The sequence below is a fragment of the Acinetobacter silvestris genome, assembly GCF_002135235.1.
Lineage (GTDB): Bacteria > Pseudomonadota > Gammaproteobacteria > Pseudomonadales > Moraxellaceae > Acinetobacter > Acinetobacter silvestris.
In genome coordinates, this window is record NZ_NEGB01000003.1 from 1 (window position 1) to 55570 (window position 55570).

68 protein-coding genes, 1 tRNA gene and 2 pseudogenes (1 of these 71 cut by a window edge) are annotated in these 55570 nt (G+C 38.7%); 33 read left to right on the forward strand and 38 right to left on the reverse strand.

Features of this window, described 5'->3' with window-relative positions; translation table 11 throughout:
* On the forward strand, window positions 1–799 hold a 799-nt coding region (locus B9T28_RS14860), incomplete at its 5' end, for a YDG domain-containing protein (RefSeq protein ID WP_213032971.1).
* Between the two features lie 2 nt (window positions 800–801).
* Window positions 802–2475, forward strand: a complete 1674-nt coding sequence (locus B9T28_RS06070; protein WP_086203059.1) for a ShlB/FhaC/HecB family hemolysin secretion/activation protein — start codon at window positions 802–804, stop codon at window positions 2473–2475.
* 276 nt (window positions 2476–2751) lie between these two features.
* Here the strand turns inward: B9T28_RS06070 and B9T28_RS15185 are convergent.
* Window positions 2752–2865: pseudogene (locus B9T28_RS15185) on the reverse strand (integrase); the annotation flags it as partial.
* Window positions 2866–2944: 79 nt separating this feature from the next.
* Window positions 2945–3508 (reverse strand): annotated as a pseudogene (locus B9T28_RS15000) (IS5 family transposase); the annotation flags it as partial.
* Between the two features lie 165 nt (window positions 3509–3673).
* Here B9T28_RS15000 and B9T28_RS06075 point away from each other — a divergent pair.
* The 7 genes from B9T28_RS06075 to epmA all read left to right on the forward strand — a co-directional run bounded on the left by B9T28_RS06075 (window position 3674) and on the right by epmA (window position 11173).
* A complete protein-coding gene (locus B9T28_RS06075) occupies window positions 3674–4354 on the forward strand; it encodes a paraquat-inducible protein A (RefSeq protein WP_086203060.1) in 681 nt (226 codons plus the stop codon).
* Entirely contained in the window at window positions 4351–5145 is a 795-nt protein-coding gene (locus tag B9T28_RS06080) for a paraquat-inducible protein A (RefSeq protein ID WP_086203061.1), read from the forward strand. The genes B9T28_RS06075 and B9T28_RS06080 overlap by 4 nt, the downstream gene beginning before the upstream one ends.
* Window positions 5146–5152: 7 nt before the next feature.
* The gene (locus B9T28_RS06085) at window positions 5153–6820 is read left to right on the forward strand and encodes a PqiB family protein (RefSeq protein WP_434057123.1); all 1668 of its coding nucleotides are present in this window, start codon (window positions 5153–5155) and stop codon (window positions 6818–6820) included.
* Window positions 6810–7535, forward strand: a complete 726-nt coding sequence (locus tag B9T28_RS06090) for a PqiC family protein (protein WP_086203063.1) — start codon at window positions 6810–6812, stop codon at window positions 7533–7535. Before B9T28_RS06085 ends, B9T28_RS06090 begins: the two co-directional genes overlap by 11 nt.
* Window positions 7536–7811: 276 nt before the next feature.
* Complete coding sequence (locus B9T28_RS06095; protein ID WP_086203064.1) at window positions 7812–8963, forward strand: catalase family protein; 1152 nt, start codon at window positions 7812–7814, stop codon at window positions 8961–8963.
* Window positions 8964–9122: 159 nt separating this feature from the next.
* Window positions 9123–10190, forward strand: a complete 1068-nt coding sequence (locus B9T28_RS06100; RefSeq protein ID WP_086203065.1) for a 4-phosphoerythronate dehydrogenase — start codon at window positions 9123–9125, stop codon at window positions 10188–10190.
* Window positions 10187–11173 carry an EF-P lysine aminoacylase EpmA gene (epmA, locus tag B9T28_RS06105; protein WP_086203066.1) on the forward strand — a complete coding sequence of 329 codons (987 nt, stop codon included), beginning with the start codon at window positions 10187–10189 and terminating at the stop codon, window positions 11171–11173. The genes B9T28_RS06100 and epmA overlap by 4 nt, the downstream gene beginning before the upstream one ends.
* A 107-nt stretch (window positions 11174–11280) precedes the next feature.
* Here epmA and B9T28_RS15100 read toward each other — a convergent pair whose 3' ends face one another.
* The 3 genes from B9T28_RS15100 to map form a co-directional block, all read right to left on the reverse strand.
* Window positions 11281–11415, reverse strand: a complete 135-nt coding sequence (locus B9T28_RS15100; protein WP_286086811.1) for a hypothetical protein — start codon at window positions 11413–11415, stop codon at window positions 11281–11283.
* Complete coding sequence (locus B9T28_RS06110; RefSeq protein ID WP_086203067.1) at window positions 11408–12634, reverse strand: MFS transporter; 1227 nt, start codon at window positions 12632–12634, stop codon at window positions 11408–11410. The genes B9T28_RS15100 and B9T28_RS06110 overlap by 8 nt, the downstream gene beginning before the upstream one ends.
* 406 nt (window positions 12635–13040) lie before the next feature.
* Window positions 13041–13868: a type I methionyl aminopeptidase gene (gene map, locus B9T28_RS06115; protein ID WP_086203068.1), complete on the reverse strand. Its 828-nt coding sequence runs from the start codon at window positions 13866–13868 to the stop codon at window positions 13041–13043.
* A gap of 210 nt (window positions 13869–14078) precedes the next feature.
* Here map and rpsB point away from each other — a divergent pair, with 210 nt between their 5' ends.
* The 3 genes from rpsB to B9T28_RS06135 all read left to right on the forward strand — a co-directional run bounded on the left by rpsB (window position 14079) and on the right by B9T28_RS06135 (window position 16470).
* Window positions 14079–14831 (forward strand): 30S ribosomal protein S2, encoded by a 753-nt coding sequence (rpsB, locus tag B9T28_RS06125; RefSeq protein ID WP_086203070.1) that lies wholly within the window; start codon window positions 14079–14081, stop codon window positions 14829–14831.
* A 140-nt stretch (window positions 14832–14971) separates the two neighbouring features.
* The gene (tsf, locus tag B9T28_RS06130; RefSeq protein ID WP_086203071.1) at window positions 14972–15847 is read left to right on the forward strand and encodes a translation elongation factor Ts; all 876 of its coding nucleotides are present in this window, start codon (window positions 14972–14974) and stop codon (window positions 15845–15847) included.
* 155 nt (window positions 15848–16002) lie between these two features.
* Window positions 16003–16470 (forward strand): DUF3465 domain-containing protein, encoded by a 468-nt coding sequence (locus tag B9T28_RS06135; protein WP_086203072.1) that lies wholly within the window; start codon window positions 16003–16005, stop codon window positions 16468–16470.
* 35 nt (window positions 16471–16505) lie between these two features.
* Here the strand turns inward: B9T28_RS06135 and B9T28_RS06140 are convergent, their stop codons facing one another.
* From B9T28_RS06140 to B9T28_RS06180, 9 genes are all read right to left on the reverse strand, one after another.
* On the reverse strand, window positions 16506–16958 hold the full coding sequence (locus B9T28_RS06140) for an Mpo1 family 2-hydroxy fatty acid dioxygenase (protein WP_086203073.1): 453 nt from the start codon (window positions 16956–16958) through the stop codon (window positions 16506–16508).
* 405 nt (window positions 16959–17363) lie between these two features.
* Complete coding sequence (locus B9T28_RS06145; RefSeq protein ID WP_252053543.1) at window positions 17364–19070, reverse strand: amidohydrolase; 1707 nt, start codon at window positions 19068–19070, stop codon at window positions 17364–17366.
* Window positions 19071–19455: 385 nt separating this feature from the next.
* Window positions 19456–20067: a septal ring lytic transglycosylase RlpA family protein gene (locus tag B9T28_RS06150; protein WP_086203075.1), complete on the reverse strand. Its 612-nt coding sequence runs from the start codon at window positions 20065–20067 to the stop codon at window positions 19456–19458.
* Window positions 20068–20352: 285 nt separating this feature from the next.
* Window positions 20353–21354 carry a lytic murein transglycosylase B gene (gene mltB / locus B9T28_RS06155; RefSeq protein ID WP_086203076.1) on the reverse strand — a complete coding sequence of 334 codons (1002 nt, stop codon included), beginning with the start codon at window positions 21352–21354 and terminating at the stop codon, window positions 20353–20355.
* 35 nt (window positions 21355–21389) lie between these two features.
* Window positions 21390–22532, reverse strand: coding sequence for a rod shape-determining protein RodA (gene rodA, locus B9T28_RS06160; RefSeq protein WP_086203077.1), 1143 nt, complete (start codon window positions 22530–22532; stop codon window positions 21390–21392).
* Between the two features lie 245 nt (window positions 22533–22777).
* The gene (locus B9T28_RS06165) at window positions 22778–23428 is read right to left on the reverse strand and encodes a hypothetical protein (protein WP_086203078.1); all 651 of its coding nucleotides are present in this window, start codon (window positions 23426–23428) and stop codon (window positions 22778–22780) included.
* A 23-nt stretch (window positions 23429–23451) separates the two neighbouring features.
* On the reverse strand, window positions 23452–24264 hold the full coding sequence (gene queF, locus B9T28_RS06170; RefSeq protein ID WP_086203079.1) for an NADPH-dependent 7-cyano-7-deazaguanine reductase QueF: 813 nt from the start codon (window positions 24262–24264) through the stop codon (window positions 23452–23454).
* Window positions 24264–25037, reverse strand: a complete 774-nt coding sequence (locus B9T28_RS06175; protein ID WP_086203080.1) for an ABC transporter permease — start codon at window positions 25035–25037, stop codon at window positions 24264–24266. The genes queF and B9T28_RS06175 overlap by 1 nt, the downstream gene beginning before the upstream one ends.
* On the reverse strand, window positions 25034–25969 hold the full coding sequence (locus B9T28_RS06180; protein ID WP_086203081.1) for an ABC transporter ATP-binding protein: 936 nt from the start codon (window positions 25967–25969) through the stop codon (window positions 25034–25036). Before B9T28_RS06180 ends, B9T28_RS06175 begins: the two co-directional genes overlap by 4 nt.
* A 188-nt stretch (window positions 25970–26157) precedes the next feature.
* Here B9T28_RS06180 and B9T28_RS06185 point away from each other — a divergent pair.
* Window positions 26158–26233: transfer RNA gene (locus B9T28_RS06185), tRNA-Arg, on the forward strand.
* A gap of 589 nt (window positions 26234–26822) precedes the next feature.
* Here B9T28_RS06185 and B9T28_RS06190 read toward each other — a convergent pair.
* Both B9T28_RS06190 and B9T28_RS06195 read right to left on the reverse strand, forming a co-directional pair.
* Window positions 26823–27434, reverse strand: coding sequence for a hypothetical protein (locus B9T28_RS06190; protein ID WP_086203082.1), 612 nt, complete (start codon window positions 27432–27434; stop codon window positions 26823–26825).
* A gap of 99 nt (window positions 27435–27533) precedes the next feature.
* A complete protein-coding gene (locus B9T28_RS06195) occupies window positions 27534–28223 on the reverse strand; it encodes a putative quorum-sensing-regulated virulence factor (protein ID WP_086203083.1) in 690 nt (229 codons plus the stop codon).
* 364 nt (window positions 28224–28587) lie between these two features.
* Between B9T28_RS06195 and B9T28_RS06200 the strand changes: the two genes are divergently transcribed.
* The 3 genes from B9T28_RS06200 to rnk all read left to right on the forward strand — a co-directional run bounded on the left by B9T28_RS06200 (window position 28588) and on the right by rnk (window position 31790).
* The gene (locus tag B9T28_RS06200; protein ID WP_086203084.1) at window positions 28588–29811 is read left to right on the forward strand and encodes an alpha/beta hydrolase family protein; all 1224 of its coding nucleotides are present in this window, start codon (window positions 28588–28590) and stop codon (window positions 29809–29811) included.
* Window positions 29812–29963: 152 nt separating this feature from the next.
* Window positions 29964–31217 (forward strand): serine hydroxymethyltransferase, encoded by a 1254-nt coding sequence (gene glyA / locus B9T28_RS06205; RefSeq protein ID WP_086203085.1) that lies wholly within the window; start codon window positions 29964–29966, stop codon window positions 31215–31217.
* A gap of 168 nt (window positions 31218–31385) precedes the next feature.
* The gene (gene rnk / locus B9T28_RS06210; RefSeq protein ID WP_086203086.1) at window positions 31386–31790 is read left to right on the forward strand and encodes a nucleoside diphosphate kinase regulator; all 405 of its coding nucleotides are present in this window, start codon (window positions 31386–31388) and stop codon (window positions 31788–31790) included.
* 257 nt (window positions 31791–32047) lie between these two features.
* On the opposite strand, the gene B9T28_RS06215 is transcribed toward rnk, so the two are convergent.
* The 5 genes from B9T28_RS06215 to B9T28_RS06235 form a co-directional block, all read right to left on the reverse strand.
* Window positions 32048–32455 (reverse strand): DUF3106 domain-containing protein, encoded by a 408-nt coding sequence (locus B9T28_RS06215; RefSeq protein WP_086203087.1) that lies wholly within the window; start codon window positions 32453–32455, stop codon window positions 32048–32050.
* Window positions 32445–32768, reverse strand: coding sequence for a hypothetical protein (locus tag B9T28_RS06220; protein ID WP_086203088.1), 324 nt, complete (start codon window positions 32766–32768; stop codon window positions 32445–32447). Before B9T28_RS06220 ends, B9T28_RS06215 begins: the two co-directional genes overlap by 11 nt.
* Window positions 32758–33378, reverse strand: coding sequence for an RNA polymerase sigma factor (locus B9T28_RS06225; RefSeq protein WP_171263475.1), 621 nt, complete (start codon window positions 33376–33378; stop codon window positions 32758–32760). The genes B9T28_RS06220 and B9T28_RS06225 overlap by 11 nt, the downstream gene beginning before the upstream one ends.
* A gap of 158 nt (window positions 33379–33536) precedes the next feature.
* Window positions 33537–34313 carry a TrmH family RNA methyltransferase gene (locus B9T28_RS06230; protein WP_086203090.1) on the reverse strand — a complete coding sequence of 259 codons (777 nt, stop codon included), beginning with the start codon at window positions 34311–34313 and terminating at the stop codon, window positions 33537–33539.
* 54 nt (window positions 34314–34367) lie between these two features.
* Complete coding sequence (locus B9T28_RS06235) at window positions 34368–35342, reverse strand: class 1 fructose-bisphosphatase (RefSeq protein ID WP_086203091.1); 975 nt, start codon at window positions 35340–35342, stop codon at window positions 34368–34370.
* Between the two features lie 174 nt (window positions 35343–35516).
* On the opposite strand from B9T28_RS06235, the gene B9T28_RS06240 reads away from it, so the two are divergent.
* A complete protein-coding gene (locus B9T28_RS06240) occupies window positions 35517–35702 on the forward strand; it encodes an NF038105 family protein (protein WP_086203092.1) in 186 nt (61 codons plus the stop codon).
* A 57-nt stretch (window positions 35703–35759) separates the two neighbouring features.
* Here the strand turns inward: B9T28_RS06240 and pal are convergent, their stop codons facing one another.
* The 6 genes from pal to ybgC form a co-directional block, all read right to left on the reverse strand.
* Window positions 35760–36329, reverse strand: a complete 570-nt coding sequence (gene pal, locus B9T28_RS06245) for a peptidoglycan-associated lipoprotein Pal (RefSeq protein WP_086203093.1) — start codon at window positions 36327–36329, stop codon at window positions 35760–35762.
* A 54-nt stretch (window positions 36330–36383) separates the two neighbouring features.
* The gene (gene tolB / locus B9T28_RS06250) at window positions 36384–37667 is read right to left on the reverse strand and encodes a Tol-Pal system beta propeller repeat protein TolB (protein WP_086203094.1); all 1284 of its coding nucleotides are present in this window, start codon (window positions 37665–37667) and stop codon (window positions 36384–36386) included.
* A 300-nt stretch (window positions 37668–37967) separates the two neighbouring features.
* A complete protein-coding gene (gene tolA, locus B9T28_RS06255) occupies window positions 37968–39185 on the reverse strand; it encodes a cell envelope integrity protein TolA (RefSeq protein WP_086203095.1) in 1218 nt (405 codons plus the stop codon).
* Between the two features lie 3 nt (window positions 39186–39188).
* Window positions 39189–39638: a protein TolR gene (tolR, locus tag B9T28_RS06260; protein ID WP_086203096.1), complete on the reverse strand. Its 450-nt coding sequence runs from the start codon at window positions 39636–39638 to the stop codon at window positions 39189–39191.
* Window positions 39638–40336 carry a protein TolQ gene (gene tolQ / locus B9T28_RS06265; RefSeq protein ID WP_086203097.1) on the reverse strand — a complete coding sequence of 233 codons (699 nt, stop codon included), beginning with the start codon at window positions 40334–40336 and terminating at the stop codon, window positions 39638–39640. The genes tolR and tolQ overlap by 1 nt, the downstream gene beginning before the upstream one ends.
* A 23-nt stretch (window positions 40337–40359) precedes the next feature.
* A complete protein-coding gene (gene ybgC, locus B9T28_RS06270) occupies window positions 40360–40767 on the reverse strand; it encodes a tol-pal system-associated acyl-CoA thioesterase (RefSeq protein ID WP_086203098.1) in 408 nt (135 codons plus the stop codon).
* Window positions 40768–40936: 169 nt separating this feature from the next.
* Here ybgC and B9T28_RS06275 point away from each other — a divergent pair, with 169 nt between their 5' ends.
* The gene (locus B9T28_RS06275; RefSeq protein ID WP_086203099.1) at window positions 40937–42163 is read left to right on the forward strand and encodes a tyrosine-type recombinase/integrase; all 1227 of its coding nucleotides are present in this window, start codon (window positions 40937–40939) and stop codon (window positions 42161–42163) included.
* Window positions 42164–42170: 7 nt separating this feature from the next.
* Here the strand turns inward: B9T28_RS06275 and B9T28_RS06280 are convergent, their stop codons facing one another.
* The 11 genes from B9T28_RS06280 to B9T28_RS06330 form a co-directional block, all read right to left on the reverse strand.
* Window positions 42171–42437, reverse strand: a complete 267-nt coding sequence (locus B9T28_RS06280; RefSeq protein ID WP_086203100.1) for a DNA-binding protein — start codon at window positions 42435–42437, stop codon at window positions 42171–42173.
* Window positions 42438–42653: a hypothetical protein gene (locus B9T28_RS06285; RefSeq protein WP_086203101.1), complete on the reverse strand. Its 216-nt coding sequence runs from the start codon at window positions 42651–42653 to the stop codon at window positions 42438–42440.
* Window positions 42640–43011 carry a hypothetical protein gene (locus tag B9T28_RS06290; RefSeq protein WP_086203102.1) on the reverse strand — a complete coding sequence of 124 codons (372 nt, stop codon included), beginning with the start codon at window positions 43009–43011 and terminating at the stop codon, window positions 42640–42642. The genes B9T28_RS06285 and B9T28_RS06290 overlap by 14 nt, the downstream gene beginning before the upstream one ends.
* Complete coding sequence (locus tag B9T28_RS06295) at window positions 43011–43202, reverse strand: hypothetical protein (RefSeq protein ID WP_252053529.1); 192 nt, start codon at window positions 43200–43202, stop codon at window positions 43011–43013. The genes B9T28_RS06290 and B9T28_RS06295 overlap by 1 nt, the downstream gene beginning before the upstream one ends.
* A gap of 142 nt (window positions 43203–43344) precedes the next feature.
* Window positions 43345–43962 (reverse strand): lambda exonuclease family protein, encoded by a 618-nt coding sequence (locus tag B9T28_RS06300; protein WP_086203103.1) that lies wholly within the window; start codon window positions 43960–43962, stop codon window positions 43345–43347.
* Window positions 43943–44815 (reverse strand): phage recombination protein Bet, encoded by an 873-nt coding sequence (gene bet / locus B9T28_RS06305; RefSeq protein ID WP_086203104.1) that lies wholly within the window; start codon window positions 44813–44815, stop codon window positions 43943–43945. Before bet ends, B9T28_RS06300 begins: the two co-directional genes overlap by 20 nt.
* Window positions 44816–44826: 11 nt before the next feature.
* Entirely contained in the window at window positions 44827–45900 is a 1074-nt protein-coding gene (locus B9T28_RS06310) for a hypothetical protein (protein WP_086203105.1), read from the reverse strand.
* Window positions 45901–45910: 10 nt separating this feature from the next.
* Window positions 45911–46306, reverse strand: a complete 396-nt coding sequence (locus B9T28_RS06315; protein ID WP_086203106.1) for a hypothetical protein — start codon at window positions 46304–46306, stop codon at window positions 45911–45913.
* The gene (locus tag B9T28_RS06320) at window positions 46303–46527 is read right to left on the reverse strand and encodes a hypothetical protein (protein WP_086203427.1); all 225 of its coding nucleotides are present in this window, start codon (window positions 46525–46527) and stop codon (window positions 46303–46305) included. The genes B9T28_RS06315 and B9T28_RS06320 overlap by 4 nt, the downstream gene beginning before the upstream one ends.
* Before the next feature lie 202 nt (window positions 46528–46729).
* Window positions 46730–47668: an LAPAL motif-containing putative phage structural protein gene (locus B9T28_RS06325; RefSeq protein ID WP_086203107.1), complete on the reverse strand. Its 939-nt coding sequence runs from the start codon at window positions 47666–47668 to the stop codon at window positions 46730–46732.
* Window positions 47669–47769: 101 nt separating this feature from the next.
* Window positions 47770–48429 carry a LexA family protein gene (locus B9T28_RS06330; protein ID WP_086203108.1) on the reverse strand — a complete coding sequence of 220 codons (660 nt, stop codon included), beginning with the start codon at window positions 48427–48429 and terminating at the stop codon, window positions 47770–47772.
* Between the two features lie 111 nt (window positions 48430–48540).
* On the opposite strand from B9T28_RS06330, the gene B9T28_RS06335 reads away from it, so the two are divergent.
* From B9T28_RS06335 to B9T28_RS06405, 15 genes are all read left to right on the forward strand, one after another.
* Complete coding sequence (locus B9T28_RS06335) at window positions 48541–48741, forward strand: helix-turn-helix domain-containing protein (RefSeq protein WP_086203109.1); 201 nt, start codon at window positions 48541–48543, stop codon at window positions 48739–48741.
* An 8-nt stretch (window positions 48742–48749) separates the two neighbouring features.
* Window positions 48750–49025, forward strand: coding sequence for a type II toxin-antitoxin system HicB family antitoxin (locus B9T28_RS06340; RefSeq protein ID WP_086203110.1), 276 nt, complete (start codon window positions 48750–48752; stop codon window positions 49023–49025).
* Window positions 49026–49157: 132 nt separating this feature from the next.
* A complete protein-coding gene (locus tag B9T28_RS06345; protein ID WP_086203428.1) occupies window positions 49158–50108 on the forward strand; it encodes a phage replication initiator YdaU family protein in 951 nt (316 codons plus the stop codon).
* Window positions 50089–50814, forward strand: coding sequence for a hypothetical protein (locus tag B9T28_RS06350; RefSeq protein WP_086203111.1), 726 nt, complete (start codon window positions 50089–50091; stop codon window positions 50812–50814). The genes B9T28_RS06345 and B9T28_RS06350 overlap by 20 nt, the downstream gene beginning before the upstream one ends.
* 206 nt (window positions 50815–51020) lie before the next feature.
* Complete coding sequence (locus B9T28_RS06355; RefSeq protein WP_252053532.1) at window positions 51021–51593, forward strand: hypothetical protein; 573 nt, start codon at window positions 51021–51023, stop codon at window positions 51591–51593.
* Window positions 51590–51859 (forward strand): hypothetical protein, encoded by a 270-nt coding sequence (locus B9T28_RS06360; RefSeq protein WP_086203113.1) that lies wholly within the window; start codon window positions 51590–51592, stop codon window positions 51857–51859. The genes B9T28_RS06355 and B9T28_RS06360 overlap by 4 nt, the downstream gene beginning before the upstream one ends.
* Window positions 51856–52098, forward strand: coding sequence for a hypothetical protein (locus tag B9T28_RS06365; RefSeq protein WP_086203114.1), 243 nt, complete (start codon window positions 51856–51858; stop codon window positions 52096–52098). The genes B9T28_RS06360 and B9T28_RS06365 overlap by 4 nt, the downstream gene beginning before the upstream one ends.
* Window positions 52095–52427: a hypothetical protein gene (locus tag B9T28_RS06370; RefSeq protein ID WP_074946484.1), complete on the forward strand. Its 333-nt coding sequence runs from the start codon at window positions 52095–52097 to the stop codon at window positions 52425–52427. The genes B9T28_RS06365 and B9T28_RS06370 overlap by 4 nt, the downstream gene beginning before the upstream one ends.
* A gap of 171 nt (window positions 52428–52598) precedes the next feature.
* Complete coding sequence (locus B9T28_RS06375; RefSeq protein ID WP_086203115.1) at window positions 52599–53012, forward strand: DUF1064 domain-containing protein; 414 nt, start codon at window positions 52599–52601, stop codon at window positions 53010–53012.
* Window positions 53013–53022: 10 nt separating this feature from the next.
* Window positions 53023–53574, forward strand: a complete 552-nt coding sequence (locus B9T28_RS06380) for a hypothetical protein (protein ID WP_086203116.1) — start codon at window positions 53023–53025, stop codon at window positions 53572–53574.
* A 239-nt stretch (window positions 53575–53813) separates the two neighbouring features.
* Window positions 53814–54089, forward strand: coding sequence for a DUF968 domain-containing protein (locus tag B9T28_RS06385; RefSeq protein ID WP_086203117.1), 276 nt, complete (start codon window positions 53814–53816; stop codon window positions 54087–54089).
* On the forward strand, window positions 54089–54361 hold the full coding sequence (locus B9T28_RS06390; RefSeq protein WP_086203118.1) for a hypothetical protein: 273 nt from the start codon (window positions 54089–54091) through the stop codon (window positions 54359–54361). The genes B9T28_RS06385 and B9T28_RS06390 overlap by 1 nt, the downstream gene beginning before the upstream one ends.
* A 13-nt stretch (window positions 54362–54374) precedes the next feature.
* Entirely contained in the window at window positions 54375–54869 is a 495-nt protein-coding gene (locus B9T28_RS06395; protein WP_086203119.1) for a NinB/YbcN family protein, read from the forward strand.
* Window positions 54866–55495: a putative metallopeptidase gene (locus B9T28_RS06400; RefSeq protein ID WP_086203429.1), complete on the forward strand. Its 630-nt coding sequence runs from the start codon at window positions 54866–54868 to the stop codon at window positions 55493–55495. The genes B9T28_RS06395 and B9T28_RS06400 overlap by 4 nt, the downstream gene beginning before the upstream one ends.
* A gap of 44 nt (window positions 55496–55539) precedes the next feature.
* On the forward strand, window positions 55540–55570 hold the 5' portion of the coding sequence (locus tag B9T28_RS06405; protein WP_086203120.1) for a DUF2280 domain-containing protein. It continues 431 nt past the right edge of the window; only the first 31 of its 462 coding nucleotides appear in the window; the start codon lies at window positions 55540–55542; its stop codon lies off the right edge, out of view.

The window sequence follows — 55570 nt, forward strand, 5'->3', positions numbered from 1 at the left end:
GAATGCATCAAGTAGCTTAATGGGTACCAATGCAGGCAACTATGAATTGATCACGAATGGATCAGTGACTGCCAACATCAGTAAGAAACAGATTACAGGTGCAATTACAGCGCAAGACAAAGTCTACGATGGCACGACCAATGCGACTGTGAATGGCAGCTTGAATGGTGTGATTACCGGTGATCAGGTCAATCTGAATGCTCAAGGTCAATTTACCAATAAGAACGCGGGTCAAGGCAAAGATGTAACTGTATCAGGTAGCTTAACGGGTACCGATGCAGGCAACTACCAAGTCAGCACCAACACAACCGCCAAAGCCAATATTACCAAAGCCAAAGCACAGGTCATCGGTAACAGCTTAACCACGAGCTTTAATGGTCAACAACAGCATGTTGATGGTTTTACTGTTAAAGGTTTGGTGAATGGTGAAACGACTTCTGTCTTAACAGGCGTGACGGCAACAGGTGCCAGTGCTACAGCAGAAGGGACGTATAGCAATACTGTCAGTGGTGAAGATCAAAACTATGAATTGATGTTCACTGCAGGAATGCTCAAAATCCAAACACCGCTGATAATGCCACCTGTGACGCCTGAACCACCAACAGTACCGAGTATTCCTGAGCAACCCAACCAACCGAATGATTCAATTTGGGGAGGTTTGTTGGATGATAACTACCAACGTGCGATTCATTTTGCACCGAAACAAGACAAGCCAAAACGTTCAGATGACATCAATATTGAAGTCATAGGGGATGGTATCAATATGGATGGCATTCACACATTCGCAGGGAACTTCTAATCATGTTATATCCAAAACAAACACTACTAATCAGTATATTGGCTATTATTAGCGTCCCTGTTTTTGCAGCAACACTGCCCAATGCTGGGCAACTGTTGCAGCAACAAAGCATCCAACCGTACCAACCGCAGGCTGAAATCACGATTGAACAGCCTGAGCAAATGCAGACGATTCAAGCGGATAACCAGCAACAAGTTCGCATTGAAGAAATCCGTATTGCGGGCAACCAAAGTATTGCAACCGCTGACTTGCAGGCATTGGTGCATGATGCCGAAGGCAATATGCAAACTTTGGCTGATTTGCAACAATTGACCAAACGGATCACAGCCTATTATCAGTACAAAGGTTATCCTTATAGTCGTGCCTATTTACCTGCGCAAAATCTCAACGCGGGTGTACTGACGATTGCGATCATTGAAGCAAAATATGATCGTATTCATGTGAATAATCAGGCAGATCTATCGCCCGAGTTGGTGCAAGCTATACTTGCACCCTTACAATCTGGACAGGTGATTGATTCGGCAACGTTGCAACAACAATTAAAGCTGCTCAATCGTTTAGATGGCGTACAAACGCGTAATGTAATCAGTGCAGGCCGTTATGTAGGTACCAGTGATTTGACCATCGATATTCAGCCAACAGCGAAACTCACAGGTTACGTGGGAGCGGATAACTATGGTAATGAATATACCAAAGAAGCGCGTTTCACTGCGGGTGTTGTGCTCAATAATGCATTAGGCTTGGGCGATCGTCTAAGTTTAGATGGTTTAACTTCGGGTAATCTCAATTTTGGTCGCTTAGGATATGAAGCGACCATCAATGGTTCAGGTACCCGTTTAGGGGCAAGCTACTCGGATTTAAGCTACAAATTAGGTAAAGAATACCGTGTCTTAGATGCGGTGGGTATCGCACAACAGGCCAGTGTTTGGATCAATCAACCTGTTTTATTAAATAATCGTAGTGAAGTGATCTTGGGCGTACAATACGACCATAAACGCCTAGAAGATGATATTACGGTTGCTGATATTTATCGTCATCGTGATATTCATGTTGGGCGTATTCGCTTAGACACATCACAGTTTGATGATTTTGCAGGCGGTGGTTTAACCCAGATCGGAGTTGCCGCCGAGATTGGTCAAGTTGTTTATAAAAATGCCACGGCTGCACTCGATGATCAAATGACCGCAAAAACTCAAGGTGATTTTGTCAGTGCATCGCTCAATGTCTCACGCTTACAAAATCTTAACGGCTCCAAAACCCAATTATATACATCGTTACAAGCACAATTTAGTCCAGATAACTTAGACAGTGCTCAACAGTTTAGTGTGGGTGGAGCATCGGGTCTGGCAGGGTATAAAAATAGTACGTTAAGTGGTTCGAGTGGTTACTATGCATCCGTTGAACTCAGACAAAATCTTTATGCTTCTGCCCATAATCAGTTTACTAGCAAAGTATATGTGGATACAGCAACCGTGCAACATCAAGCGAGAGAATGGCAAGGTTTAACGGGGGACAATAAGGAAAGTCTGCATAGTGCTGGTTTAGGGTTGAATTGGTTGAACTCCAGCCAAACACAAGCGTCATTAAGTATTGGCTTCCCAATAGGCGCTAAACTAAAAATGAGTGATAAACAAAATGATGCAAAGGTTTGGTTTAGCGTGAGTAAGTATTTTTAGTCAATGATGTTTAGTTCGGATTTGATAGGGCTTTGTTACGCAAACTTTTTACTAAAGGCGTATTCACCTCTATAATTTTCCAATGAATAAGCCTACAGCTAAAAACTATTGTACGACTAACTGTCTTCTTACAACCAAACCTTGATGAATTGAGGGAATATAACCATTTGGTTTGACCCTCATATATAGTGGTATGCTAAATCACAAGCCAAATTGGAATGAAATCAAATTTATTCTGCTTCTGCTATTTATTACAATAATTAGCTCATTCAGCCATTATTCTTTACCTTTTTTAAGATGTGCTTTACGTAAGTATTCTACTTCAACATTATCAGGGTGCTTATGGGCGAGTATATGCTCACAAATTTCACGTGAGTAATTGGCTTTGTTACACAAAGATATGAACGTTGAATCATTCCTAAGCTATTCGAATTTAAGTTGCAACTCGGGCATGAATTTCATTGACCTAACTTTGAAAGTTCCTTGCAATCAGTTTCCCAATAATTTAATACAATGCAGCTTGGTTTCTACCAAACTTCGACGATGGTACCCAGACCACTTTTTCCAAATTGTTCTTCTTAGACATTTGACTGTTTTCAATAATTCAATTTCGCTAGATAGAGCTTATTTGGGTGTACTTTAAAGGTCTTTCATTTTTTTAGTGGAATGACTACATACGCATATCGGCCTGCAATCATTTGACGATATTATTTTTTTATCATAAGCACTATCCATATAGACAGAGTCAATTTGTTCATTTTCAGGGGTTTGATTGAGTAAGTCACCAAGTATTTGTGAATCACTAACATTATTTGTTGTTAGCTGAACAAGCTAGTATTTGCAGTGTTTTAGCATCTATGCTGATATGCAGCTTCGCCATTGGCGATGTCTTCAGACTGATGTTTCTCGCGCTTCCATTCAGCATCACCTAAAAACTTCAGACCTTTATTATCGACGAGTAGATCTAGTTTACTACTACTTTTTTGATAGCTAATCGCAATATCATATATTTTTACCTGTTACAGATAGTTGATTAATCAGTCTGAGCAATATATTGCTCATGTAAGAAGACCAATTATTGTTTATATAAGATGAACAATATATGCTTAAAAAGTACGATAAATCATCTTTATGATGGTAAATAAAAAGAGCATTACATTTTCAAATTAAAAAATAGATAAAAAGGTAGTTAAGCTATATGAGCCAATCACCTTCAACGAACTCAGTGACATCATCTCCAAGCCGATTTGAATCGAGTCGTGTCCATGATTTATCGTTGACGGAGCTGGCAGGATGTGAGGAGTGCGATACAGTTTATCGTAAGGTTCAGCTTGATTTAGGTGAGCGAGCCTATTGTGTATGTTGTGGTGCCGAGCTTTATCGGCAGAGTAAACCATTTACGGTATTATTGGCTTTAGTGATCACTGCGCTAATTATATTTATTATTGCGAATAGTTTTCCGATAGTTAAGATTGAATTGCAAGGGAATGACTCACAGACCACATTATTAGGTGCTGCATGGGCAATGTTCCAGGCTGATAGAGCTTTGGTCGGTATATTGATTTTAATCACTACTTTTATTGTTCCTTTATTAGACATGTTATTGCTCATATATGTACTGTCATCCATCAGTATCTTTAAAACTAAACCGAAATATTTAGTCATTGCCCTGCGGACTATTTTCTTATTTAGAACTTGGGGGATGATTGAGGTATTTTTAATTGGTGTTCTAGTCACCTTGGTTAAGCTGAGAGGAATGGTAATCGTGATTCCTGAGGTTGCGTTGTGGGCTTTTGCAGTATTAAGTGTGCTATTGGTTTATATTGCTTCGGTTAAGGTCAAAGACCTCTGGGATGAAATTGATCGGTGTCTGCCATGAAAGCAGCTCAAGTTACTCGCATGAAGCAAGAGTCTACGGCTATGCAGCAGCAATATCCTAGAGCGATGGATTTGTCTTTAGTGCTATGTCATTGTTGTGGAATGTTAAATCCATCAGTAGATCCAGTAATACATGATAAAAAATCTTCGCATTGTTCGAGGTGCTATACGACATTGCACCAACGCAAGCCGAAAAGTTTAGATCGAACAGTTGCATTAATGATTGCCGCCTGTATTTTATATATTCCGGCGAACGTTCTTCCAATGACGATAACGGGTTCTTTTTTAGGTCATCAACAAGATACCATCATGAGTGGCGTCATCTATTTTTGGCAAACGGGTGATTATCTAGTTTCCGTTGTTATTTTTATGGCCAGTATTGTTATACCCATGCTGAAATTGCTGCTTCTAGGTTTTTTACTGATAGCGGTACAGATGCAATCATCAAAGTACTGGCATTTTTTACCTGAGCATTGTTCAATATTGTACCGTATTGTTGAATTTGTTGGGCGGTGGTCAATGATTGATGTATTTGTCGTTGCCTTGTTAACAGCATTGATTCAGATACAATCCTTAGCAACCATTTTAGCTGGCCCTGGTTCTGTCGCTTTTGGTGCTGTGGTGGTTTTAACCATGTTTGCCTCACTTAGTTTTGATCCACGTATTATTTGGGATAACTACTATCGGGCTCAGACGAGATTTGATGACGAATCCCAGTCTTTACAAAGTACCAGCATTATTCAGACGGGGCATTCACATTTGAATAATAATTCCTCTCATTCCAGCCAATAAAAGAATAATAAGTATGTCTGACAATAAAATAAACGATGAGAACTTAGATCAGCATGAGACAGATGTTGCTCAAGAGAATAATCAAAACCTACCTGAACCGCAAAAAAAGATAGGACGATGGAGACCATCATTAATCTGGTTGATTCCATTTATTGCATTTTTGATTGCCTTATCACTGGCAGTGAAAAGCCTGCTGAATACTGGCCCTACGATTAATGTTTCATTTAAGACGGCTGATGGCCTTGTTGCAGGTAAAACCACAGTTCGTTTTAAACAAGTGGATATTGGCTTGGTCCGTCAGATCGGTTTTTCTGAGGATCATACACATGTCATTGTTAAAGTGGAGTTACGTAAAGATGCCAGCAATTTTGCTGCGACAGACTCCCGTTTTTGGGTGGTTCGCCCACGCATAGGTACCAGTGGTGTTTCGGGGATTGATACATTGTTATCTGGTGCCTATATAGAGGTCGATGGTGGCAAGGCACAAGAACAAGAAGATAAGTTTATTGGTCTAGAAGTCCCGCCAGTTATACCTTCTGATGTTCCTGGGAAGGAGTTTTTTTTAACAGCAGGAGATATAGGTTCTTTAGATATTGGTTCTCCAATCTATTATCGGCGGATTAATGTTGGGCAAATTACGGCTTATAAACTGGCTAATGATGGTAAAAGTGTTGAACTTCAGACCTTTATAAAATCTCCTTATGATAAGTTTGTGACAACCGATGCGCGATTTTGGCAGGCCAGTGGTGTGGATGTGAGTTTAAGTGCTTCGGGTTTTAATCTAAACACACAATCGCTTGCCAGTATTATTGCGGGCGGTATTGCATTTGGGTATCCAGAAAATTCGAATGCTGCTATAGCTACGAACCAGAGTCACTTTAACTTATGGGACACAAAGACAGATGCATTAAAAATTCCCGATGGAAAACCACGGCAAATTGTGATGTATTTTGATCAGTCTTTACGTGGTCTAGTGGCTGGTGCACCTATTGATTTTATGGGGATTGAGATAGGAAAAGTCCAATCAATTAATGTCGAGTTTAATGCAAACTATACTCAACTACTCATGCGTGTTGAAGGTGTTGTTTATCCATCTCGTTTAGCACATGGTAAGGAATTGGATCCTGATGGAGGGATTTTTAAACACTTTATTCAGCGAGGATGGCGTGCTCAGATGCGAACAGGAAATCTGTTGACTGGTCAGAACTATATTGCCTTTGATCGGTTTCCTAAAGCAAAAACTGCCACATTAAAAATGCTACCAGATGGATTGGTTGAGGTTCCAACGATACCAACAGAGTTGAGTGGGCTACAGGCACAGGTTGCACAAATTGCAGATAAATTAACGAAATTCCCGTTGGTAGAAATTGGACAGGATGTACGAAAAACATTAAAAAATATGAATACAACGATAGAATCGACTGACAAGCTGATGAAGCAGTTGGATGGCAAGGTAGCGCCGAATATGCAAGCTACACTGGATGATGTTCGTAAAACGATGCGATCCACTGAGTCTATTTTCTCGAGTGATGCACCGATGCAACAGGATGTGCGTCGCGCCTTGCAACAGATGACACGTGCTGCTGCATCTTTACAAATGATGTCGGATTATATTGAACAACATCCAGAATCATTGATTCGTGGGAAAAAGTTAGAGGCCGAAAATGTTAAATAAAAAAAGCAATACATATTTTTTGCGGTTTTTTCCACGGCAGACGATGGGTGGTTGTCTTTTACTTTCCATATTCATTGGTTTAACAGCATGTTCTAGTTCAACACCATCGAATTACTATACATTGGCAACCACGATTTCGCCTTTGGCTAGTACAAATGTACGTGTGATTGAAGTCTTACCCGTCGGCTTGCCAGACCGTTTAAATCGTGCGTCATTGGTCTTGCAGGAAATTAGTGGTAAATCGAATGTGCTTGATAATGAACGCTGGACATCAATGTTAGCCTTTGAATTACGTGATGGTTTATCTGCGGGCTTACAGCAAAAATTAGGAGCGGTAGACCGTTATAATAGTGGAATGACTGGGGGAAAAGTTTCTTATAGAGTTGCTGTTGACTTTTCCCGTTTCGATATTGTGGAACAGCCCAGTACGAATGCTGTAATGGGTGCTATCGCTCGTGATATTGAGGTTGCAGTGGCTTGGACGATTAAACTCGATGATCCCAATCAACCCTTAACTCAAACTAATACACAAAATCATCAGTTAAGTTGTCGAATGGCTTTTACCAATGTCGTCGGTACGGATGGTAATAAAATTCAAAATATTGTCAGTGCATCCCGTCAGTCACTTAATCAGGTTATTGATGCTGTTGCTGCATCAGTGCTTGCAACAGAAGCTAAAACAACAGTCAAAATACAAGGTGTAGTGTGTGCTTAACAGGGATCCACTTTTAGATAAAATAGAGCAATAATGATTTTTGATGTATATAGCAGAGATATAAAAATAGTTACTGAAGCTATATGTAAAACAATTATGCTATTTTGATTAAATGGATGATTTTTAGTTTTTAAAATATTGATTTCACAAAGTCTCATAACCGTTTACTGTATTGAATAAGAAACACATAATTTTTATAACTCAAGCAGTTTAACAATATCACCATAAAAAATTGAACGCGATTCTGATGACATCTTTGTAGTAAGGAGAAAATCAATGCCAAATTTTATGCAGCCAATACCCCTTAGCTTATTCACGCTTGCACCACTGGTAATAGTAATGAGCGGTTGCAGTACGACACAACCTAAAAATAGCATTGCTACGTTGACTTCTTCTCATCAGATGATTTACCCCAGTATTGATTCAGGTTTAAGCGAAAGTTTGTATCCTCATGAACAGGAAATTGCCGAAGAGATTTCGGATGTGATTGAACAATCCATTCGTCAACAATATGCTTCAGGCAATGCGCGCCGTGATGCACATCCGAAAGCGCATGGTTGTGTACGAGCAGAGTTTCATGTGCTGGAATCACTGCCAAAGCAACTTGTTCAGGGTGTTTTTATTCCAGGTCAAACCTATCAGGCATGGATTCGTTTTTCGAATGGTTCTCCCGATGCAACAAATGCAGATATCAAAAGAGATGCACGAGGCATGGCAATCAAAATTCTAGGTGTGTCAGGGAAAAAACTCTTGGAGGATGAGGCGAATGCGACGACGCAAGACTTCATTATGATTAATCATCCAGTTTTTTTTGCTAATGATCCTAGTCGTTATTTGTCGTTGATGCAGGATTTAAATAGCGAGAGTTTTTTGAAAAAGCTACATTTACCTTTTGCACTGGGTGCTAAGGGCAGCTCAATTGCTTTAAGTTTTAGGACAAGAATTTCAAATCCGCTACAAGCTCGTTATTGGTCGATGGTTCCTTATCAGTTAGGTATCGGCCCTGATCGTCAGGCAGTCAAATATTCTGTTCGATCTTGCTCAGCAACAACAACGTCTATACCCAAAAATCCCAGTCATGATTTTCTGCGAGATGCACTCCGAGAAAGCCTGCAAAAGGGTGATGCCTGTATGGAGTTTCTGGTTCAACCTAGAACATCAAGCAAAATGGCTGTTGAGGATTCCATGACAGAATGGAAAGAAACTCAAGCTCCTTTTTATCCGGTGGCTATGATTCGTATTCCGCAACAGGTTTTTGATACGCCGGATCAGAATAAATTTTGTGAAAATCTTTCTTTCACACCATGGCATGCCTTACCAGAACATCGACCACTTGGAGCCGTGAATCGGCTGCGCAAGGTGATTTATGATCGAATCAGTCGAGTCCGACATGAGATGAATTCAGCCAAAAGACAAGAGCCACAATAAAAAATATGTGGTTTGGTCATTCTAATTCGATTAATTCCTTAAAAATAATAACGATTTATTTAAATGTAGATCACTAGTTTTTAGTCATATAAGCTCAATTGCATAGTCTTCAATGTTGCAAAACGTTATGATATTCAAATCAAACTATTGGAATGCGTTATGAAAATCGTTGCAGATGAAAATCTTGCATTTACCGAGTATTTTTTTTCAGAATTCGGAGAAATTCAGCAAGCAGCAGGGCGTACTTTAACGCATTCGGATGTGCAAGAAGCAGATGCATTATTGGTACGCTCGGTCACCCATGTCAATGAATCACTTATTCAAAACACACCGATTAAATTTGTTGGTAGCGCAACGATTGGTACCGATCATTTAGATATTCCAGCATTAGAAAAACATCATATTCAATGGTCAAATGCCGCAGGTTGTAATGCGCAGGCGGTTGCTGAATACGTGATTACAGCACTATTACATTTAAATCCAGATCTTTGTGATCAAAATAAAAAAATGACCTTGGGTATTATTGGTTTGGGCAATGTCGGTTCTCGTTTGGCATATATGGCTCAATTATTGGGTTGGACCGTGATAGGGTACGATCCTTTTGTGCAGCAGCATAATATTCCACAAGTTGAATTTGATCACTTATTAAAGATAGCAGATGCGATTTCTATTCATGTGCCATTAACGAAAACAGGTTCACATCCTACTTTTCATTTAATTAATGCACAGGCTTTGACCATGATGCAACCTGATGCAATATTAATAAATTCGGCTCGTGGTGCTGTGGTTGAAGAGGAGGCTCTTATTGCGGATCTTCAATATACACAGCGCAAGGTGGTCTTGGATGTTTTTGAACATGAACCTGAAATTTCTGAACAATTACTGAATTTAATTTGTCTGGTGACACCACATATTGCGGGTTATAGTTTGGAAGGCAAGGCACGTGGTACGCAAATGATTTATGAGGCTTTTTGTCAAGCTTTTGGATTTACGGCAGATAAAAAATTTGAAAGCCAATTACCTGTATGTGAACCCTATTTTCAAGATCAGAACTTAATACACAACTTACAGCAACACCTTATGCATATCTATGATATTTCACGTGATGATGCCAATCTGCGTGCATGTTTAAAGGATGGCAAAATCGATCAAGTAGCTTTTGATCACTTACGTAAAAATTATCCGCTACGTCGTGAATGGGCCGCACATGGAGGTCCTCAAGCATGAGTACGGAAAAAAGCATAAATTATCAACCGACCTGTGATGTCAGTGCTTTAAAAGCGCGTGCGAAAATGTATAGCCAATTACGGCAGTTTTTTGCAGAGCGTGAGGTATTGGAAGTTGAAACCCCCATCCTTTCTCAAGCAGGGGTAACCGATGTACATTTGGCTTCAATTCAAGCGTTGCGACATGTAGCAGGTAGAAAGCAAACGCATTATCTGCAAACCTCACCTGAATTTGCAATGAAGCGTTTGCTCGCGAGTGGTAGCGGTCCAATTTACCAAATATGTAAAGTTTTCCGTGATGATGAGCATGGGCGTAAACATAATAGTGAATTTACCATGTTGGAATGGTATAGACCGAGTTTAAGCCTCAAAGATTTAATGCATGAAGTCACTGATTTATTAAATGTGGTTTTAGCTGAGCGTTTTGGTCAAGTTCGACCAACAATTATGAGTTATAAGCATGCATTTCAAGATCGCTTAGACATCAACCCATTAACGGCAACTTTAGCCGAGCTCAAAGCCATAGCACAGAAAGTGGGCTTAAATATTGATTTGGGAGAGGATCGTTTAGCGTATATCGATTTACTCTTTTCACATATGGTTGAACCAAGTTTAGGTTTTGATACGCCTGTATTTTTAACCGATTTCCCTGCTGAGATGGCATCTTTAGCTAAAGTTCGAATCGATGCAGATGGAGACAAAGTTGCCGCACGTTTTGAACTGTATATTGAAGGTTTGGAGCTTGCCAATGCGTATGATGAATTGATTGATGCAGAAGTTTTGCGTGGTCGATTTGAAGTTGATAATGCTGAACGCAAAAAACTGGATTTGCATGTGATGCCTATCGATGAATATTTACTTTCTGCTTTACCCGATATGCAGGAATGCTCGGGCATTGCTTTAGGAATAGATCGCTTATTGATGGTGGTCATGCAAAAAATGAGGCTGGAGCAAGTCATTACTTTCCCAGCCGAAATATCTTAGTTGTTGTATTGTACTTAGATTTTATATTTTCAGCTGTGTATAGATGAATAGTATTCTAATACGGGTAAATTTTAGAATATTTGTGCGCATGAATGTGATTTTCTACTTTAATGCGCACAAAAAGCCTGATTGAAATATTCAAATAATTCAGGGGTATTCAGCCATAACAGTATTGCTAATCCAAAGAGTAAAATCATACTAATACAAATACTGGTTTTTAACCAGAGTAGAGAATTAGTCATCTACGATAGACTCCTCATTCACAAAATAATGGACTAAAACACCAACAAAGCTCAACACAATAGAGCATGCCCAAATAATGTTGTAGTTTCCTGTCATGTCATGATTTAGACCACCTAACCAACCACCAAAAAATGATCCAATTTGATGGGTGAAAAATACGATACCACTCAGCATTGTTAAATATTTTACACCAAACATATTCGCAACAATACCATTGGTGAGCGGAACGGTAGATAACCACAAAACTCCCATGATCGTTCCAAAGGCATAGACTGTCCAAGTGCTTAAAGGTAGGGCTAAAAAAGCAATAATGGTAATACCGCGTAAACCATAAAGTCCCATGAGCAAATGTGGTTTAGAATATTTATCACCTAAGTAGCCAGCAGCAAAAGTTCCAACAATATTGAATAAACCAACCAGTGCCAAAAAAATAGTGCCAGTGGTTGCATCAAAACCATGATCGATGAGATAGCCTGGTAGATGTATACCTAGAAAGACCACTTGAAAACCACAGACTAAAAAACCTAAAGCGAGCCATAAAAATGGTCTATGGTTAAAGGCGATTTTTAGAATTTGTTTAAAACTAATGGCTGGTTTTATTGTTGAAACGATTGTATTTGCAGTGCCAGATTTAGGGGTTTTCAGCATCCATGCCAATGGCACAATAAAAGCCACTAGCATAGCGCTAATCACCAGAGCAGAAGACCAGCCAACACTTTTTAGCATTAATAAGGTGGTGGGTAACATGATGAATTGACCAAATGAACCCGCAGCACTGGCGATACCCATGGCCATACTACGTTTACTTGGATGTGCTGCACGACCTACAGCAGACAGTAATACAGAAAAAGATGTTGCAGAGAGAGCAAAACCAATAATTAAGCCGACACTTAAATCAAGTAACCACACGCTAGAACTCACGGACATGAGTAATAAACCAAGGGTGTACAGGACTCCGCCGACAGTCACCACGATTTTACTACCATATTTATCTGCGAGTGCACCCGTAAAAGGTTGTACCGCTCCCCATAATAGATTTTGCATGGCAATGGCTAAGCTGAAAACTTGATGACTCCATCCAAATTCATGACTAATCGGGACTAAATACAGTCCAAAACCATGACGAATACCTAAAGAGAGTGCCAAAATGAAAGCACTACCAATCAACATATAAATAAGGTTTTTAGAAAAACGAGTATCTTCCTGATGCGCAGACATAAACAATCCATTGAGTTGTATTGATTAAATTGTAGATGATTCATGTAATTGTGGCGATAAAATATAAATTTATCGATTGATAAAATAAAGTTATATTTATATCAAACCCGAAGGAATAAAAAAATTTAAAAACAGTATCTTATTTCATAAGTGGTAGATAACAGGATCAAATAGTTTTACATCTTAAAAGGAGAGCTAGTTTTTACTTTAAGAAAACGATTTAAAGCTGATGACTTATATCTGCCTGAAACAAGATCATTTATGCACGATTTTGGAGTATTTTTTATTGCTTGTTATTTTTATCGTTGTTGATCATTAAGTGGTTAAAATAAATGAAATCGAAATAAAAAAAGGTCACTTTAAGTGACCCTTTTTATTGTGGTTAGTATCTAAGCCAACAATTTTTTTATTGCATAAAGCGAGACAAATCTTCTTCAGGTCGAGCCGTAAGAACCTCAACGCCTGTTTTAGTAACCAAAAGCGTATGTTCATATTGAGCTGATAAAGTATGATCTTTAGTCACGACAGTCCATTTATCACCAAGCAATTTAGTCTTCCAGTCACCGCCATTGACCATTGGTTCAATGGTAAAGGTCATACCTTCTTCGAGGATCATACCGCTGTTGGCTTGACCATAATGCAGTACTTGCGGTTCATCATGGAATACAGTACCGATCCCGTGACCACAGTATTCACGAACCACACCAAAGCGTTCTGATTCCACATATTGTTGAATGGCATGACCGATATCACCAATGGTTGAGCCCGGTTTAACGGTTTCGATGCCACGATACATGGCTTCTTGAGCAACTTTACATAAACGTTCAGCAAGGATAGATGTTTCCCCTCCGACGATATACATCATATTGGTATCGCCGTGATAACCATCTTTAATTACAGTCACATCAATATTCAGGATGTCACCTTTTTTGAGCACTTTACTGTTCGATGGAATGCCGTGACAAACCACATGATTCACTGACGTACAAATAACATGTTGGAACGCTGGGCGTCCAGGTGCTGCGCCATAGCCTAAGCAAGCTGGAATCGCATCTTGTTGATTAACGATATAATCGTGACAGATTGTATCTAATTCTAATGTGGTTACACCAGGCACGATAAAGGGTTTGATCATATCCAAAACCTCTGCTGCTAGTCGTCCCGCCACACGCATTTTTTCAATTTCATCTGGAGTTTTAATTAAACGACGTGGTGCTTCATAAGTACGGTTCATGATCATTAAAAACTTTTGGAAATTTATTTGTGACTATGGTATAAATAGCCGCCCAATTTATCAAATGCTTTTCGTGAATAATTTCACAAGAAATTTTGATGATGGGGTATTTAAAATCCGCACATATGTCGTCACATTACTCTGGGTGCCTGAAAGGGTGGAGAATGCGGACATATGGAGGCCTAACCCAAAACTTTAAGGTAAGAGAAAATGGCAGATTACAACGTAGGCATGCGTGACCTTCTTCAAGCTGGCGCGCACTTTGGTCACCAAACTCGCTTCTGGAACCCAAAAATGCGTCAATACATTTTTGGTGCGCGTAACCGAATTCACATCATTAACCTTGAGCACACTGTTCCTGCGTTAAACGATGCATTGAATTTCGTTAACAAACTAGCAAGCAAAAAGAACAAAGTATTGTTCGTTGGTACAAAACGTGCTGCTTCTAACATCATTCGTGAACAAGCTCAACGCGCTGGTCAACCATATGTAGATCACCGTTGGTTAGGTGGTATGTTGACGAACTGGAAAACTCTTCGTCAATCGATCAACCGTTTGAAAGACCTTCAAACTCAATCTCAAGACGGTACTTTCCTTAAGCTTACTAAACGTGAAGCTTTAGAGCGTACTCGTGAGATGGACAAACTTGAACGTGCTTTAGGCGGCGTTAAGAACATGGGTGGTTTACCTGACGCATTATTCATCATCGACGTTGATCATGAAGCGATTGCAATTAAAGAAGCTAAGAACCTTGGTATTCCTGTAATCGGTATCGTTGATACAAACTCTAACCCTGATAACGTTGATTACGTTATTCCAGGTAACGATGATGCGATTCGTGCAGTAACTCTTTACGCTTCAGCAATGGCGAATGCAATTATTGCGGGTAAAGAATACGCGCAATCACAAGCAAATGCTCAAGTTAAAGTTGAAGAAGCTGCTAAAGAAGCTCCTGAGGCTTAATGCGTTTTGACGCAGGATTGTCATTTTTGCGACATGTAATGGTGGCAAATTAAGCGTCGATAAAGCAGAACGGCCCAGAGAACACTTTGGGCCGTTTTTGTTGAACAGATTCAATTTTCTACCGTATTTAGGAGAACAACATGACTGCAGTTACAGCGAGCATGGTAAAAGAATTACGTGACCGTACTGGTCTTGCGATGATGGAATGTAAAAAAGCATTAACAGAATCGAATGGTGATGTTGAATTAGCGATCGATAACCTTCGTAAGTCAGGTCAAGCAAAAGCTGCTAAAAAAGCAGGTAATATTGCTGCTGATGGCGCAATTACAATCGTTCAAGAAGGCAATAAAGCTATTCTTTTAGAAGTAAATTGCCAAACTGACTTTGTAGCTAAAGATGAAAACTTTGCTGGTTTCTCTGCAAAAGTTGCTGCTGCTGCACTTGCTGCAAACGAAGTTGATGCTGCTAAAATTGCAGAACTTAAATTAGAAGATGGTTCAACAGTTGAAGAAGCGCGTGTTGCTCTTGTTCAAAAAATTGGTGAAAACATCCAAGTTCGTCGTGCGAAAATTGTTGCAGGTGAAAACCTTGCAGTTTACAAACACGGTTTAAAAATCGGTGTAGTTGTATCTTACGCTGGTGATGCTGCAACTGGTAAAGGTATTGCAATGCACGTTGCTGCATTCAACCCTGTTGCTGTAACTGAAGCTGACGTATCTGCTGAGCTTATTGCGAAAGAAAAAGAAATCGCTGAAGCAAAAGCAATCGAATCTGGCAAACCAGCAAACATCGTTGAAAAAATGGTGACTGGTTCAGTTCAAAAGTACTTAAATGAAGTTGTACTTGAGAACCAAATGTACGTAATCGACAACGACAAAAAAGTTACTGATGTACTAAAAGCGACTGCAACTACAGTTGTTGAATTCGTTCGCTTCGAAGTAGGTGAAGGTATTGAGAAGAAAGTAGAAATGAGCTTCGCTGAAGAAGTTGCTGCTGCTCAAGCTGCTGCTCAATAAGTAAAAAGCGTTTTGAAAAAAGCCCCTTTGGGGGCTTTTTTTATGAGTATTTTAAGTGGTACTTGGTGTGCATAAAATGATGCTTTTCGAATTTTTACCTTCAAAGTGAAGATTCACAGACAATAAAAGTCTTTATAACGTTAAAGTTGATTATTATGGCGAATAAAAAAAATTTAACTATTGGTGTGGTTGTTACTTTATTGGTGGCAGCATATTTAGGATTTGATTTAAATCAGCAACAATTGAAACATCCTCCTATTGAAGCTGATCAGAAAGCATTAAATAAAAATGGTTTGCAATTAATTCAACAAGCTTATGATGCGAAGTTGAGCAATGTTCAAGTTCAAGCAACGGGTAAAGTTAAAGCGATTTTAGCTGATGATAATGAAGGTTCTCGTCATCAAAAATTTATTTTGACTTTAGATAATGGTTTAACGGTCTTGGTTGCGCATAATATTGACCTTGCGCCTAAAATCATAAATTTACATAAAGGGGATGTTGTTGAATTCTTTGGTGAATATGAATATAGCTCGAAAGGAGGAGTCATTCATTGGACACATCATGATCCTCAAAAGAGGCATCAGGATGGTTGGTTAAAACATAATGGAAGAACCTATGCATAGTGATTCCTCCATTTAAAAAGTAATAATGCGATTATTTAGTTAAAAACAAGCCTATTTTGGCGAGTTTTCCATTTGGGTAGTATCCTACCTAAATAGGCATCCATACACCATACAGGGCCAATGAGGAGAAATTGGAGGTCTTTAAAGAATGAAGGCTTTTTCCCTTCAATTTTATGACCATAAAACTGTCCAATCCATGCCACAATAAACACACCAATATAAAAACCAACGCCAACTGGAAGAATGTAAATCAGCCATGCCATAACGACCAATAAAGCAGCCATCGCAACAGCCAAAACAATATCAAGGCGTGCATAAAAAACTAGGGTTAATACTAAGATTAATGCGGTTAGCATGGCACTGAAATGCGCAAGAATACCAATAAGTGAAAATAAAATTGCAGGTACACAAACCCAATGGATGGCTTTGTTGGTTTTGTTTTGATGACTTTCACTATATTCATCAAACCATTCTGTTACTGATTTCATAGGGGCACTCCATGCATGTTTTTAGAATTTTTAATGTATGACTGACTTTAAAATATAAACGAGGAATGAATAATGGTCAAAACAATCTGAATTTTAGTCACAAGGATCATGTTATTGAAATGAGTTTGCTTGATAGAAATTTAGGATTAAGCAAGCTTAAGATAGGTGTTATCGATAAATACTGATTTTAATCTATTGAAAGTGAGTATTTCATCGTAGTGCTACGTAATCGTATGGGTTCTATTTGAGTGATTTGGCTTTTAAATATTTTTGTGGATCAAGTTTTGGAAGGCTTGGTTTAAATACTTGAATTTTACTGTATGGTAAATCCAGTAAAATTCAAGATCAATAAGCCAGTAAAAAAATAATTTAATTTTAATGATTGGTGGAATTAGAATTTAGCAGTTATTGAGATTCTAATTCATAAACAGCTTTACCTTCTTTATAGGTTGCTAAAATTTTAATATCTTTTAAATATTGATTTGGAACAGTAATTGGATTTTTATCCAAGATCACAAAGTCAGCGAGTTTACCAACTTCAATGGTGCCTTTATCCTTTTCTTCAAAATATTGATAAGCAGCCCAATCTGTTACCGATTTCAAGGCAATATACGGGCTGACTTTTTGATCTTCACCTAGTACATAGCCTGAACGTGTGATTCGATTTACGGTTGCATCAATGGTCATCATACTACGAGGAGGGATTACAGGTGCATCATGATGTTCTGTGAATATCATACCTCTACGTAATGCAGAACCTGTTGGTGATATTCGACTTGCACGTTCAGGACCTAGAGTTTCGAATCTATGCCAATCCCCCCAATAATAAGTATGTAATGAGAAGAAAGATGGAATTAAGCCTAATTCTTGGGCATGATCCAATTGATCTTCACGTATGGTTTGCGCGTGGATAATCACATTTCGACGATCTGCTTTACCGTATTTTTGAGTAGCGGATGTAATCGTTTGGATATATTGATCAATGGCGGCATCACCATTTGTATGAGCTAGAATTTGCCAATGATGGGTAAAAGCTAAATCAATCGCGTCTTGTACTGTTTGTTGTGAGTAAGCTGGATAACCGCGGTAGTTTTTGTCTTTACCTTCAGGTGGAATCAGGTATGGTTGTGTGAGCCAAGCTGTTTTCCCTTGTGGTGAGCCATCTAGACTAATTTTTACCCCGCCAATTCGAAAATGATTTTGATAGGTCAGGCTAGTGCCATGTTTCAGCATATAATCTTTTTCGTTCATCGCATCAGGGTAAGACACTAGATCAATCTTAAGTTGGCCTGTGTTGGCTAAATGGCGCCATAATTCTGTTGTTCCTGCATCGGCACGACCTTCCTGTACGGTAGTGTAACCATTCCGCATATATGCCTGAACAGCTGTTTTTGCCATATTTTGCATCATATCTGGTGGTACTTGTTTAAACGCTGCTGCCATTGCGGAAAAGACAGCAGATTCTTCTAATACGCCACTAGGTTCTTGTGAGCCCGCTATTCTACGAATTACACCCCCTGATGGATTTGGGCTGTTCTTATCTATTTTGAGTAGCTCGAGAGCCTTGTGATTGACGGTGGCCAAATGTCCTGATTGGTGCAAGATAATAATTGGATTGGTTTTTGAGATTTTATCTAAGTCGTTAGCTGTTGGATGGTGCTTTTCATTCAATTGAGCATCATCATAGCCATTGCCAATAATCCAACCAGAAGTGGCGTTAATAAAGTCAGTATTCTTTACTTGCCAATCTTTCATGGCTTGAATGAGTGAAGCAATATCAGAAACAGTCCCATCTGGTGCTGGATAAAGGTTCGCTACAGTCTGTTGTAAACCGACACTGTTAACATGACTATGTGCATCGATAAATCCAGGAAGGAGAGTGTGGTTGTGAAGGTTGAGCAGCGTTGTATTTTTATTTTTTAATTTTTGAGCTTGATCTAAGTTTCCTGTAAATTTAATTCGTCCATTTTCAACGATGATCGCTTCTACATAATTAGGCGATGTGCCTTGCATGGTCAAAATTGGACCACCAAAAAATAATTGTGAATCTTGTTTGGATATATTTTTAGATTGTAATGGGGTGCTAGCACATCCGAAAAGTAATTGTGACATCAATATCGGTAAAGCTAGTGTGGAGATTTTAAAATGATAACGGGATGACATAATTACTCCAACCATTAAAAACCAAAAATTAAATAAGTAATACAGCAATTTATTTGAAACTAGCAGAGCGGTAGTTTTTTGTATAGAAAAATTAAGTAAGGAAACGTAGCCAATACAATGATTTTTTTAAGAAAGAGAATATTTGAATTAAATACTCAAATGATAACAAAAGCATAAAATACTCATGGGATCGGAGCATCCACTTAGTAGATTATTTTTTGTCATATACGTTTAAGCGTTTCTTGAAAAGTGAACAGGAGCTGATTTTTATCTAAGCATAAAAAAGCCACTACATGAGTGGCTTAGATGTTAAATGCATATGCAAATCGATAAATTAAGAGTTTGGACCATCAACTCGTTCAATGTTGACACGACCAGTACCAGTATTAGTCATACCGAGTTGTTTTGCTGCACCATAAGAGAGGTCAAGTACGCGATTGCCATGGAAAGGACCACGATCATTTACTTTAACCACAACACTTTTGCCATTATCTTTGTTGGTTACACGGATATAACAGTTTAAAGGTAAGCTACGGTGCGCTGCAGTTAATTCATTCATATCGAATGTATCACCACTTGCCGTTTTACGACCATGGAACTGACGACCATACCACGATGCAACACCTGTTTGACTGAATTTACGAACAGTGTTTGAAGCAACGGTATTCAATTTATCAATAACTGAAGGTTCATCATCTGGAATTGCAATTTTAGCGGCAATTGTTTGGCGACGAATTTTATCACCTGTACTTTCAGTGATTGCTAAACTGTTCAAATTTGAAAAGTGTGAATTAAAATTATTTGAATCTTTGCTAATCACACGTGAAGCAAGACTCGAACTATCTGAATCATTGTTTAAATATGACGACTGAACCATTTCAGCATTAACGGGTGTCATAGTTAAACCCATGGTCAGGGCGATCATATATTTAAGCGAAGCATGCATACATTAACTCCTTGGAACCTGTGTTTAATTTTCTAAATCGCTGAAAATTAACCATCGCGGTCTGTAAATTCACTTTTGCAACTGCATTTAACGGTAGGGGATAATATTCATGCAACAATAAAGCTGTCTACTAATATTTAACAAACAGATGTAAAAAGTACAAAAACCCACTAAATTTGATCAAATAATAATCAATATTGTAACCATGTGTGTAAAAAGTGTGATTTGCGATCAAATTAACAGAAATAATTCTTGACTTGTTGTTTTGTTGGGTGGTTGCGAGTCTTAGCGACTCGCAATTTCAGTGCCTAAAAGCCATAAAGCAGTGGCATACATGCGACTTTTATTATAGGTCGTAATGACTTGAAAATTAGGATAAGTGATGTAGTAAGTAGACCCATAATTTTCTTGTAATTGAATAACATTTACCAAGTCCAAGTCATCGATTTGGACGACAGGATTCATGGGAGAAATTCCTTGTTTTTTAAGGACGCCATAGGGCGTTGGTTGCAATAGGTCTTTGGCAATAACGGAATCAGGTGAATTACCTGTATAGCGTGCTGAAAATGCAATGGGTTGATTACGTTGCCAGCCATGTTGTGCTAGATAATTTGCAATGGAACCAATGGCATCAACTGCTGAATTTCTTAAATCAACATGGCCATTGCCATCGTAGTCCACACCGAATTTTGGGATGTTACTTGGCATGAATTGTGGGTAACCGACAGCACCTGCGTAAGAACCTACAATTGAATGGGTGGCTACACCATCTTTATATGACCATGCAATGAGCGCTGCGAGCTCATCTTGGAAATACTGTGCCCGACGTTCATAACCGAAGCCAAGCGTTGCTAGCGCGTCTCTGGTGATAAAATTGCCTTTATTGGCTCCAAAACCTGTTTCAACGCCTAAAATGCCTAAAATAATGGCTTGAGGAACACCGAATTGTTGTTCTGCTCGGTTTAATGTATCTGCGTATTGAGTTTTAAATCGGACACCGCGTTGAATAGTACCTTCAGATAAAAAATTAGTCTTATATTCATACCAAGGTTTGCTTTCACCCGGGCGATTCATAATATTAATAATATTCGGAATATTTTTGGAGCCATTCATGGCCCAATCTATTTGTTCACTGCTTAAACCATAAGTTTGCATGGTCTTATTTTTAAAGTTGTTATATTGAGAATCATTAGCAAAATCATTGGCCTGAGAAAAACTAGAAACTGAAAATGCAGCTGCACAAAAAGTTAAATTTCTTACTTTTTGAAAAAGCCCAAAAGTAGACATGTGTTGTATATTCCTAATTATTTATGTGTATAAACTTAGCGATGAGTATGAATCGACATGACGATGCCAAAAGTTGCCATTAATGTAATAATTGCAGTACCACCATAACTCATAAAAGGTAGAGGTACACCGACTACAGGTAAAATACCACTGACCATGCCTGCGTTTACAAATACATAAACAAAAAATGACAAAGCTAGAGCACCTGCAACAAGTCGTCCATAGTTATGAAAGCACTGCAAGCTGATCTGAAAGGTTCTAAAAATAATTGCAAAATAGATGATCATTAAGATAAAGATCCCAATGAGCCCAAATTCTTCAGAGAATGCGGCAATAATAAAGTCGGTATGGCCTTCAGGTAAGAAGTGTAAATGTGATTGCGTACCTTCAAGATATCCTCGTCCTATAAATCCACCTGACCCAATTGCAGTTTTAGATTGAATGATATTCCAACCCGTTCCGAGGGCATCTGCTTCGGGATTCAATAGTGTGAGAACGCGCTGCCTTTGATAGTCATGTAATAAGAACTCCCAAGCAATCGGGATGATGACACCAGCGGCTGCTATAGCGGCCATGATCATTTTCCAAGATAAACCACTGAGGAAAAGGACAAAAATTCCGCTTGCAAGAATAAGTAAAGACGTGCCTAAGTCAGGTTGTTCAGCAATCAGTAAAAATGGAACACCAATTAACATGAGTGATATACACACATTTTTAAAACTAGGCGGAAGCGGATTCCGTGATAAAAACCAGGCAATCATTAAAGGCATGCCAATTTTCATAAATTCACTGGGTTGCACACTGCCAAAACCAGGAATACCGATCCAGCGTTTTGCTCCAAGTCGTATTTCACCAAATGCCACTACGGCCAACAGGCATAAAATAGCAAAGCTATAAAAATAGGGTGCAAATGCTTGATAAACTTTTGGAGGAATTTGTGCTAAAGCAAACATCACAATAAAACCGATGCCAAAGCTCATGGCTTGCTTGGAAACCAGTCCGACATCTTGTGCTGAAGCACTATAAAGGACGGTCAGACCTAGGATGGCATTTAAGAATAAAAACAAACATAGCCATGGGTCAATATGTAACCTTTGCCAACGCGAGGGTTGCATGGCGGTACTTAATCCATCTCGGGGAGAATGGCGAAGAAATTTATACTGTGAACTCGGGGCCATTGGACTGCTGTATTACTGTGGAAAGAGCTTTGCGCATGCTATCACAATCTTAGTTGAAGGCAATCTGTATCCATATTTAGCAATAAAAATTTACGTAAGCAAAGAATACAGTCGTACTTTATTTTGAATGTAAGGAGATAGTTATATGTGGTTTTTTACAGATCGATTGAGGATCGATATGCTTTAAGGCACAAAAAAGGCCCTTTAACAGGACCTTTTTTGCTGATTTTAATGATCAAATTGAATTAATGAACAAATAAGGTATCGTGATATTCAGCCACGGCCAAAATTTCCTCATTATTTAAATTAGGAATGAGTTTATCAATCGCAATATGCACAGCTTTGGTGACCGCTGCAGCACCAAGATCAGAGGCTTTACGCTTAATCAAACCTAAATCTAAAGTCTTGTTAAAATCTTTCATAAAATGAGCGATCGTAACGTCTGCAAACTGTTTGTATTGCTTAGACAGTACACCACGATCAATTTCATTGCCGTCACGAATGTCTGCAAAACTACTTTTGAGATTCGTCACTAGATTTGCATCAAGATTCACACCCACACGGTTTTGAGCTTCTGGGTCTTTGAATAGGCTGTTCTCAGAAAATTCAATGGACTGACGTACGACATCATTGTCTGCTTTACTGAGCAGCTGTTTGAGTAAAACAGCCACAGTAGACTTGATGTAGCCTGCTAATTTTTCAGCAGTTTCTCGCTTGTCACTTGCTGGGAAGCGACGTACCAGTTCAACCAATAAAGCATCAATGATTTCATCATTAATCAATAATGCAGTTTGGTCACGCAGTGGATACAGTGGTTCATTAGAATTTTTTTTCTCAATACCAGTTTGAATATTCTTAAGCAGTTCTTCAGACGGTACAAAACCAAAAAAGGGCATTGTTAAAACCTCAAAGTTTCATCTTATTGTCGCGCCAATCGAATTGGGCTTGGCATCCATGATTCATCCGATACACGACATGGATTAATATCTAATCCACCACGGCGTGTATAAGTTGCATATACCATCAGCTTTTCTGGTTTTAAATTTTGCCAAATATCGGCAAAAATTTGTTCCACACATTGCTCGTGAAAACCATTATGCTGACGATACGAGATAATATAAGCTAAAACACTGCGATAACAAGGTTTTTTACCTTGATAACGAATAAAAACTGTACCCCAATCAGGTTGTCCAGTGACAGGACAATTACTGCGTAAAAGGTGGGAGTACATTTGAATTTCTAGGTCTTGGGCATTTTGATCTAGGCTTAATAAGCTAGCATCAGGATGATTGACTAGGTAGTCAGGTTCTTGATTATCAATGCAAAGACCTTGAGGTTGGCTGATGGCTAAATCATCGACCTGAAATAAGTCTAATTTAACATCAGCTTCAGCCGCCTTGGATAAATCTTTTTCAACCGTGTTAATAAAAGCTTCTTTTGAATCAAACTGAGTGAAGTTCATACTATTAAAGTAGAGCTTTAATGATTTTGATTCGATCAAATTTGGGGATGTTGCAGGCAGTGTAATACGTCCAATCGCAACTTGGGGGATGCCCTTGGTATTAAGCCAAGAGATTTCAAAAACATGCCACCAATCTTTGCCTTGATAGATGCCTTCAACCTGTGCGTAATTTTCGCGTGATGCCAGTCGTGCAATCGGAAACAAAATTTCAGGCTGGTATGTACTTGGATAATCGGTTTCTTTACCCAATAAAGAGAGTTCTACAGTCATTATTCACGCATTCCTTCACCACGAGAAAGTAAATAGTAGGCAATGCCATACAGTGCCACACAACATAAGGTAACGATGCTTAGAGAGAATGATACATTCACATCACTATGCCCTAGAATGCCGAAACGGAATGCATTGACCATATATACAATCGGATTTACTAAAGAGAGATTTTGCCAAAAAGGGCTTAATGAACTAATCGCATAAAATACACCACCTAAATATGTCAGCGGTGTTAATACGAAAGTGGGGATAATTGAAATATCATCAAAAGATTTGGCATAGACTGCATTAATTAAGCCACCTAATGAAAATAATAAAGAGGTCACAATAACAGTATAAATGGTCACGAAGACGTTATGAATGGCAAGGTCTGTGAAGAACAAGCTCATTGCCGTGACAATGGCACCTACCAATACACCACGACATACACCACCTATTACATATCCCCAAAGCACCAAATGTAAAGGTACTGGACTCATAATCAGTTCTTCAATACTTTTTTGAAACTTGGCGCTAAAGAAACTTGCTGATACGTTGGCATAACTGTTGGTGATCACCGCCATCATAATTAAACCAGGGACAATAAACTGCATATAGCTAAAACCACCCATTTGTCCAATGCGTGATCCGACTAAATTACCGAAGATCACAAAGTACAAACTCATGGTAATAGCAGGCGGTAGTAAAGTTTGTGGCCAAATACGCATAAAACGGCGAATTTCTTTTTGAACTAAGGTGAATAACGCAATTCTGAGTTGGGTGAAGTTCATTGCGCTGCTCCATCAAGGTTTTTTTCAACCATTTTTACAAACAGTTCTTCTAAACGACTGGATTTGTTTCGCATACTGGTGACGCCAATCCCTTGAGCTTCTAGAAGTTGGAATAGGTCATTTAAGGTATGGCCTTTATCCATGGTGACTTCTAAAGTAACGGGATCAATTAAATTGAATTTGACCCCAATAATGTCAAGATGAAAGGGTTCAATTGGATTTTTTAAATCAAAAATAAAGGATTCTTCATTCAGCTGATTGAGGAAACCCTTCATGGTGGTATCTTCTTTAATCACACCGCGATCAATAATCGCAATACGACGACACAGCATTTCTGCTTCTTCTAAATAATGTGTGGTAAGGATAATAGAAGTACCTTGCTCATTCATTTCTGTGAGGAAATCCCACATTGAGCGACGCAGTTCAATATCTACACCTGCTGTAGGTTCATCTAGAATGAGTAATTTCGGTTCATGCATCATGGCACGGGCAATCATTAAGCGACGTTTCATCCCACCTGATAGCATGCGTGCTTGAACATTACGTTTTTCCCATAAACCTAATTTTTCTAAATAAAGTTCAGCGCGTTGTTCGGCAATTTTTTTAGGAATACCGTAATAACCCGCTTGAGTTACCAAAATATCAAAGATTTTTTCAAATTGACCAAAGTTAAATTCTTGCGGCACCACACCTAAACATTGTTTGGCGCGTGAAGGATGGGTATCTAGATTGTGCCCAAAAATTTCGACTGTCCCTGAAGTTTTACGTGTCAAAGAGCTGATGATACTAATCGTTGTGGATTTGCCAGCGCCATTTGGACCGAGAAGGGCATAAAATTCACCTTCGGGAACAGTTAAATCAATGCCTTTGAGCGCTTGAAAGCCATTCCGATATGTCTTAGACAAATCTCTTAACGTCAATGCATCAGTCATGAAGTACTCACTTAGTTAATAGTGTCTATATTGTGAGTGATCTTACGCAATAAACCAAGCGTACTTCACGGAATTATCTGTTGCAAATAAAGAACGTTGTATAAGGATTGAGCGGGAGTATGGTTAAACAATTGATATTTGCTTTACCTTCTGCTTTTTTTTGTTATGATGTGCGCACTTACTATAAGGCGGCCATAGCTCAACTGGATAGAGTACAGGTTTCCGAAGCCTGTGGCGTGGGTTCGAGTCCCGCTGGCCGTACCATATTTAAAAATGAAAAAATCAGTCAATAATAAATACCTTTTTAATTTCTTATTTTTCTAAATAACTGTATCTATTTGTTAAAGCTCACTATTTTGTTGTTTTAAATTAACAGGCTGTCCGTGATTAATATTTTAATTAAATTTAATAATTTTTGAGTCGAGTGGCATTCAATATATCTAAAATAGATCAAGAGTAGATTGTTTGTGCATGCGTTCCGAATTGTAAGCATATCTTGATGTAGCGGCGTGATTGCACTATATTTAAGCCATAGTAGATCGAGAAGATTCTACTCTTTAGTTGGACGGATCAATGACGGCTTGTTGAATTTGTAAGTAATTCTTCAAATAAAAAATAAGCACTAGCCATCCAACCCAAAAAGCTCACAGAAATGTGGGCTTTTTCACTGGTATAGAAAATAGAAATTGCTTGATTTACAACATTAAAAAACTGATTTAAAATTTGAGTAATTTGGATGCTTATTTGTATCGCTAATGATATTTATTTTGATAACTATATAAATATAAAATGTCTTAAAAAGACACTTATAGGACTTTAAATTACTCAGATCATAAATTATGCAGTAAAAACGCTACGATAAGTTTAACTGCTGTATTGATTGGTTAATGTGTTGCATGGTTTTATTCAGTTCAATTGGCGATATTCGGCTCTCTTGCAGCACGGTAATCCATTGCATTTGACACAATTTTAAATCAGATAAAGTTTGCGTAGCATTGATTCGATTAATTAATTGTTTTGCCATCAATCCACAATGTTGTTGCAGCAGAGTATGCATAACCTGTTTAATTTCATCAAAGGTTAATGTCGTTAAAACTTCAGTGGAATTTGGAATAAAGTGAGTGTGTGGAATTTGAGTAATAGTATTCGTTGAATGTAGCTGAGTATTTATTATAACTGCTTCTATATTTTTTCTTTGTATATCAATATCAAGATCGATTTCTGAAATATTTTGATTATGTTCTAAAGTATAAAGGGGATGAGTCGGGTCATAATCAATCAATCCCATATTTTTGAGTTGACTCAGTATTTCAAGTGGGGCAAGTGAGCGTTTGATCAAATCATTCATACGTAGAAAGTCTTCAGTACCAATGAGTAGCAAGAGACGTCTTTGTCGTGCATTAAGATCTAAAGTTCTATTTTTTAAAGCGTCAATGCCTAATTGTGTTTTGTAATATTGTTGCATGATTAATTTCAATCCCACAATAAATTAATCATGCATAGTAATGAGTAAAAATTACAAATTTATGTAATTAATATTACAATTAAAAAGCTTAAATTCTAATTATTTTGTATTTTCTAGGGCTTTACGTAAGTAGGGGTCAAGTTCATCTTGTCGGAATAACCAATTCACATAGTCAGAAGGAAGATCAGCGATTGCTGTGCCGCGGTGTTTGCCAAAATTAATGGTACGCGGAATACGAGCATCCTCAGAAGCTTCGAATAACTCTTCAATCGTTTGAATGTTCAGTTTATGAACAATGTGCATTAAAATATTTGCGGTTAAAATAATATCTGCATCGGCACGGTGTGCGCCTTTGAGCATTTCACGGGCTTTTGCACTGCCTTTGCTAATCATATAAATAAGCGCGGAAATATTATGTGCTTCAGCATCTGGCCAAACTAAGCGCGCCAAAGCCAGTGTGCAAATAGCTTTAATATGAGATGTATCTACGCCACATTGTTGAATAGCCCGAATATCATAATCAATGTTATGCCCAATAATATAGATTGTTTCATTGGGTAACGTGAAGCTGCCAAAATTAGGTTGATCTGCAATTTCTGCTTCTAAAATATGATGCACTGCCATAGAGGCATACGAGATTTTTTCATCACCAATGCTATACAGTTGATCGAACATTTGATCGCGATCTAAACTAAGTTTACCTGCTTGGATTTGAATGGGTGCATATGCAATCTCGATGGGTAATCCATTTAGCGTATGTGTTTCAGTATCGAGGATGATGGCTTGCATGACCTGCTCCAAAGCAAGAGTAAAGTGTTGTCAATGTACCTCTGACATATAAATGTTTCAAATTAAAATCAAAAAATTATGCATTTTTTCTATTTTTGTTGGAATAGATGGATAAATAATCATCTTATTGGTATTTCATAATGAATTTAGCCTTTATTTAAGAGATCAATTAATAAAAGAGATGTGGTTTAAAGAGTAGGTCATTTACAAGTGAGGTTTAAAATTGGATCGATCTGCCAAAAATATTCAATAATTTTCTTGCTATAGTTTAGTGTTTTGCGTAAATATTGATCATGAACGAAAATAACTCGTTCCGATACTTTATAAACAACAATAGTAAAAGTTCGGTTTAAGGAAAAATCATATGAAAAAAAATGTACTCACGGTTCTTATGCTTAGTTCAGGTTTAATTTTAACGGCATGTAATGACAGTAATAATGACTCAGAGCGACCTCCATCCGACAATATCGATGTGAATCATATTAAAGATCCAGTGGTTGGTACGCCTACAGCATACTCTTTAACCGATATGTCTGCTATTGCGGCTGACAGTGTTGTCTTGACTTATAAAATGAAAGGAATAAGTGGAAATGAAGTACAAGCAACATCTTTAGTTTTTACCCCTAAAACTGCAGCTCCAGCAGGAGGTTGGCCGATTGTCGCGTGGGCACATGGGACTACGGGTGTGGCAGATATATGTGCACCAAGTCGTAATGTTATGAATCCTGCTATTCAAAGTATGATTGCTAAATTCTTGGCCTTGGGGTATGTCGTTGTTGCACCTGATTATGAAGGTTTAGGTGAACCTGGTAATAAAGAATTACATCCATTCCTGAATTTAAAAAGTGAAGGGTATTCCATTACTGACGCAGTTGTTGCAACACGTAATTGGCTGGGCAATAAAGCTTCATCAAAATGGGTGGCTGTAGGGCATTCTCAAGGTGGTCAAGCTGCTTTGGGTGCGGCTCAATATGCTGCACGTGCTAATTTAGACTACAAAGGAACTGTTGCTGTTGCACCAGCTTCACATCTTGGATTGATTTTGAGTGCTGGTGAGTTATCGGTTGCGAATGCACCACCCGCGAAACAAATTCCTGTCTATGCATCATTAGATACTTTTACCGCACTCATTACTGCTGGATTGAGAGATACTAATCCGAATCTTACATATAATCAGATCTTTAAGTCTCCAACAGATCAGATTGCTCAAAATGCGGAAACAGTTTGTTATGACACGCTTGGGCAACAGTTTGGTGTTGCAATGGGCAAATATGCTGCAATGAATGGCACATTAAATGGTTATCCTCGTACTGTAGATGGATTTATGAGTTTGCCTGTAGTGAAAACTTTCCTTGACAAGGATTCTCAAGCACTACAAGTTCAAATTAAAACACCTATTACGATTTATCAGGGTGGTGCAGATACAACAGTTCCGATTGTTGCAACCAATGCTTTAAATGCAACTGCCCAAGCTTTTGGGACGCAAGTCAATTATATTACCAATCCGAGTTGGGATCATAATACAGCGTACGCATTAAATATTGATAATATTGTGGCCGATGCGAAAGAGATGCTTTCAGCACGATAAGTAATTTCAAATTAAATAGCTCAAGTTTTAAAGCCTGAGCTATTTTTATGTGAAACTGAGTAAAGTTCATTCTCGATATTTGTAAACTTCATGCTACAATATGCGCCAATCTTAGCACGGCTTAAAAGCCCTAATTTAATAGGACCTCGCTAATGTTTGCCAATATCTCAATTGCTGAATTTGATCCAGAAATCGCGCAAGCAATCACACAGGAAGATGCTCGCCAAGAAGCGCACATCGAACTGATTGCATCTGAAAACTATTGTTCTCCTGCAGTAATGGAAGCGCAAGGTTCAAAACTTACTAACAAATATGCAGAAGGCTACCCAGGCAAACGCTACTATGGCGGTTGTGAGTATGTCGACATCATCGAACAATTGGCAATTGACCGTGCTAAAGAACTTTTCGGCGCTGACTATGCGAACGTTCAGCCACATGCTGGTTCGCAAGCGAACTCTGCGGTTTACTTAGCGCTGCTTAACCCGGGCGATACAGTTTTAGGTATGAGCTTGGCTCACGGTGGTCATTTGACTCACGGTGCAAAAGTTAGCTTCTCTGGTAAAACCTATAATGCGATTCAGTACGGCTTAAATGCTGAAACTGGTGCAATCGATTATGAAGAAGTTGAACGTTTAGCTTTAGAACACAAGCCACGTATGATTGTTGCTGGTTTCTCTGCTTATAGCCAAATTGTTGACTGGCAACGTTTCCGTGACATCGCGGACAAAGTTGGCGCTTACCTATTTGTAGACATGGCTCACGTGGCTGGTTTAGTTGCTGCGGGTGTTTACCCGAGTCCAGTACAAATTGCTGACGTAACAACAACGACTACGCATAAAACACTTCGTGGTCCGCGTTCTGGTTTAATCCTTGCGAAAGCAAACGAAGAAATCGAGAAAAAATTACAATCAGCAGTATTCCCTGGTAACCAAGGTGGCCCATTGGTTCATGCGATTGCGGCTAAAGCGATTTGCTTTAAAGAAGCAATGACACCTGAATACAAAGAGTATCAAAAACAAGTTGTGGTAAATGCTAAAGCAATGGCTGAAGTATTAATTGCACGTGGTTACGATATTGTATCTGGTGGTACTGAAAACCATTTATTCTTATTGTCATTGATTAAACAAGATGTGACTGGTAAAGAAGCAGATGCATGGTTAGGTGCGGCTCACATCACTGTGAACAAAAATGCTGTACCAAATGACCCGCGCTCTCCGTTTGTGACTTCTGGTATCCGTATTGGTACGCCTGCAGTGACTACGCGTGGCTTTGGCGAAGCAGAAGTTCGTGATTTGGCAGGTTGGATCGCTGATATCTTAGATGCTAAAGGCGACGAAGCTGTCATTAATGCTGTGAAAGAAAAAGTGTCTGTTGTTTGTGCTAAATTTCCTGTTTATGCAAACTAAGTTTTGACGTCTAAGAGGCCCCCTCATGGGGGTCTTTTTTATGGCATTGAAAATATAAAGTAAGATAGACATAAGGTTATTTTCTGTTATAAAGAATTAGAGATGAGAAATAACAACAACATGTTTTTGTACGCATTAAGATGCATTTAGTTTAAGGAATTAAGATCAATGACTAAGCCGAATATTATTATTTCTTCACAAGATTTACATCGTTTAGAGACAATGTTGGAGCATCAAACTAAATTGACTCCAACGATGGAGCATTTGGAAGATGAGCTTGCGCGAGCAACAGTAGTTGAGCCTAAAAATATTCCTGAAAATGTTGTGAGTATGAATGCTAGGGTATTGATTACGATTGCGCCTGCACAAGAAGCTACAGAAATCACATTAGTTTACCCTCATGATTTTAAAGGGGGTAAAGGGCAGGTTAATGTTGTTGCCCCAATTGGTGCAGCTATTCTGGGTTTAGCTGAAGGACAGGAAATTGAATGGCCACAACCTGATGGGCATATCATGAAAGTAAAAATTGAAAAAGTACTATATCAGCCTGAACGTGAAGGGGATTATCTGTAATTTTTATATAGATAAATAAGCCCAGTAAAACTGGGCTTTTTCATTTTTAAATCGAAAAAGATGTTTTTGGGGAATTAAATTAATCAAATCCAATATCTATTCAAATTTTAATTACGGTTATGTGAGATTTAATTGTGAGTTCAGTATTTGCGTAGTAGAAGCTGAATTTTGTGATTGTTTTAATTCTAATTCACATAAATAGTGTATTAAAAATATTTAAACCAAATTTTTAGATATGTATTAATTCTTGCATCGCTTTAGTGTGATGTAGTGGAGTTTTGTAGGTATTTTTGAATATATTGCTCTCGAATATCAGTACGTTGTTCAGTGGTCGTGGCTTTTTGCATTTTTTTACGTAATTCATTGCGTTCGGATGAGCTCATTTGTTGCCAAGTTTCACGCATTTTTTCTTTTTCTTGTTCGGGAAGTTGAGTGAACCAGTCCATACGTTGTTGCAGGGCAACGCTTTGTTCTTCAGGGATTTCTTTTAAGTTTTGGTAGCGTTTAATGAGGGCTCGTTGCTCTGCATCAGATAGAGCATCCCACGTTTCATTGACCTGAGTATTCGCATCTTTGGAAAAAATCCAAAAACGTTCAAAACCTGCGAAACTGGTCTGTAAAAAACCAATCGCACAAAAAGCTAAAGCTAACTTTTTAGCTACCATGGGTTGCTGTGTCCTCGCCAAATACGGATAACATTTCGAGATCTTCCATCATTTGTGGTGAAAGCTTTGGACTTACAATCACTTGTTGTGGATGTGGTTTTTCGTTTAATTGCATGATATTTGGTAAGATCACAAAACCTGTGATGGTTGCAGCAAGTGCAAAACCTGTCATCTTCCATGAACTAAAACGATTGATTGGCTTTTTGTGAATATGCTCCAAGACATTGCTCATGACCACTGCTTTGTTGCGGTGATTTTTTGCAAGACCGTCAAGCTTAGAGGTCACTTGGTGTGTGAAATCTTTATGGTTCATCAGATGATCCTCCCATAAAAGGATTTAAATGAGATAAATAAGCTCTTAAACCTTGAGTTGCACGATGATAGTGTGTCTTTACACTACCTTCACTACAGCCCATAATTTGTGCTGTCGTTTGGGTGTCAAATCCTTCCCAGGCACGGAGCATAAAAGCTTGTTGTTGACGCACAGGAAGTTTATTTATGGCCTCTTGAATTTCTTCAATAGCAACCTCCTGAGCTAATAAATTTAAAGGATTCGGCGTAGATTCGTCAATAATATCAAGTGCTTCTTCATCGTCGTTATCTAAGTTAATTTTCCGAAATAATGAAAAAGGCGAAGCTCTGCGTGCTTCTTTACGACGCCAATCTTGTAATTTATTGGTTAGAATTGTGTAAAATAGGGGGTACCATTCTTCGGTGCTTTTTTCTGAATAAGATTTATGTAAGGAAATAAAGGCTTCCTGTACTAAATCCATCGCAATACCGTTGTGACCTTGAGTCGCACTTTCCATCATTACCAGTGCACGCCCAGTCACATCTTGCATGAAATATTTCAGACGTTGTTCAGCGGTACTCACTTGAGTACTCACTTTTTCCGACTGTGACTGCTTTGGTGCTAAATCCATAGAGATGGAAAATCCCGTCATTGGGTACCCACCATTTATTTTAAATCATTATCTATATAACGTAAAAAATAAATGATCGGTTGACAACTTAAGCAACTATTTTTATCAGTGTAAATGATTTTGCTTAACTAGGGATGCTTATTAAAATAAATTAACGCTTAAATTCTTTGGCGTACCATTTCGAAGAAACAAATTGAACCTGCAACTGCGACATTCAATGACTCTTGACCACCTGGTTGGGGGATGGAAACGGCTTCTGCATGCTTAAGAGCAAATTCAGAAACACCTTGACCTTCATTACCAAGAATCCAAACGCACTGTTTACGCAAATTTTTCGTATACAGACTTTCTGATTGGTGTGAGCTTGTGACATAAACAGGAATGGTAAATTTACCTAAAAGGTCTTCAAGTTCAACATTTTCATAAGTCTGTAGTGAGAAATGTGCACCCATACCAGCACGGAGTACGCGTGGTGACCAAATTGATGCTGAGCCTTTTGTGCATACAACTTGTTCAATGCCTGCCGCTGCAGCCGAACGTAATAATGTACCAACATTACCCGGATCTTGGATATTGTCTAAAATTAAGGTGTCTTCTTTGAAGTTTAAGGCTTCAGTTGAGCTTGGTAAGTCAATAATGGCTAAACATGCTAAAGATGTACCTAAAGTACTTAAATCTTTATATAAAGATTCACTAATAACAAAGACATAACCATCGTAAAGCTCATTGATTTTCTCTAAATCAGGATGGCTCATTGCCACTTCAGTAGTGAAAATAGAATGAATTTTACGATTTTTTGCTAACCATGCAAGTGTTAGGTGTGTGCCTTCCAGTACGGTTTGACGCTGTTTTTTACGGAATGAATTTTGTTCAATCAAACCACGTAAATGTTTGATTTTAGGATTGTCTTTAGATTCAAGAAAAAAAGCTGGCATGAGAGAATGATCCATGGAAGTAAGCTTAAAGACTTACTTCCATTGTTTGATTAATTAATGATGATAGCGCGTAGCTAATTCAACTTCGTTTTTAGAGCCAATAATCACAGGAACACGTTGGTGCAATTCTGTAGGCTGAATATCCATGATACGAACTCGACCAGTGGTAGAAGCACCACCAGCTTGTTCCATCAGCATACTCATTGGATTAGCTTCGTACATTAAACGTAGACGACCTGCTTTTTTCGGATCTTTTGTATCGTATGGATATAAGAAAATACCACTACGGCAAAGAATACGGTGAATATCACCCACCATACATGCAACCCAACGCATATTAAAGTCTTTTTCACGGACTGAAGTTTTACCCGCCTGTAATTCTTCAATATAGCGTTTTATAGGTGCTTCCCAATGACGTTGGTTCGATGCATTAATCGCATATTCCTGCGTATCTGCAGCCACTTGGATGTTTTCAGAAGTAAGTAAGAATTGCTGAGTTTCTGGATCAAAAGTGAAGAAGTCTGTACCTGCACCCACGGTCAAAGCCATCATGGTTGATGGACCATAAAGGACATAACCTGCTGCAACTTGCTGTGTTCCTGCTTGGAAAAAATCTTCAGCTTGAGTGACTGAATTTTTTGCAGGAAGAATAGAGAAAATGGTCCCAACACACATATTGATGTCGATGTTACTTGAACCATCTAGTGGATCAAATAAGACCAAGTATTCACCATTGTCTTGTGCTGGTGTGAAATCATCAAGTTCTTCTGATGCTAGGCCACCTACATTTTTATGTGCTTTAAGTGCATCAATGAGATAGTCATTAGAAATGACGTCTAGTTTCTTTTGTGTTTCACCTTGCACATTTTCAAGTTCAGCACTGCCTAAAACGCCTGCCAGTGCGCCTTTTTGTAAAGCAAGGTCAATGGTTTTACACGTGTTGGCAATGGTTTCAATTACATCCGCAAGAGCCGGTGTCAGATTCCCTTGTTGTTGTTCTAAATATTGGGATAATGTGCGATATGACATATCAATGTTGCTCCAAAAGCGATCAATTCTAGCAAATTAAAGAATATGCCTATTTTAGATGAGTTCGACCCAAAATAAAAATTATCCTGTGCTATTTGTCGCGATTTTACTCTTGCAAGTATTTTAGAAAGTGCTATGTTGAAGATAGAAGCATCAAGTACAAGGAGCACTAAGATGACAATGACAAAGTTTGAGGCGATGCCATCATCCAATGAAGGTATTGACTTAAAAGAAATTAGTGTTGAAAATGTGAAAGATGCATGGAAAGAATATCAAGCAAAACCTGAATATAAAGAATTCAATAAGCATGACATGATTGAATCTATGCAAAGCCCCATGCCAGAGCAACCTAAAACTTAGTTTATAAAAAAGCACCCATTTAAATGAGTGCTTTTTTATGGTCGATTATTCAGGGCATTATTTTAATAAAGGTGGAACCGCTTCATAGTTTAATTCAACGCGGCGGTTTTCTTTCCATGCAGCTTCATCATGTCCTGGATTAATTGGCATTTCTTTACCATAGCTGACCGCTTCAAGTTGATTTGATGCGACACCATTGGTGACTAAATAGCTTTGTACAGATTTGGCACGACGTTCACCTAAAGCCATGTTGTATTCACGGGTACCGCGTTCATCGGTATGGCCCATTAAAGCGATTTTAGAATTTGCATTTGCTTTAAGGAATTGTGCGTGAGCTTGTAATGTTTGGTAGTCTTCATTTGAAAGTTCACTGCTGTCATAGTCAAAATGTACAACACGTTTAGCTAAGAATGCTTTATTTTCAGCTGTAACGCCTTTAGCAGATGCACCTGCAAGATTTTGTGTATTTAATGCTGCATCTTCACTCAAACCTTCGGTGTTTACTGTAGTCGAACTATTTGGCGTAGTGCCTGTCGTAATTTCAGCTGCAGGCTTGCGGCTTGCACAACCTGTCATGATTAAAGTTGCAGTAAGTAAGGGTAATGCTAAATATTTAATAGTATTCATATTGATCTCCATAACGTATTTTTAAATCAAATTAAAACTTTACAAATTCAGTATTTATTTGGGTGCCCAAGCGGGTTCACGAACCTCGCCTTGTTCACTCGGCAGATTCATACGGAAGCGACCATCGGTAGACATGATTGCAAGTAAACCACGATTACCTTCGCGTGTCGCATAAACCACCATCTGTCCATTTGGAGAGAAGCTTGGTGACTCATCTAAACTAGTCGGTGTTAAAATATTGGTAATACCTGTGGAAATTTCTTGAATAGCAACTTTATAGTTACTGCCTGCTGGACGGTGTACCAGTGCGATATATTTACCATCTGCACTTAAGCTTCCTCGGGCATTAAAAGCACCACGGAAGGTTAAGCGCTTGGTGGAACCATCTTCAAGGTTATAACGATAAATTTGTGCAGAACCACCACGATCAGACGTAAAAATAAAAGATTTTCCATCTGGTGCATAGCGTGCTTCAGTATCAATCGCACTGTCATTGGTCATGCGTTTTACTTGACGTGTTTCCAAATTCATTTGGTAAATTTCAGGGTTGTCATGCATTGATGCTGTGAACAACATGCTTTTGCCATCAGGGGAGAAGCTTGGTGCACCATTTAAACCACGGAAGCCCGCTAATTTTTCACGCTGACCCGTTGATAAATCTTGTATATAAATTGCAGGACGTTTGGTTTCAAATGAAACGTATGCAATTTTTTTAGCATCGGGAGTCCAAGCTGGCGATAAAATTGGATCTCGTGAACTTAAAACGGTTTTAGGTTGTTCACCATCGGTATCTGCAATTTGTAAAGTATAACGTTGTTCAGGCGTGGCTGGATTACGTAGTACATACGCAATGCGGCCGGTAAAATCACCTTGAATTCCTGTTAAGGCTTGGTAAATTTCATCACTGATCATATGTGCTGCTGAACGAATTCGCGAAGCGGGTACAGTGAGTAATTCATTAAGTAAAAATTTTTGTTTTTCAATATCATAGAGTTGGTATTGAACAGCAAAACTACCATCTGCATTTTGTTTTACATCACCTAGAACGACATAAGGTACACCGGCAGCTTTCCATGCTTCGGCATTGACATTATTTAAACTCGCCGTTGCGGGTAGATTTTTTGAAGCACTGCTAAAACGTCCAGAGCGATTTAAATCTTGCTCAATGATTGGGTAAATTGCGGAATCATTACTAAAGGGGATGATCGCAATTTTAGGGGCACTTTCGGGTGCTTTTGCAATTTCTAAATGGAGTTGGGCATAAGAGGCTGTAATTAGAGCAGGACTAAATGCTGCCATCATTGCCAATCCGAATAGATATCTAGGCATCATTTTCATTGGTCGTCATGTACTCAATTAATGGTTTTTAACTATGTGTAACTTTTTAGCATAATGACATGATTTTAATCTATATAAAGCGTGTAAGTATGAAGCTAAAATGAATTTTAGATAAATTCTTGCTATAAAGCTGAATCTATTGTCAATTCAGCAGGGTGAAAGTGCTGAATGGGGTGCTAGCATTTATGTGAGGCGGTGATTTATTTGGGGAATGAATCATTGTGGATTGAGTTAGAAAATAAACCCTGCCGGAGCAGGGTTTATAATTGCACAGTTATGTGAAGTCTAAAGTTTCATACTTTATTTTACGGTGAATGATGAGGTGAAACTTCGAGCCTCACGTCTGGCATCTGGATCAGCTGGCATTGGGTAAGGTGCAGCAGAGCGTACCGCTTGTTCCACACTGGCTTTTACATCTGGGTCAGAGGCACTCACAATGACCGAGGCAACAGCACCATTATCTGTGAGTGTTACGCGAGCCGTTGCTTTTTGACCAGATGAATCAGCAGGCATACGCCAAGCATTTCGAACTTTACTCTCAAAATCGCGTTTTGCAGTGGAAGCAATTTGTTTCGCCTCAGCCTTTTTATTGGCAGCTTCTAATCGTGCTTTTTCAGCAGAAGATGCTTTTTCTTCGGCATCACGTTCAGCTTTATCCGAAGCAGCTTTGTCTTTAGCAGCTTTATCCGCAGCAGCTTTGTCTTTGGCAGCTTGATTCGTAGCGGCTTTGTCTTTGGCAGCTTTATCCGCAGCAGCTTTGTCTTTGGCAGCTTGATTCGCAGCGGCTTTGTCTTTGGCAGCTTTATCCGCAGCAGCTTTGTCTTTAGCAGCTTGATTCGTAGCGGCTTTGTCTTTGGCAGCTTTATCCGCAGCAGCTTTGTCTTTAGCAGCTTGATTCGTAGCGGCTTTGTCTTTAGCAGCTTGATTCGCAGCGGCTTTGTCTTTTGCAGCTTTATCCGCAGCAGCTTTGTCTTTAGCAGCTTGATTCGTAGCGGCTTTGTCTTTAGCAGCTTGATTCGCAGCGGCTTTGTCTTTTGCAGCTTTATCGGCAGCAGCTTTGTCTTTGGCAGCTTGATTCGCAGCATCAGTTTTAGCTTTTGCATCGATATCTGCTTTGTCTTTTATGGCTTGAGCAGCCAATAGTGCAGCTTGTTCTGCTTGCAATTTTTGTTCGGCAGCTTTTGCCTCATTTGCAGCTTTTTGCAGATCAACTTTAGGTTGTTGTGGCTGAGTCGTTGGAAGTTCTGGTGCAATTGGATCGGGCTCTGCAGTTTGCTGAATATTTTCGGCAACTTGAGTATCTGTAGTTTCAGTTGAATCTGTTTGTTCTAAAGGTTTAGCCTCCAATGGCGGTAAATCTTCAGGATTAATTAATACTGTTTTAATTTGTTTAGGTGCTTCTGGTGGCTTACTCATACCTAAAAAAAGTAAGCCAGTAATTGCCACTACATGAATTGCAATAGTAAAGCCAAGTGCAATCGCTTTTTCTTTAGATGCAGGCTGATTTAAATCTTTCATAGCTTACTCTAATGGTTTGGTTAATAAACCAACTTGAGTTAAGCCTGCGTCTTGTAATGCTGCCATAAGACTCATGACATCACCATAAGGGCGATTTTTATCACCATTGACCAGAACACTAAATTTTTGCTTTTGAGCTTCAGAATCAGTTTGAGCTTTATTTAAAACTTGTTTCAGTTGTTCTAGGTTTAAAGCTTCATCTTGATGATTGTTATCTTTTAATAAGTAGCGGCCTTGTTTATCTAAAGTCACAATGGCAAGATTTTCTTTAGACTCAATGGGATGGCTATTGGCTTGTGGTAAGTCAACATCGACACCAGTCGTAATCATGGGTGCCGTAACCATAAAAATTACCAATAACACCAACATCACGTCAATGTAGGGCACGACGTTCATATCACTTTTTAAAGGTTTTTTGATGCGCTCAAAGCGTCCGGAACGTTGAATCGCCATTAGTCATTTCCCTGTGTAGTTCCCACAGACTGACGTTGTAATAGCGCCACCATTTCTTCTGCAAATAATGCACGGTCAGAATAAACCTCTTCACCCTTAGAGGTGTAATGGTTAAAGGCTAATACCGCAGGAATCGCAGCAAATAGGCCAATGGCTGTTGCAATGAGTGCTTCGGCAATCCCTGGTGCAACTGTTGCTAAAGTGACTTGATCAACCTGAGCTAAACCAATAAAGGCATTCATAATGCCCCATACAGTGCCAAATAAACCGACATAAGGTGCAACAGAACCAATACTCGCCAATGCACTTAAGCCATTTTCTAAACGACTTTGGTCACGACTTAAACCGACACGTAAAATACGTTCAGTGCCTTCGACCATTTGTGCAGTATCGGCTTGGCATTTTTTAAGTTTTAAAAACTCACCTAAGCCTTGATAGAAAATGTCTTCTAAACCGTCACGTTTAGAGTTCAGTTGAGCATTGTTAAATAAAGTATTCAGTTCTGCACCCGACCAGAATATTTTCTGGAAATGATCATCACCTTGTTTGGCTTTTTTATAGCCCATATGTAACTTGGCAATTAGATACCAGCTCAATAAAGACGCTAATACTAAAATAAGCATGACCAGTTGAACTACTGGACTTGCTTGTAAAATTAAATCAGATAGATGTAGAGAGGATTCTAGTTGTGTTGCCATAGTTACATGTGCCAATAATATTTTTATTCGTGAGCTAATTCTTTTTGAATTAATTCACGGATTTCGTGAGGAATTCTACAAGGTTTCATTTCAGCACTAATACATGCCAATTCCACCTCGCCAGAAGCAAGCATGATTTCACCACGATAAATATTTTGTTGCAATACAAAAGACGTAGCTTTACATGAAACTACACTTGCCGTAACGGTAATTAAGTCATCCATAAGTATAGGGCGTGAATATTTCAAAGCAATTTTATGTACGACAAAGTTGTAGTCTTTCTGATGCCAGTAATGACTAACTCCTGATGCTCGTAGCCATTCGGTACGTGCGCGTTCCATAAAACGGATATGGTTAGCATGGTAAACAATTCCACCTGCATCTGTATCTTCAATATATACACGGATTTGGAATTCAAATTTGTTCGCCATCTCTAACACCATATTTAAAATTAAATATTAATATATTTCAATATCTTAATTGATATTTACTAACTTGTGATAAGAGCTAAAACTTGATTTCTTTTAATTTGTAGACGCATGGTAGACGCTAAAATAATAAGGTATATTATTGCGAATTATTGCTTAACTTAATTCTACTATGGCCAACACAAGAATAAAACTCACAAAAACATATATAGATAATCTCAGTGAGACTGGTATCTATCGCGATAGTGAATTAATTGGTTTTGCTATTCGTGTCAACACAACCTGTAAAACGTATGTTGTAGAGAAAAAAGTTAATGGCAAGGCTGTCAGGTCTACGATTGGTCTACATGGAAATCTAACATTAGCTCAGGCACGAATTTTAGCACAGGGCGTACTTTCACAAATGGCGCAAGGTTACAATCCGAATCAAATTAAAAAAGAAAAAAGAGAGCAGTTAATACTCAATGATAAGGTGTCAAAACAACAACCCACACTAGCAATTGCATATGATGAATACTTAAAGCATCGAAAGTTAAAAAGCAGAAGTTTAGAGGACTACAATCGAACGGTAGACCAATATCTATTTGAGTGGAAGAATTTAAAGCTCATTGAAATAACCAGAACTCATGTACAAGAAAAATACGCAGAACTCACTGAAAATAGCCCAGCCCAAGCAAATATCGCAATGGCTGTATTTAGAGCAATATTTAATTTCTCTATAGAGCATTTCCTTGATGAAAATGATAATTCACTGATAAATACAACCAACCCCGTTGCAACACTTAAAGCAAAACGAACATGGAATAAGATAAAACGCCGAAAAGGATATGTGAAACAAGAGCAGTTAGGCGACTGGGTTAATGCTGTTATGAATTTCACAGCTTTACGCCAAGAACGAAACACCGTTAGAGATTTTCTACTAACCTTAGTCCTAACAGGATTTAGACGAAAAGAATGTGAAACACTAACTTGGGATGCAATTGACTTGAAGTATGGATGGATTACTTCACTAGATCCTAAGAATGATGATCCTCACACCTTGCCAATGGGTGACAGGCTTTGGGAGATAATGAAAAGCCGAAAGGAGCAACAATATAATGATTATGTATTTGCTTCGCCACGGTCAAAACTAAAGGGCTATACAACACACTTATATGAAGCTAAAGCGAAAGTAATTGAGGCGAGTGGAGTGGAGTTTACTTTTCATGATCTACGAAGAACATTTAGCTCAATTGCTGAAAATTTAGATTATGGCCAATACACGATAAAGCGTCTTTTAAATCACACCGTTTCATCGGATGTGACCGAAGGCTATGTACAAATTAGTGATAAAAAATTAAGAATGGCTATGCAAGAAATTGAAGATATTGTTTTTATGGGGCATGAAAAAGGGGATTAAATCCCCTTTATGCTGTGTGTTTGAGTTTTCTGCCGTGGAAGAAATCAATTACATCGGCTTTTCTATACAAAACTTTCCGAGTACCTTCTGGCTTCATATATGGAATACCACCACCATCACAACGTTTTAGCTGCAACCACGGTAAAGAGACTTCAAAAGTAATTGCAATAGTCTCAGGAGGAAAAGCGGCATCACTAGGTGAAGCCCAAAATTTAATTGCTTCCGCAGTTCTTTGCTCAATGGACATTCGATCCAATTTAGTTAAACGGCTCATTCATGACACCTCCTTCAAACTTTTAACCACTTCTTCGGGTAAATCATTTTTGGATTCAGCCCAATAATCAACATTGGCCTCACCATACAATTTAATTTCTTTCTTACAGTTTTTGCACTCAATATCCCATTCACCAACAAGATCATCTTCATGCACTTCTGAGATATCTTCTTTATTCATACCAAAAGAGCAGTAAGGGCAATTAAAATCCATCATGACTTTGCTCCTGTGCTTCGATCATGGCCCTGTATGCACTCGCAGTGGAGTTTCTATTGTCATAAATGGCTTTGAGCATTTTTTCAGTTGGTTTTTTTGGCACCAAAACAAAACCTTCAGGCACCGCTTGAGCTTTTACAAAATTGATAGCCTTTTTCCACATTGCCCAACCAGTATTGACGCGATGAAAAACATCATTTGCATCATCTTCGTAAATTGGCTCAATGCCATCTTTGACAACATAGTTACCTTGATCCATATCAAAGGTTAAAAAACTAAAATGGTCAGGCAGCCAATATTTAGCTTCAAAGTTTGGCAACTGCTCAGCCCAGAATGATTGTTTTTCTTTAATATCCATCACGCCACCAATTTTCCATCAACAAACATTACAATTTGAATGGCACCTTGAGTGCGGTCATTCACCAGTTTTTTGAAATACCCAATGGCTTCACCTAAGGTATTCTCATCTGCCTGAGCAGGGCGTACAGCAAGAGTCTCAACAGCGACAAGCAATTTACGGATCTCGTGCATTTCTATTTTTTCTGACATCACTTTCTCCAAATCGCTTCTTTAAGTTTTGCATCAATCACCAGAGCTTCAATTTCACCGCTACTGACATTGGAAAATACGTGGATCATTTTCTTCCCGAACACATTAAGTGTCCGGGTGATGGTGGAGTAGTGATAGCCCATCATGCAGCTACCTCGCTTGGTGCGAGTTCAGACATGGCTAGATCAACTCTTTGATTGAACTTAATAACTGATTGTTCAATCCCTGTAATATCTAAATCTTTAGCAAACACACGAATAACAATAAGTTGAAGCTCTTCTGGTAGGCGTGGATCGTAGCTAATAAAGTCACACCAAACACGTCGAGTACATGCCATTTGCAAAGTGATCTGAGGAACGTACTCATCAGGTACTTGCTTCGTAAAAAGTGTATTCAAGTGCGTTATGGTGGAAGGGCATTTCGCTTCAATTTGCCCATCTTTACCAACCAATCCATCAGGTGAAGCCCCACAATTTTTAATAGCAGGATGGTCAATCAAGCCAACATCAATAACAAAATTGCCTGTCTCATTTTCATAAGCCACTATCGCATAAGGCTCTTGATCGATACCCCACTGCATAGGGCCTGTTGTTTTAGTTTCCTCTTGAACGCCAGTTAGGCGCTCAGCAATAATAGTTAGAGTGATTGCATTGAATGCCTTGCCTTTGGATGGTTTAGCATCAATATCCTTAACTCGGCTGGCGGTAACTTTTCCGCACCGCTGAGCATGCCAATCCCCATTACGCTGGAGAATGTTCATAGACTTCTCCTTGCTGATTGTCAGCATTTTGTGCAGCAATTTTTAAAGACTCTTTATGGATAGACCAAAAATGCGAGCGACATTTGCTTTTTGGAAGTTCTGCGTAGCCAGCTTCAAGTGCTTCCATTCCATCCAGAGCAAGATCGCGCATACCTGTTAGGTGCGTATCCTCAAATTCTTGGTAACCAACAGGGATTAAGTCATTTTCAATTTTCTTTTGATCACCAAAGAGCTCGGATCCACCAACGGTAATCTCCTTACCTTGCATTTCCTCAACTGTGTATTCGTTTCCAATCTCCTCAGGAAATGCTTTGCGTAATGCACCTGCTTCAGCACATTTTGCTAACTGACCACGTTTCCGTTTAGTCCACATTGAATTTAGCCCACCATCCTTTGTTGTTGAGCATGCTTCTTCAAAATATTCAGTGTGGCAAAATGGAACTTTCTCGCCATGAATGATTCGATAGATTGTTACGGTGCAATACTCGGGAACGGTGTGAGTAACAACTCCAAACTTAATATCAACCATTGGTCCAAACACTGGCGCATCTTGACCTGCATATTGATTTGTTCTTGTTGCTGTAATTCGATGTTCAGTAATTGACGGCATTATCACATCACGCCAGTTTGACTGGCCTGTTTTAGAGTCCTTCACACTCATTGGGACGATATGACAAGGCTTCTTCATGATGTCGAGATGACGAGCTCTAGCATATTCAACAGCCATGATGATTGATTCAGGTTTTGCACCAGGAAAGATTGAAGATGTAAGGGCAGACCACATCGACTCATCAAGATCGAAATCTTTAATCGAGACACCCAATTGCTGTTCTATTTGTACGACTGCACTCATATTCTTATTCCTTAAAATTTAATTGAAACGCTGGCAACTTTGTTTCTGTAAATCGCCTCAAGCACAATTTTTGCTAAATCATGGTTAATACCGGGCAACAAGGTCAGATCAGCAAGTGCTTTTTGGCATATTTTTTTACGATGATTTTCATCAGCTTCACGCGCAGCATTTGCATCGATTTCAGCCTGTGCTTTTGCTATTTGTTCAACTTCAATACGCTTACGTTCTGACTCAATCGCGTGTTGCTTGGCAATTTCAGCCTGTTTAGCATCATCAATAGCTTTTTGCTTTAATGCTTGTTCGCGTAATTCAGCAGCTTCTTTTTCAGCTTTTAAACGCGCCTCACGTTGCTCTGATTCAGCTTTTTCACGCTGAACTCGTTCAGCTTCAAAACGTGCTTTTTCTTCTGCTTCACGCTGAGCTTTTTCAGTCGCTTCGCGTGCAATTTGTGCATCACGCTCTTGTTGCAAACGGATCTGCTCGGCTTGACGTAAACGCTCTAATTCAGCTTGTTCAGATTCATATTTTTCACGTGTAGCAAGAGCAGTACGTAGAGCTTCAAGTGCTTCAAATTTCGCTAATTTGGCTTGTTCTTTGTATTCTTCTAATGCATCAGTAATTTCTGTATTTTCAATTTCAGAAATCATCCCTTTAATAAATGTGCTATCACGATTTTCACAAGCCTGTGGTGCAGACATAACGGCAAATGACACAATAAAAGCGCTGTGGCTTTCAACTCGATCTTTTTCTGCCTGTTCCCAAGCGTCACGCGGAGCAAGGATTTCATTGCGAAGATCATCAAACTTTTTAACAGTACGAATACGATCATCATCAATGAGTTTGATTTGAGCTTTTTGCTCAGCAACCAAGTCTTTACCACACTTTTCAATAAGTACTTTTGATTTACTAATTTTTGCAGCCAAAGAGCCGATTTCTTCACGACCTTTACGTGTGGTCGCATCAGGTACAACTGAGCGAACTTGTTCAGCAATGCGATCAAATAAAATATCTGTACCATTAGTTGTTGAAAATGCCTGAACAATTACGTTCTGCTGTAATTCTTGTATTTCAAATTTAGCATTCATATTCTTTTCCTTAAGCTGCTAGTTCTTTAATTTTTTCTTCTTCAAAATGCGCTTTAAGTATTTCATTTAGGCTTTCAACTTGATCTTTGGTTAAGAAAAACGGTTGACCAATTTGAGCCAAAACATCATCAAAATCCCAAACCTTAGCGATGTTGTACTTAGCGACTTCAAGCTTGTCGTAATCCACATCGACATCGTTTTGTGGGTCATTTGTGCTGTTCCAGACCAATGAATCTATTGCTTCATTGGCCTCAATCACAGCCGAGATGCTTGAAGTAACTTTGCTGTAAGCTTTTTGAACCAAATCGAAATAAACACGGGTGCCTTGAATCACAAAGTCATCACTGATTGAAAGCTCGGAAAATGTAGAGCCGATCTGCTCTGAAAATTTAGGGATTGCGTTCATTTTGAAACTCCCATCTTCGCCACAGCATTTTGATGCGCTGTGCAACTGAATAGACCACCACCACAAACAGCAATGGCAACAATTGAAGCAAGGACTAAACCTGACTTAGATTTATATTTCACCGTGTTGTTAGGTGTAGGGTGTTGGAACAAACGTGGGGTCGTTTGACTATGAACTTTGGAAAAGCTCGCAGTTTGACTCTGGATAGGGTTTTGATTCATAATCATCTCGCTAGTTAGCAAAAGCACATTTGATTGAAGGTCGGTGTGCTTTTTGTTTGTCTGTGAGATAAATATCGCATTTCCGATATTGGTAGTCAATAGGTAATCCGATTTAAATATAGAAAAACCGATATTATTTTATTTTTATGTTTTAATAGACAAAAGAAAACCCACACTGGGTGGGTTGGATGGAAAAATGATATTAGAGATCTAGAGATTCTTGTTTGATAATTTTATGTTCAATAACATTTAATACCTCGTATTCTGATTTCAGTTTTCCATGAGCAAGAGTTTGAGTCGTTTTTAATTTTACTTTTAAGAGGTCTCCTTTGCCAAACCTCAATTGCCCATTATCAACATCACAAAGAAAATCTTCATCGGAAATAGTTGCATGGAAAATTGTTTTCCCGTTACTAAATTTCCACTTGTTTTTCTCTTTAAATGATAACGATTCTATTTGAAGGTATGTTTCTGAAATATCTGAGTTTAAGTCATCTTCTGGATTTTGATATTTAAAATACTCTGTCTCGGCCTTGTCGATAAATACTTCAACAACATCCTTACTCATATCTTTTACAACATAAAAAGAATCAATACCATCCTTGGTTAATGGCTCTAACATCTTTCCAATATCACTCGCAATTACCTTGCTTCGATAGAGCTTTAAAACTCCTTTATCCACTTCAATATATTCGGTCTCAGTGTAATAAACCTTTACACCCTCTGAAGATTCTTCAATTTTAACTGGGCGATTACCTTTTAATTTTTTGTATAATTGAATTACACCAATTGTAGTGCCACCAAACATACCTATTAGAGAAAGAATTCCACTCGCATTTGCCAGTGCTGTAGCATTACTACCTGACAGTAAATCTTTAATTTGATTCACCCAAGCCAAATGCTCAATAAACTCAATTCCAAAACTTCCAGCCTTAAAGTTGGCCTTAACTTTTAACTGTACCTCTAGCTTATCCCCATTAAGCTCTTGGTTTGCATGAATGAGTAAATCATTAATAGCCATCATGGCAGGCGCAAGATCTCGAACATCCATAAGGTGCTCATCAAGTGCTTTGCCATCATAAACCACATGGAATCTCTCAGTCATATCATCTTCAATCAAGTTCGTTTTGGTTGTTGTCATAGTGTATCAATCAATGTTTGTAGTTTCATTATGAGTTTGACAATAGTTGTCGTTCTGCTTTCTATCCGGTCCAAAGGACTGCGTCGGGTTCACAGTTTATTTTAATTCGTTTTTGTTCTGCGTTTTGCACGATATGTATAACGAACACAGTCAACAACTTGCCCAACAAAATTGCAATCCTCATCAAGCGGTATAATATTTGGCTTAAACTCGGGATTCAGTGCTTGAAGGTATCTAGCGCCATCGGTTTCGATAACTAATTTTTTGAATGTTGCATCCTCAAACCTTCTAACAACAATCATGTCACCTGATTGCATATCATTGTAATAAACATCTGGATCTACAAGGATGTAATCACCTTCAAGAAAGTCAGGACTATTACTAATTCCTTGAACTTTTAGATAAAAGCAGTTTGTACACTCGTCTGGGAGTGGTAGCCATTCTTCCACTTGAGACATGTCGATAGATTCAACATTAGTAAAAGTTCCAGCCTGAACCCAAGAGAGAACAGGGGCCATATTGGGTTTAACTATTACAACATTAGATGGCTCTAAGGTATCACCAACGATCCCTTTCTTGAGCTCCTCAGCGGTAACACCTAGTGCATTAGCTAACTCTAAAATTGAACCGGTTGATTTTGCATTTCCTGTTTCCAGATCTGAAATAACAGATTGCTTGACACCTGATTTTTGTGCCAAGTCTTTTTGAGTCATCTTCTTTGCTTTACGTATTTTTTTTAAATTTTCGCCCAAAGTGCTCATGAATTTATCTCAACTATCATTATCGGAATTCTGATACATATTCCAATCGGTTTGGCTATTGTATTAATATCGGAAAACCTATATATTTATTAAAAATATAGGAGCCTCCACATGAATCAGTGGCAAGCAAAAATCATCGACCTTAAAGAAAAAGGCCTAACCCAAAACCAAATCGCAGACGGAATGGATTGTTCCCAAAATTACGTAAGTAATTTAGAGAATGGTAAATGCGGAAAGAACCTTGGTTACGAGAAGGGTAAAAATCTCGAAAAATTATGGGCAGAACATTGCTCACCACATAAAGCTTCGTAGGTGAATTTATGAGTCTTGATAAAAAATCTACACATGTTCGTTTGTCTCCTGAAATCCATGATCGGGCAAAAACACTTGCTGCTATTAAGGGTAAAGATCTTGCTCAGTACCTCGCTTACCTTCTTGAAAAAGAAATCGTAGGTGAGTGGCATGTCCTTAATTTACAAGCAAAATCTTTTGAGCGCTTGGGATTGACAGGGTTAATACGGGATTTAAGTACAGAAGTGTGGGATTCAGAGGGATCGGAAGGGATTCACATTAATTCTGATAAAGAAAAAGCCTGATGGTTGAGATCAGGCTTCTTAATTCAAAACTTGAGAGCATTGAACATGAAATCAAATTTAGCACACAAGCAGAAGGTTGACAACGGAATATCGTTGCATCCATCGACTGCTAAAAAATTAGAGCGACAAGCTATGTCTATTAAGTTTGACAGAGGCTACGTCATGTCAAGCAGGCTTTATCGCTACGAAGTCCGTCCATTTTTGAGTGACGCTGCCAAGAATATTTATGCGGAGTTAGAAGACCGTATAAATGGCTACAAGGATAAGAAAACTGATCATGTGAGTTACTCTCAGCTCCAAGGTGGCAAACTCGAAGGTTCTAAAAAGTTAAGCACAACTACAGTTGCTAAAGGCTTAAAAGAGTTGCTTGAATTGGGTGTGATTTCTATCGTTACTGAGAACAGTCGCAAGGGTAATGAATACCAAATTAATGAGGTTTCATTGGTTGACCACTTTAGTAATGAAAGTACCACTTTAGAAAGTAAAGTACTACAGAAAGTAAAGCGCCAGCACTTTAGTAATGAAAGCGCTAGCACTTTAGAAAGTAAAGACACAATAGAATTACTTTATAGAATTACTTTTATAGAATTATTAAATAATACCATTCGGGCTAAAAATCCTCTGCAAGTAAATTTCTTTGAATACCAAGAAATCAAAAAACAGAATCTTCTTGATCAACAAAAATTAGAGGTTGAGCAAAAAGTAAAATCTGCTGCTGAGCGCAAAGAGAAGACTCGTAAGTTGTCATTCGATGAAGTTATGGATTTGACTAAAACCAATATCCAAAAACTCTGCACGCCAAATCTTTGGGAGCAGTTTGTCACTAACCGCTCTGAATACAAAAAATCGGCACTGACTAAAAATGCACTCAAGACTATCCATGATGAATTCAAAGCATGGGGAGTTGAGAAATCAGATATTTCCTTGAAAACGGCAATCAAGGGTAATCACCAAGGATTATTTGAACCTCGTATCTCAACAAGTGGCAACTTCGGATACCAAACCCAAGCATCAACTCGAATGTCTGAAATTCAAGAATTAATCGCACAAGAGGAGCAAGGCAATGCAACTTACGGCTTCTAATCAAAATCTTGGTCCAATTAATTCAGCACAGCTCGTTGGTGTGTTCAAGGCAATTGCACCACGTTCATTTGAAAAAACTTTTGATGGTGTGGCTACAGCACAAATCAATACCGCAATGAAAATCTGTATCGATGGATTAACTCACGATCAAGTGAATTTTGGCTTATCTCAAGTTCGTGATAACGGTTTTTGTCCAGATCCTGCCATGTTCCGCAAGTGGTGCCTAGGAATCACTGGTTTTGGTACTGAGCAACAGCGCTTACAAGATTCATTCAAAGGTAAGCATGCAGCACTGGCAAACATCATCAAATGGGCAGGTGATAACAATCACTCAATCACCAATGCTGAAAAAGAATCGTATGACCGCTGCTATGAAATGTTTACGAATATCAAATGGGCTAAGAACACAGACCGAGCTATGTATCTGGCTTATGAAGCATTCAAAGATAACTACGCTGATGTGATTCAAGAGTTCTCTACAACAGGCGTTAATCAGGCGATTTGGGTTAAGCCTGAAGCGATTGAAGACAAGCAATTAAGCGATCTTTTTCGCCCAATACCTAAATCAATGCTGCCAGAGCAATCATCAGAAGAAAAAGCATGGATTGAAACTCGCACTAAGGAATTACAGGGAAAAGGATTGAGTTTTCCAAAAGCATTACTTCAAGCGGGTAGTGAATATCAGCGTTTAGGGGGTGGGGTGTGAATGCATTCGGCAAGATACTTCAAAGTTCAATACCGACTCTTGTTTCAGACTTTGTAATCAGTAGTTATGGCGGTGGCACAAATTCAACTGCATTGCTCATTGAGTGCGTAAAGCGCGGCATTAGAATCGATATGATTTTGTTTGCAGACACCGGTGGTGAGAAGCCACATACATACTTATACCTTGAGTATTTTTCGAAGTGGCTTGTGTCAAAAGGCTATCCAGCAATTCGAGTTGTCAAAGCTCCGATCAAATCGTTGGAACAAGACTGTCTTGACCGTAAAGCTTTGCCAAGTGTCGCATACGGTTTTAAGACGTGCAGTCAGAGATTCAAGGTTCAACCACAGGATAAGTTGTTAAATAACAGCTTTATTGTTACTGCTCGTCTAGTGAAGTTGATCGGCTTTGATGCTGATGAGCCACAACGAGCGAATAAAACATACGACGATAAGTACACACGCATGTATCCACTGATTGATTGGAATATGGGTCGTGATGAGTGTATTCAGTCGATTGAAAATGAAGGTTTAGCTTTGCCGGGCAAGTCTGCTTGTTATTTCTGCCCTAATTCTAAAATTTCAGAAATCAAATGGCTTGAACAGGTTCATCCGGATTTGCTGCAAAAAGCTTTAGCAATGGAAGCTCAAGCGGATCTAACAGAAATAAAGGGATTGGGTCGTAACTTTAGTTGGAAATCTATTTATCAACAACAGGACGCATTCATGAATCACTTTGTGCCAGATACGCCTTGTGATTGCTATGAGGGAGAAGTGGCATGAACCTTTCAAAACAAGAATTTTTAAACACGGCTGATTCAGCTAAATACATTCAAGACAAACGTAAATTGCGTGCTGAGCTTGAAGCGGAAATGGCAAAGTTTTTGAAACGTGGTGGGGAGATCAAACAGGCAGTAAGTCAAATATACAAAGCTAAGCACGGTACTGCGGATCAATACAGAAAGCGTTCATGTCGATGTGATGTGTGTGTCGCTTGGGCTTTGGATAATGGCGTGATCAAGTTAACAACAATAAAGGCGAGAGTATGAACGGTTTAACGATAGAGCAGATAGATGAGCTAAATATCTTCGACAAATTCATAAATTCAGGCGGCTTTGAAGCTGCAATTCAACAGCAGCTGAAAAGTGAAATAACTAATTGTTCTGCAAAAGAATCATGTGAGATTGGCGACACCGATTCATGCACCGACAATCTCTCCCATTTCACCGACCATTGCACCGACATCCGCAACCACATTAGCCCTTTGACTGGAGTGATTGAGCGATGAGTCGTTTAGAGAAGAAATTAGATAAACGTGCCAAAGAATTGTTAATTAAGTCGGGAGTGGTTGATGCATCTGAGTTTGAAAAGCTTGACGGTCACTGGGTCATGTATCAGCTATCGGGCGGTTGGGAATATCAAGAATACGATGAAGTAAGTCCTTTTAATTATTTATTCGGCTTGGTTTGTGATGCATGTGTTTCGATAACTGCGGAAGACGATGACTCTGAAGCTGGTTATCACATTGAGTACATAGAGAAGATCAAGTTTGACAAAAGCATTATCAATACTTTCAAGATATTCAAAAGCGAATATATGGGAGTGATTGAGCGATGAATGAATTTGATAAATGGATGAGCACAATAGGTCTGAATGTTATCCGTCATGCTAATTGTTGCCGTATAGCTTTTGATGGTGGTCGGCAATCCCGACAGGTTGAGATTGATGATCTTCAAAACCAACTCTCATGCTGTCGTGAAGAAAATAAAGGTTTATTAGAGAGAGTAAATGACCTCAATTTCCCTCGCTGAATATCACAAACAGTTTAGCGGTGGTCGGAAGACTACCTCTAAACGCAATAAACCCAATAAATTCAATGCTCAGAAGATCGAAAAGAACGGAATGAAGTTCGATAGCCAAAAGGAGTACAAGCGTTATATCGAGCTTACAGCGATGCAGCAACGAGGTGAAATTCTAGACTTAAGGTGTCAGGTCAAATTTGAGCTTGCACCTAAGGTAAAAATTGCAGGGGAAAAGAGGGCTAAACCTGCATTGAGATATTTTGCAGATTTTACCTATATCAAAAATGGCATGTTGATCGTTGAAGATGTGAAGTCAGCAGTAACGAGAAAGTTGGCAAGTTTTAGAAACAAGAAGCATTTGATGAAAACAGTACATGACATAGACATTAAAGAAGTTTGAGGGATTTTTTATGAATGCAGTAGCAGAAAAGTTTGAACAGTTTGAATGGTTGACTCATGGCATTACAGCGAAGTCGCCTATTTTTGGTCAAGAGTCTCACAGTACTGGGGAGAAACCATTGGATTATCAAGATCGTTTGGGTGCTATTGCAAGTATGGATACGCAGTTAGAAAAGTCGGTGACATCGCTAATAATTTATGGCGAAATGGCTAAGTCAGACTATGAATATATTCGTAATCACTTAGCTAAAATTATGATGAATGGGGCTGTTCAGGATAAGAAGCGAGAGCCTGAGCATATTGCAATTTATCACTTATCATGGCTTGTTGCTCGGATGGTGATTGATTTCTCGATGAATCCTGAGTTGGAGGATAATTTCACGCCCCAAGGTCGGTTGTATTATGCAGGCGTAAAGACACATCAAATGGCGGTCAATGCATATCGTCAAACTTGGAAGTCCTACGAAAACATGATGGTGATTGCGTTAGAAACATCAATAAAATCCGCATCAAGTGCTGTTGAAAAATATCGTAAAAATACATACAAAGAAGCAAAAATTTAAAGTTAGCATTATTCTGCTAACTAAGGTATAGTTTTTCTATACTGGTCGTATTACGGTTTGACCAACTGATATTTAAAAGCCTCGCTAATTGCGGGGTTTTTTATTGTCTAAATTTAGGAGAATCAAATGCTCCAATTTTTAATACAGTTATTCTGCTTACATGAGTATGAATACGAACAAGATGATTTATTTATAAAACTTGAATGTCGTAAATGTGAAAAAATAAAGTTTGAATAAAAATGCGTAATTCAAAGAGGCTTAATCAGGTTCGCTCATTACCATGTGTAAAGTGTGGAAATCCTGAATCACAAGCAGCTCATTCTAATTTCGCTAAACATGGCAAAGGGCGAGGCATTAAAGCCTCAGACGAATTTACTATTCCGTTGTGTGTAGGCTGTCACCAATGGCTTGACCAATATCACTCAATGAGTCGTTATGAGTCAAAAGCATGGTTTGAGCAGATGCTGATTAAGACCAATCGGATGTTAAGTATTGAGGATAGAGAGGTGTTTTGATGGGCAAGATATTTAGCTGCACAACAAAGCCCAAAAAATATATAGCAGTTGAGTTTATTGATGACCCAAAAGAGATAGGAGAACTTAAAGAAGCTCTAAGTCAATTTGGTGCCAATATTTATTCACAAGACGATGGGGTTTTCATCTCCACCATTATTGGCAATTCAAAACTGAAAGCAGGTGATTTTATTTTAATTAATGAACTTAAGATGGCTTTTATTTACTCAAAAAAAGAATTTGAAGAAAACTTTAGAGTGCATTCTGAATGCTAGCAGGGAGTAGGAAATGCAAAAAGCCGTGTTTCCTATCAGTTCTCACGCCGATGTCACTAAAGTCATTAGCTTTATGCATACCCATTACACCAAGGCATTAGAAGAAAATAAACCTTTGGTGGTGAGGATTGATCAGAAACAAGAAGATAGGTCTAAGGCTCAAAACCGTTTGTATTGGATGTGGCTCACCCAATGGGCTAAACACCAAGGCAATGATAAAGAATCAGAGCATTTATATTTCAAGAAGAAGTTTCTATCGGTCATCTTTAATCGTGATGATGTAGGTCAATATAAGAATACATTTGCAGCAGTCAAAGTTTTAAAGGATCAAAACCACCCAATGTATGAACAGGTGGCAAATGGCCTTAATGACTTGATTAGCACAACAGATGCGTCGGTTGATCAGTTCACTGAATACCTAAATGACATACATGCATTTTGCTTAAAACATGGGTGTTATTTAAATACGCCTGATGACTTGATGTATGCATGGGAAATGAAGCAATGAAAAGACCTAATCCACCTGAAAGACTTCTTGAATTGGATCCTATCGATGATATGGACTTCGAACCTGCTTTTGAGCTGAAAGAGTGGATATGGGAAACATTCTTAGATTCCAATTCGGATTTATATAACGAGGAACATGAGCACCTGACTTACTTCAATAAACGATTCTTTGAAGTGCTTTGGGCATCATCTGCATTTATCAAAGCTGAAAAATATGTATTAGGTCAAACTGAAAAAGTGATGATCAATGTTGGTGGCTGGAAGAAAGCACGACAAGAAAAACAAATGATTAATTGGTTCGGTCATGTTCCTACATACCTAATCACCATTGATGCTCGATATGCTGCGGAAGCGAGTGATGCTGACTTTTGTGCATTGATAGAGCATGAGCTATGTCATATCGGTGCGAAGCGAACTGAAGATGGTGAGATGATATTTAGTCCCATTACTGGTGAGCCAAAGCACTACTTACGCGGTCATGATGTTGAAGAATTTCATACTGTGGTTCAGCGTTACGGTGCATCTGAATCAGTCCAAAAAATGGTGGACTTGGCAAATGAAGGCCCAATAATTCGGAAAGCCAATATTGCTCATGCATGTGGTACGTGTTTATTGAAGTTGGCTTAATTTTTTGCCGATCTTGCTATACGTAGCTATACAAAGAGGTGGTTATGGCAACCCTAAAAGAGCCTGTAAAAATAT

Excerpts from the sequence above, each read along its gene's own strand:
- B9T28_RS06340 (WP_086203110.1), top strand. The coding sequence starts at position 48,750 with ATGAGTCTTGATAAAAAATCTACACATGTTCGTTTGTCTCCTGAAATC.
- map (WP_086203068.1), bottom strand. The coding sequence starts at position 13,868 with ATGAACCGTACTTATGAAGCACCACGTCGTTTAATTAAAACTCCAGAT.
- pal (WP_086203093.1), bottom strand. The coding sequence starts at position 36,329 with ATGAATACTATTAAATATTTAGCATTACCCTTACTTACTGCAACTTTA.
- glyA (WP_086203085.1), top strand. The coding sequence starts at position 29,964 with ATGTTTGCCAATATCTCAATTGCTGAATTTGATCCAGAAATCGCGCAA.
- B9T28_RS06110 (WP_086203067.1), bottom strand. The coding sequence starts at position 12,634 with ATGTCTGCGCATCAGGAAGATACTCGTTTTTCTAAAAACCTTATTTAT.
- B9T28_RS06300 (WP_086203103.1), bottom strand. The coding sequence starts at position 43,962 with ATGAACATTCTCCAGCGTAATGGGGATTGGCATGCTCAGCGGTGCGGA.
- B9T28_RS06200 (WP_086203084.1), top strand. The coding sequence starts at position 28,588 with ATGAAAAAAAATGTACTCACGGTTCTTATGCTTAGTTCAGGTTTAATT.
- tolQ (WP_086203097.1), bottom strand. The coding sequence starts at position 40,336 with ATGGCAACACAACTAGAATCCTCTCTACATCTATCTGATTTAATTTTA.
- B9T28_RS06360 (WP_086203113.1), top strand. The coding sequence starts at position 51,590 with ATGAACCTTTCAAAACAAGAATTTTTAAACACGGCTGATTCAGCTAAA.
- B9T28_RS06335 (WP_086203109.1), top strand. The coding sequence starts at position 48,541 with ATGAATCAGTGGCAAGCAAAAATCATCGACCTTAAAGAAAAAGGCCTA.
- B9T28_RS06140 (WP_086203073.1), bottom strand. The coding sequence starts at position 16,958 with ATGAAATCAGTAACAGAATGGTTTGATGAATATAGTGAAAGTCATCAA.
- B9T28_RS06235 (WP_086203091.1), bottom strand. The coding sequence starts at position 35,342 with ATGTCATATCGCACATTATCCCAATATTTAGAACAACAACAAGGGAAT.
- B9T28_RS06090 (WP_086203063.1), top strand. The coding sequence starts at position 6,810 with ATGTTAAATAAAAAAAGCAATACATATTTTTTGCGGTTTTTTCCACGG.
- B9T28_RS06175 (WP_086203080.1), bottom strand. The coding sequence starts at position 25,037 with ATGAACTTCACCCAACTCAGAATTGCGTTATTCACCTTAGTTCAAAAA.
- tolR (WP_086203096.1), bottom strand. The coding sequence starts at position 39,638 with ATGGCGATTCAACGTTCCGGACGCTTTGAGCGCATCAAAAAACCTTTA.
- B9T28_RS06220 (WP_086203088.1), bottom strand. The coding sequence starts at position 32,768 with ATGAACCATAAAGATTTCACACACCAAGTGACCTCTAAGCTTGACGGT.
- B9T28_RS06330 (WP_086203108.1), bottom strand. The coding sequence starts at position 48,429 with ATGAGCACTTTGGGCGAAAATTTAAAAAAAATACGTAAAGCAAAGAAG.
- B9T28_RS06095 (WP_086203064.1), top strand. The coding sequence starts at position 7,812 with ATGCCAAATTTTATGCAGCCAATACCCCTTAGCTTATTCACGCTTGCA.
- mltB (WP_086203076.1), bottom strand. The coding sequence starts at position 21,354 with ATGTCTACTTTTGGGCTTTTTCAAAAAGTAAGAAATTTAACTTTTTGT.
- B9T28_RS06295 (WP_252053529.1), bottom strand. The coding sequence starts at position 43,202 with ATGTCAGAAAAAATAGAAATGCACGAGATCCGTAAATTGCTTGTCGCT.
- B9T28_RS06285 (WP_086203101.1), bottom strand. The coding sequence starts at position 42,653 with ATGATGGATTTTAATTGCCCTTACTGCTCTTTTGGTATGAATAAAGAA.
- rodA (WP_086203077.1), bottom strand. The coding sequence starts at position 22,532 with ATGGCCCCGAGTTCACAGTATAAATTTCTTCGCCATTCTCCCCGAGAT.
- B9T28_RS06150 (WP_086203075.1), bottom strand. The coding sequence starts at position 20,067 with ATGCATGCTTCGCTTAAATATATGATCGCCCTGACCATGGGTTTAACT.
- B9T28_RS06365 (WP_086203114.1), top strand. The coding sequence starts at position 51,856 with ATGAACGGTTTAACGATAGAGCAGATAGATGAGCTAAATATCTTCGAC.
- B9T28_RS06325 (WP_086203107.1), bottom strand. The coding sequence starts at position 47,668 with ATGACAACAACCAAAACGAACTTGATTGAAGATGATATGACTGAGAGA.
- tolB (WP_086203094.1), bottom strand. The coding sequence starts at position 37,667 with ATGAAAATGATGCCTAGATATCTATTCGGATTGGCAATGATGGCAGCA.
- B9T28_RS06385 (WP_086203117.1), top strand. The coding sequence starts at position 53,814 with ATGCGTAATTCAAAGAGGCTTAATCAGGTTCGCTCATTACCATGTGTA.
- B9T28_RS06290 (WP_086203102.1), bottom strand. The coding sequence starts at position 43,011 with ATGGATATTAAAGAAAAACAATCATTCTGGGCTGAGCAGTTGCCAAAC.
- B9T28_RS06345 (WP_086203428.1), top strand. The coding sequence starts at position 49,158 with ATGTCTATTAAGTTTGACAGAGGCTACGTCATGTCAAGCAGGCTTTAT.
- rpsB (WP_086203070.1), top strand. The coding sequence starts at position 14,079 with ATGGCAGATTACAACGTAGGCATGCGTGACCTTCTTCAAGCTGGCGCG.
- B9T28_RS06280 (WP_086203100.1), bottom strand. The coding sequence starts at position 42,437 with ATGAGCCGTTTAACTAAATTGGATCGAATGTCCATTGAGCAAAGAACT.
- B9T28_RS06400 (WP_086203429.1), top strand. The coding sequence starts at position 54,866 with ATGAAAAGACCTAATCCACCTGAAAGACTTCTTGAATTGGATCCTATC.
- B9T28_RS06275 (WP_086203099.1), top strand. The coding sequence starts at position 40,937 with ATGGCCAACACAAGAATAAAACTCACAAAAACATATATAGATAATCTC.
- epmA (WP_086203066.1), top strand. The coding sequence starts at position 10,187 with ATGAGTACGGAAAAAAGCATAAATTATCAACCGACCTGTGATGTCAGT.
- ybgC (WP_086203098.1), bottom strand. The coding sequence starts at position 40,767 with ATGGCGAACAAATTTGAATTCCAAATCCGTGTATATATTGAAGATACA.
- B9T28_RS06080 (WP_086203061.1), top strand. The coding sequence starts at position 4,351 with ATGAAAGCAGCTCAAGTTACTCGCATGAAGCAAGAGTCTACGGCTATG.
- bet (WP_086203104.1), bottom strand. The coding sequence starts at position 44,815 with ATGAGTGCAGTCGTACAAATAGAACAGCAATTGGGTGTCTCGATTAAA.
- B9T28_RS06375 (WP_086203115.1), top strand. The coding sequence starts at position 52,599 with ATGACCTCAATTTCCCTCGCTGAATATCACAAACAGTTTAGCGGTGGT.
- B9T28_RS06310 (WP_086203105.1), bottom strand. The coding sequence starts at position 45,900 with ATGAATGCTAAATTTGAAATACAAGAATTACAGCAGAACGTAATTGTT.
- B9T28_RS06395 (WP_086203119.1), top strand. The coding sequence starts at position 54,375 with ATGCAAAAAGCCGTGTTTCCTATCAGTTCTCACGCCGATGTCACTAAA.
- tsf (WP_086203071.1), top strand. The coding sequence starts at position 14,972 with ATGACTGCAGTTACAGCGAGCATGGTAAAAGAATTACGTGACCGTACT.
- B9T28_RS15100 (WP_286086811.1), bottom strand. The coding sequence starts at position 11,415 with ATGACTAATTCTCTACTCTGGTTAAAAACCAGTATTTGTATTAGTATG.
- B9T28_RS06350 (WP_086203111.1), top strand. The coding sequence starts at position 50,089 with ATGCAACTTACGGCTTCTAATCAAAATCTTGGTCCAATTAATTCAGCA.
- B9T28_RS06370 (WP_074946484.1), top strand. The coding sequence starts at position 52,095 with ATGAGTCGTTTAGAGAAGAAATTAGATAAACGTGCCAAAGAATTGTTA.
- B9T28_RS06230 (WP_086203090.1), bottom strand. The coding sequence starts at position 34,313 with ATGCCAGCTTTTTTTCTTGAATCTAAAGACAATCCTAAAATCAAACAT.
- B9T28_RS06190 (WP_086203082.1), bottom strand. The coding sequence starts at position 27,434 with ATGCAACAATATTACAAAACACAATTAGGCATTGACGCTTTAAAAAAT.
- B9T28_RS06215 (WP_086203087.1), bottom strand. The coding sequence starts at position 32,455 with ATGGTAGCTAAAAAGTTAGCTTTAGCTTTTTGTGCGATTGGTTTTTTA.
- B9T28_RS06195 (WP_086203083.1), bottom strand. The coding sequence starts at position 28,223 with ATGCAAGCCATCATCCTCGATACTGAAACACATACGCTAAATGGATTA.
- B9T28_RS06100 (WP_086203065.1), top strand. The coding sequence starts at position 9,123 with ATGAAAATCGTTGCAGATGAAAATCTTGCATTTACCGAGTATTTTTTT.
- B9T28_RS06180 (WP_086203081.1), bottom strand. The coding sequence starts at position 25,969 with ATGACTGATGCATTGACGTTAAGAGATTTGTCTAAGACATATCGGAAT.
- queF (WP_086203079.1), bottom strand. The coding sequence starts at position 24,264 with ATGACTGTAGAACTCTCTTTATTGGGTAAAGAAACCGATTATCCAAGT.
- B9T28_RS06390 (WP_086203118.1), top strand. The coding sequence starts at position 54,089 with ATGGGCAAGATATTTAGCTGCACAACAAAGCCCAAAAAATATATAGCA.
- B9T28_RS06070 (WP_086203059.1), top strand. The coding sequence starts at position 802 with ATGTTATATCCAAAACAAACACTACTAATCAGTATATTGGCTATTATT.
- B9T28_RS06240 (WP_086203092.1), top strand. The coding sequence starts at position 35,517 with ATGACAATGACAAAGTTTGAGGCGATGCCATCATCCAATGAAGGTATT.
- tolA (WP_086203095.1), bottom strand. The coding sequence starts at position 39,185 with ATGAAAGATTTAAATCAGCCTGCATCTAAAGAAAAAGCGATTGCACTT.
- B9T28_RS06315 (WP_086203106.1), bottom strand. The coding sequence starts at position 46,306 with ATGAACGCAATCCCTAAATTTTCAGAGCAGATCGGCTCTACATTTTCC.
- B9T28_RS06145 (WP_252053543.1), bottom strand. The coding sequence starts at position 19,070 with ATGTCACAATTACTTTTCGGATGTGCTAGCACCCCATTACAATCTAAA.
- B9T28_RS06320 (WP_086203427.1), bottom strand. The coding sequence starts at position 46,527 with ATGAATCAAAACCCTATCCAGAGTCAAACTGCGAGCTTTTCCAAAGTT.
- B9T28_RS06380 (WP_086203116.1), top strand. The coding sequence starts at position 53,023 with ATGAATGCAGTAGCAGAAAAGTTTGAACAGTTTGAATGGTTGACTCAT.
- B9T28_RS06135 (WP_086203072.1), top strand. The coding sequence starts at position 16,003 with ATGGCGAATAAAAAAAATTTAACTATTGGTGTGGTTGTTACTTTATTG.
- B9T28_RS06075 (WP_086203060.1), top strand. The coding sequence starts at position 3,674 with ATGAGCCAATCACCTTCAACGAACTCAGTGACATCATCTCCAAGCCGA.
- B9T28_RS06225 (WP_171263475.1), bottom strand. The coding sequence starts at position 33,378 with ATGGATTTAGCACCAAAGCAGTCACAGTCGGAAAAAGTGAGTACTCAA.
- B9T28_RS06165 (WP_086203078.1), bottom strand. The coding sequence starts at position 23,428 with ATGCCCTTTTTTGGTTTTGTACCGTCTGAAGAACTGCTTAAGAATATT.
- rnk (WP_086203086.1), top strand. The coding sequence starts at position 31,386 with ATGACTAAGCCGAATATTATTATTTCTTCACAAGATTTACATCGTTTA.